The following is a 57,508-nucleotide window of genomic DNA, read 5'->3' as shown; positions in this document are numbered from 1 at the left end:
GGCTTTAATTGCATGGCATTTGACCATTGTTTAAATACACACAAACGGTAGCGGGAGTTGGGTGGAGAAAGTCCGCCCCCGTAGTATCGAGGGCCGAACAAGATCAATCAGACAAGCATTGCCAGGATGAAGTGCCTGGGCTGTTGCTGCTAGGCGCCGTGAAATACTAAGTTGACTGCAAAATAATACGGGGCCAGATCTGCTGTCGACATCTAGCGGCCTAGCAGTTAGTCACTTTGGTTAGGAGAAATTGGTGATGAACAGCTCGGCATAGCGACCACGACCAGCTGCAGACGCTGCAATGACACTAGAACGATCTAGCGACTGCAATGTGAAGTCTTGGTAGAGGTCTACCACCGCAGGATGATGCGCATTCGTAGCAACGATGTAGCAACCGCGAGCCGATGCTCGTGTCAACGCTTCGCTGAGACGCTCTTGATCCTGCCAGCTAAATATCTTTTCATTATATTTCACGAACCCGTTTAAATTATGTTTAACGGTATACGGGGGATCAGCAAAGATCAAGTCGCCAGGTCCCGCCCTTTCGACCGTCTCCTCGAAATCGCAGACCATGATTTCTGTCGAGCCTAGCAATTGAGAGACTGCCGCAAAGTCATCGGTATCAAGGATAACATTTTTTTTTGTTCCTATCGGAACATTGAAATCGCCATTCAAATTGACCCGGTACAAGCCATTCCAGCAAGTCCGGTTTAAATAAATGAATTGTGCCGCCCTTGTGTGTGGGGTGCGTGGCTTTGAAGACCTTACTTTATAATAATGCTCGGCAGAATGTTGGGTGTGATGCCGTTTCAGCGCAGTGTAAACTTGTTCCCAGTCATCGCGAATTGCACAATAAGTGTCCACGAGATCTTCATTTAGATCGGACAGAATAGCGATTTCAGGCCTTAGTGAGAAAAATACGGCACCGCTCCCAAGAAAAGGCTCAAAGTAAGAGTTAAAACCGCACGGAAAGGAATTTATGTGTTTTTCTACTAGCCATCGCTTCCCTCCTGCCCACTTCAAAAATGGCTGCACAATACCACCGATCACGAGATACCCCACAAAGCGACTTTTTCCATCCGAGATAGAATCTCTAAATCATTCGGGATGTTAGTGTTAAAAAAGAACCAACTATCTGCATCGGTTGGATTCCCTGCTATGCAGTCACTAAGCTCATCTAGTGACAATAACGTGTCCGCCCAAAGATCCTTGACCTCTTCTGCCGTTGTCAGTCCGAGCCCACTGTCCCAGAGCCCTGAAGCTTCGCTCGTCTTAACCCACCAGAATGCAAGGTCGTTTGAACTGAGGCTCGCCTCTCGCAATAATGAGCCAACGGAAGCGGTCGCTAACCTCAACAATAGGTAAGTCCTAGACATTACCTCTTGATATTGAAGCGGATCCTGAACAGCGGAGCGCGCTCGAGCCAAGTTCATTACCAACAGGTCTTCTTTACATACGTCTCGTATAAAGAAGTCTACGATATCATCTGAGTCTTGGCCTATCGCTATGCAAGCATCCAGCATTTTTTCACGCAGGTCAGCTGTGGACTGTTCTGGAGTGTGGAGTTGGTCCTTGAATTTTGTATTATAAATACCCTCGAGGGTCGAACGGACTAGGTATCTGTCTAAAAGCTCGAATGAGGCTGCTCCAGGTTCAGACGTGAGCCAGAGCTCCCGCAACCAGGGTTCGATTGTTCTGGGGGTGTGACACGCTTTTGAATGATCGAAATCGACACCATAGGACACTTCATTCCGCGTTGCCCGATCTGATGAGAACGCACTCAAATCTATTCCCCAATTTTCTACCCAATCAGCCCCTATCAAGCTAGGGGTTGATGTCCCTTGGAACACCATGATCCAGTCAGCCATGCTGTGGCCAAATGCCTGAATTTCCGCGCCTATCAATGCTCCCGAATAAGGTGTTTTACCCCAGGCCTCAAGGGCTGACCAAGCGACTTGGTGTGTACCCTCTTTGGAAAATTTATGTACGTCTTCCGCAGCATCGATTACGACATGCGTGGTGCTAAAAATTCCAACGCCGTACGACGCTAAAATTGAGAGTGACGCCCTTAATTCGCCGTAGTAAGCCAAGTGCCGGGCGATGGCATCATCGTTTCGGAATGTCGCGCGAAGCGCTTGCGCCAAGTAAGACCAGCCGTCAAACAAATGTAGAATGGAAGAAACCGCAATCGACTCAACCAGCTCCGGCGCCCTCAAAGGCCCAATCGCTGTTTTTATAAGTTTTTTTACCGATTCGCCCACGCCAACCTGATAGCCATTGCTGCTAGCTAAAAAAGATTCCGCGGGGAAGTTGGCCGACGCACGACTCAAAGCGTTGGCGATACTGCTCGGGGAAGCCAAATTGAACTTCAACTGTTCTGCTGCGCCCAACATTCCCTTGCCCCTTTCAGAACTTCAAAACCGCTGCGGCGGCCTCAGAAATATCCCCTGCAATCGCATCCTCTGCGATATGCTCCAATATCAAACGTTTTAGATCCACATACCCCCCGCTGCCCTTGAAGCCCTTGCGCAGACTGATTTGATCTCTATCCAGGCCTGGGGCGGTTGAGGTTCGCCAGTCGAACGAAGCCAAGCTTTGCGCCAGTCTATGAATTACGCCAGCAATAGGCAGACCGGCGATATTTTGCAACTCCCTACGGACTACTTCCTCGGAACTATTGCCGTATTCATCGACCGGGTGCCACTCATAGAGTCTCCACTCTCCCAGATGGCTAATGAAAATATCGTTGACCACCAAGCAGAGCGCGCGAATGCCTTGGTCAGTATTTAAGAAAGTTTTCTTTCCAAACATTGCCGGCTCGAAGTCGTGGTCGAGCATGTCGGGTGCGTGATCTTCTCGCAGTGCCTTAGCCCAATCGGCATCTGCTTTGCGAATCTCCGAGTATAGCTCTTTGCCCACATAGATCAGGAACGCAGCCTGTTGGGCCCTGTTCCAAGGGAGTACTTCACTATTTGTATTTTTGATCGCTCCAAACAACCCGCCCGAGCTTTTTTTGGTGTCGACGGGTTTTATGAAGGAGCTAATAATGGTCCGAATCCATGCCGCCTGTCGAACATAAGGGTTATTAGGGGTCGCGAGCATGTCGATGCGGTTTCTCCATGGGCTATCAGGATGTATCCACAGTGTTTCAACCAATTCCTGCGCACGAGCCTCCTTGTATACCTTATGCCCTTCTTTCTCTAGCCAATCCTCTGCTCGGAGAAGTGGGTACATATCAAACGCTAAGCTTGTATTGATTTTCACCGGCTTGATATTTATCGACCAGAATAAATAGGCCTGCCAGCTGATATCAAGACCATAAAAAGCGATTACAGGCATTTCGAAATCAGGTGCGAAATCCGAATCATCAAACGCCCATAACCGGTGTTGACCGTCTATAACCTCTACCGGTGCAATACCGCTTGGCTCCCAATCATCCGCTGTCATGCTTTGAGAGTACGATAGCTCTGCAAGCTTGTCGGTCATATCTTGAATATCTATCAGATCGTCTGAAGCAACTGCCTTCCCCATTCGGGTATCCCCAGCTTTGAGGATATTGATCACAATGCCTGTTGGAAGCCAGCCGGGCTTCCTCAAAGTTTCGTGCTCACCAGACTCTTGGTTGTGCTTCGTCAGATCACAATAGGGATAACCGTATTTGACGAATTGCTTGATATTTTCAGATCGTTTTTTATCATGACGACGCTGAATGCCGAGATCCTCCGTTCTAGGTATTCCTTCTGCTTCTCGACGGTAAATGGCAGAAAGGCGCCGTAGATCTCCCGCTTTCATCGACAAAACCATAAAGTTTTTTGGTGGAGTCGATCGATGATGACCATCATCCCAAGAGACTTTGTCCCACTCAGGAAGCCACTGGTGAACTTTCAGTGCTGGGATACGGATCTTCATAAAATTCCTACGTAGATTGGCAATGTCCCTATTGGACGACATTATCCTTAAAAAGCGATCCTTGTACCATCGGTGTTAAGACAATGTGCGTGCGCGCCCGCTGAGCAGCCTCGGGCATGAGGATTGTGCTGCAAGCACGTTAGCCGCCCGTTGGATAACGCCAGCTGGAGCTTTGGGCAAATCTCCACCACCCGCGGCTGCACGCTGGTTTGCTAATATCCAACACGCTGCTGACCACCTCCAAGGCAACGGATGGGCGGGCCCAGATAGTTGCTAAGTCAGGGGTTTCTTGCCTCTAGCTTATCCAATTTTCCGACAAGGTCTTCTGCGCGCAGGTGTGTGTAGCGCTTGAGCATCTGCATCGACTTATGCCCGCTTATGGCAGACACCTCCTGATCAGAGAGCCCGCCCTCTACCAATCGGCTGACTGCTTCATGGGGCAAGTCATGAAAGCGCAGATCCGGCATTCCCAGCTTGGTTTTAAGCGTGCCCCAAGTTTTCGTAAAAGCATAGGCGCTGCGCTTACCCTCTTTACCTGGCTCACCAAAGAACACTAGATCGCAATCAATCGGGCGGATTGGATTGTTCATGGCTAGCTGGAACATGTCAGTCGCTAGACGGGACAGCGGCACGGTACGAGCGCTGTCATTTTTCGTATCTGAGAGTCGCGCAACACGCTTTTTCAGATCGACCTGATGTCGACGTAGCGACGTTATCTCTGATGACCGCATGCCGGTCTCCAGAGCGATACGAACGATCCAGCCGAGCATAGGGTTGCTGTGCGCGTTGACTGCAGCTAGCAAGCGACGCTTCTCCTCAGCAGATAAGCGACGGTCGCGGCCTTCACCTGGGCTTGGCTTGCGGATATTTAGCACTGGGTTGAAGCTTAGCGCCAGCCCCCATTCCTGAATGGCCACGGTATACAGGTGGCTCAGGAGGGCGAGTTCTAGGCGCACGGTGTGGTTGCTCGCTGGCTTACCGCGATTGGTGGTTGAGGCCAAGCGCGTATCCCGGTAATTAGCGATGATTTCTGCTGACAGCGCCGCCATTGAGTATTTCCCCAGATGGCTAATCAGTTGCTGAGCCTTGGTGGACTCAGCACGCTGGGTGGTCGGCTTTTTGGTCGGGCTAATCTCGGCCAAATAGCGTTTCAACGCCATGGCCAATTTCATGCGCTCTGAGCCACTTCGCTGAATGTATACGCCTCTAACCATTTCATCTTCTGTGCGACGAGCCCAGTCTTCGGCATCACGCTTTGTACGAAAAGTCTTCGCATTAACAGGCCAGCCGGTTTTCCGCACCAAGGCTTTCCAAGTGCCAGCGTCTGTTTTGACGATGGTGGCCATCTTATTTCTGCTCCAAAAACGTACCGTTGCATTAGCACTGTACTGAATTTGTGCCTGTGGACCATAGGACCAGTCCAGCTGTTTTTTCGTAGATGGCAAAAAGCCGCGCAGTGCGCGGCTTTGAGTATGGTGGGCCCAGCAGGACTCGAACCTGCGACCAAGGGATTATGAGTCCCCTGCTCTAACCAACTGAGCTATAGGCCCCAGAAGGCCGCCGATTATAGCGATGGATTGAAGGGAGTGCTATCCGAAAAATCCGAAAGGCGCATACGAAGAAAGGTCGCGGCGAAGCGCTCGGGGGGCAGGGGCAGGCTGACGAGGTAGCCTTGGATCTGCTCGCAGCCTTCGCGGGCGAGGAATGCCTGCTGTGCGGGGGTTTCCACGCCTTCGGCGATGACGGTCAGTTGCATGCTGCGGCCCAGCGCGATGATGGCCCGCACGATGGCGGCATCGTGGGGGTCGTCGGGCAGGCCGCGGACGAACGACTGGTCGATCTTGAGGATGTCCAGCGGCAGGCGCTTGAGGTAGCTCAGCGAGGAGTAGCCAGTGCCGAAGTCGTCGATGGCCAGCTGTACGCCCAGGTGCTTGAGCTGGTGCAGCACCACCAGGGCTTCTTCGGCCTGGCTCATGATGAAGTTTTCGGTAATCTCCAGCTGCAGCGACTGCGGGCGCAGGCCGCTGTCGGCCAGCAGGCCTTCGATGCGCTTGAGCAGGTTGGGTTGGCGCAGCTGGGCGCCGGCGAGGTTGACCGACAGCGGACCAAACTCGTGGTACAGCCGTTTCCACTCGCACATCTGTCGACAGGCCTGTTCCAGCACCCAATCGCCGAGCTGCAGGATCATCCCGTTCTCTTCGGCCAGCGAAATGAATTGCTCGGGCGGCACGTCGCCGAAGTTGGGGTGCTTCCAGCGGATCAGCGCTTCGGCGCCCACCAGGCTGTGGGTGTCGATGCTGAACTTGGGCTGGTAGCTCAGGCTCAGCTCGTCGCGCTCGATGGCGCGGCGCAGCTCGTGCTCCAGCGCGATGCGGGTGGTGGCCTGGGTGGTGAGGTCGCGGGTGTAGCTCTCCACCCGGTTGCGGCCCTTGGCCTTGGAGCGGTACATGGCGGCATCGGCGTTCTTGACCAGGGTGGCGACGTCGCTGCCGTCCTGCGGATACAGGCTGGTGCCGATGCTGGCGCTGGTGAAGAACTCGTGGTCGCCGGCCTGGAACGGCGCAGTAAAGCAGGCCAGGACCTTGGCGGCGATATGCTCGGCATCGCTGGCGTGGGCCAGGCCCGGCAGCAGGATGATGAACTCGTCGCCGCCCAGGCGCGCCACGGTGTCGATGTCGCGCACTTGCTCCTTGAGACGCTGGGCGATGCCCTTGAGCAGCAGGTCGCCCACCGGGTGGCCAAGGCTGTCGTTGATGTGTTTGAAACGGTCGAGATCGAGGAACAGCACCGCGCCCTGGCCGCCGGTTTCGGTCTGGCTGGCCAGGGCGGCGGCCAACCGGCTTTCGAACAGGGTGCGGTTGGGCAGGCCGGTCAGGGGGTCGTGATGGGCCTGATAGTCCAGCCGCGCCTGGGCGTGTTTGAGGCTGGAAATGTCGGCGAACACGGCTACGAAATGGGTGATCGCTTCGTCGCCGTTGCGCACCGAGCTGATGGTCAGCCAGCTGGGGTACAGCTCGCCGTTCTTGCGCCGGTTGCAGATCTCGCCCTGCCAATGCCCTTCGGCCGCCAGCCGATGCCACATGGCGATGTAGAACGCGCTGTCGTGCTGGCCCGAGGCGAGCAGGCGAGGGGTCTGCCCCAGCACCTCCTGTTCGCTGAAGCCAGTGATCTCGGTGAAGGCGCGGTTGACCATGCTGATGCGCTGCTGGGTGTCGGTGATCAGCACGCCCTCGGCGGTGCTCTCGAACACGGTCGCCGCCAGCGCCAGCTTGTGCTGCATCTGGTGGCGCTCGGTGATGTCGCGGGCAATTGTCAGCATGCAAGCGTCGCCGCCGATCGGCAGCGGGCGCACCGACACCTCACAGAGTCGCACCTGGCCATCGATGCGCCGAATACGGCAGGCGAAGTCGCGAACGAAGCCTTGCCGCTGCAGTTTCTCCAATAGCCGCTTGCGCTCGTTGGGGTCGGCCCAGATGCCCAGCTCCAGGGTCGAGCGATCCAGCGAGGTCTTGCTCTTGTGCCCGGTCATGATGCTGAAGCCTTCGTTGACCTCGATCAGCAGCCCGTCGCTCTGCCGGGTCAGCAGCATACCGTCGGGCGAGGCGTGGAACGCCTTGGCGAATTTCTCTTCGGAAATCTGCAGGCGTTGCTGGGTCTGCTTCAGCTCGCTGATGTCGCGCACCACCACGACCAGAGCAGCGGTGGTTTCCAGTTCGAACGGCTCGGCCGAGAGCAGGCCGGTGAAGCGCTGGCCGTTGTCGCGGCGAAAGGTCATCTCCAGGTTGCGCACGCTGCCGCCCTGCAGGCGCTTGAGCAAGCGCGGTGCCACGCCGTCCACGCCCCAGATATCCAGCTCGGCGGCGCGGCGTCCGACCACCTGAGGCGCCTTGAGGCCGATCTGCTCTTCGAAGGCCTCGTTGACCTCCAGCAGGCAGCCGTCGCTGAGCCGCGCGATGACCAGGATGTCGGGGCACTGGCGGAACACCGAGGCGAATTTCTGCTCGGACAGGCGCTGGGCCTCCTCGATCTTCTTGGTTTCGCTGATGTCGATCATCAGGCCGCGCATCACCGGGCGCAGGTCATGCTTGATCAGGCTGACGATGTCGCGTACCCACAGGCTGCGTCCGTCGGCGGTGATCACCCGGTATTCAAGGGCATGTCCGACGCCTGCGGCGGTCTGTTCCGAGCAGTAGGCGCGCGCTCGGCGGGCGTCCTCGGGGTGCAGGATGCGCTGCCAGAAGCCCGGCTCCAGCCAGCTCTGCAGAGGGTAGCCCAGCAGGGCCTCGGCATGGGGCGAGACGTAACTGTAGGTGTAGTCGGAGGTGTCGGCTTCCCAGGCGATGGCCGAAAGGCTCTCGACCAAGCCGCGGTAATGGTATTCGCTGCTGCGCAGCTCATGCTCCAGGGCAATGCGCTGGCTGATCTCCGAGGTCAGGCGACGGTTGATGCGGATCACCACGCCCAGGGCAATCACCAACATAACCAGCCCTGGCAGACCGTAGATCAGGGTGTTGTACCAGTCGCGCGCGGGCGCGGCATCGGCCACAGTCTCCTCGTCCAGCGACGGCGCGCGGTCGCTTGCAAGCGCTGCGAACGCAGGGCGCGCGTTTGCGCCGTCGGTGTGCAACGACGCACGTTCAAGTTGCCCTGGCGGGTAGCCAGCGGGAGGAGGGGTGTCGGCGATGGCTGGCCCGGCGAGCGAAGTCAGCAGCACAAGTGCCGGCAGTCGATGCATGGCAGCCTCGTTGGACCAGCGCAGAAAAGGCCAGTGTAGTCGGGCGCGGCGGCCAGCGGGAAGAGGGGGTGATAACAAACTTGAAGGCCATCGGTCCATGATGCAAAACCCCCGACAGGGCCGGGGGTTCTGGTGGTGCTCGTCGCAGAAGCTTATTCGTCGAGGAACGAGCGCAGGTGCTCGCTTCTGGTCGGGTGACGCAGCTTGCGCAGCGCCTTGGCTTCGATCTGGCGGATACGCTCGCGGGTAACATCGAACTGCTTGCCGACTTCCTCGAGGGTGTGGTCGGTGTTCATGTCGATGCCGAAACGCATGCGCAGCACCTTGGCTTCCCGTGCAGTAAGGCCGCCCAGCACTTCGCGCGTGGCTTCCTTGAGGCTCTCCACGGTGGCCACGTCGATCGGCGACTGCATGGTGGAGTCTTCGATGAAGTCACCCAGGTGGGAGTCTTCGTCGTCACCAATCGGCGTCTCCATGGAGATAGGCTCCTTGGCGATCTTCAAGACCTTGCGGATCTTGTCCTCGGGCATCTCCATGCGCTCGCCCAGCTCTTCAGGCGTAGGCTCGCGACCCATCTCCTGCAGCATCTGCCGCGAAATGCGGTTGAGCTTGTTGATGGTCTCGATCATGTGCACCGGAATACGGATGGTGCGCGCCTGGTCGGCGATCGAGCGAGTGATGGCCTGACGAATCCACCAGGTGGCGTACGTCGAGAACTTGTAGCCGCGACGGTATTCGAACTTGTCCACCGCCTTCATCAAGCCGATGTTGCCTTCCTGGATCAGGTCGAGGAACTGCAGGCCACGGTTGGTGTACTTCTTGGCAATCGAGATCACCAGGCGCAGGTTGGCCTCGACCATCTCTTTCTTCGCCCGACGCGCCTTGGCTTCGCCGATCGACATGCGACGGTTGATGTCCTTGATCTCGGCGATGGTCAGGCCGGTTTCCGCTTCCAGCACGCTCAGCTTCTGCTGGCAGCGTTGGATGTCGGCCTGCAGGCGACCGATGGCTTCGGCGTACTTCGCCTTGCCGTTGGCCAGGGCATCGCTCCAGGTCTGGTCGACTTCGTTGCCGGGAAACTGGCGCAGGAAGTCGGCACGCGGCATGCGTGCATCACGCACGCACAGCTGCATGATGGCGCGTTCCTGCTGACGCAGACGCTCCAGAGCACCACGAACACGCTCCACCAAGCCTTCGAACTGCTTGGGCACCAGCTTGATCGGCATGAACAGCTCGGCCAGCAGCAGCATCTCGGCAATGCCTTGCTTGCTGTGACGGCCATGCTTCTTCAGAGCCTTCAAAGTGACGGCGAGCTGGTCGGACACGGCGCCGAAGCGCTGCTGGGCGATGACGGGATCCGGACCGCTTTCGACTTCGTCCTCGTCGTCGCTGTCGGCTTCCTCTTCGTCGTCGTCCTTGCCATCGGCCTTGTCGGCCGATTTCTCGACCGGCGGCGGTACCTCGGCCGGCGGCGCAATGCCTTCGTCCGGGTCGATGTAGCCGCTGAGCACGTCGGACAGGCGGCCGCCCTCGGTGGTCACACGATCGTATTCGCTGAGGATGTGCTCGACCGTGCCGGGGAAGTGCGCAATTGCGCCCATCACTTCACGGATGCCCTCTTCGATACGTTTGGCGATTTCGATTTCGCCTTCACGCGTGAGCAGCTCGACCGTACCCATTTCGCGCATGTACATGCGCACCGGGTCGGTCGTGCGACCGATGTCGGTCTCGACCGCGGCCAACGCGGCAGCGGCCTCTTCGGCCGCCGCTTCGTCGGTATCGGCTTCGGCCAACAAAAGGGCATCCGCATCCGGAGCACTCTCGAATACGTTGATCCCCATGTCGTTGATCATGCGGATGATGTCTTCCACCTGCTCCGGATCTGAAATATCCTCGGGCAGGTGATCGTTGACCTCGGCGTAAGTCAGGTAACCCTGCTCACGACCACGGGTGATCAACTCTTTGATACGAGACTGCTGTTGCGCTTTTCCGGACATAACACCCTATCCACTGAAGGTCTTGGCGGGCAAAAAACAAGCCGAGGATTATACCCGAGCTAGGACCTCACGCGCCAGTTGAGGTCGGGGTTTGTGCGTGAACATTGCGGCTGAGTAGCTCGCGCAGTTGATTCTTTTCCTCTGCGCTCAGTTCACTCTGTCTTGATTTTCTGAGCAAATGCTCGAGACAACGCTCGCGTTGGCGAGCGGACAAGCTAGTTATAGTGTCGAAAAACTGTTGTTCAAGGTTATCGGCATCGATCAGCCATTCTTTCTCGGCCAGTGCTCGCAGCAGCTTGCCCTGTTCGGTGCCGTGCCAGCGCGCGATCAACTGCAGAGAGCGTAGCTTAGGATTCTTCTGCAGGGCTTCGAGCAATGCCACCAGCAACTGCGCGTGTACCTGTTCTTCATCGGCAAAATGGCTGACGTCCTCGACCTTTTCCGCCAGTTGCGGGTAGTGCAGCAAGGTTCGCAGCGCGCTCAAGGTAGGCGGCTCGACGGTCACCGGCGTGCGCGGCTGCGGGCGCGGCTCGAAATCACGCTTGCCTTTGCCCTTCCAGGGCTTGCCTTCCCATTTCTTCCCGCCTGGCTTGGCCGATGTCCATTGTTGCTGTGGTTCGAAGGCCGGCGGCGCATGAAAGTCACTGAAGTCGGGCGAATAACCCGGCATTGAATCGTAATCGGCCAGCGGATCATGGCTGGGCATCGGTGCGGCAGGGGCGCTTTGCACCAGCTGGCTGACAGCCTCGCCGCTCAAGCCGGTGATCTGGCTCAGGCGGTTGCGCATCAACGTGCGCAGATTGGCGCCGGGCACCTTGTCGATCAGCGGCGCAGCCAGTGTCGCCATGTGCGCCTTGCCTTCGAGCGAGCGCGGATCGGCTTCTTCGGTCAACTGCTGGAAAAAATAGTCGGCCAGCGGCTGTGCGTGCTGGTTGATGCGGGCGCGGAAGGCGTCTGTTCCCTCAGAGCGCACCAGAGTATCTGGGTCTTCGCCTTCGGGCAGAAACAGGAAGCGCGCCTTGCGCCCATCCTGCAGGCTCGGCAGTGCAGCTTCCAGTGCGCGCCAGGCGGCATTGCGGCCGGCCTGGTCGCCGTCGAAGCAGAACAGCACGCTGGGCACCACGCGGAACAGGCGCTTGAGATGTTCCTCGCTGGTGGCCGTGCCCAGGGTCGCGACGGCATTGCGCAGGCCTTGCTGGGCCAGGGCAATGACGTCCATGTAGCCTTCCACGACGATGATCTCGTCGAGGTTGCGGTTGTGCTTGCGTGCTTCGTAAAGGCCGTACAGCTCCTGGCCCTTGTGGAACACCGGGGTCTCCGGCGAGTTCAGGTACTTGGGCTTGTCGTCACCGAGCACGCGGCCACCGAAGGCGATGACCCGTCCGCGGCTGTCGCGGATGGGGAACATCACGCGGTCGCGAAAACGGTCGTAGCGCTTGCCGGAGTCGGCGTTCTCCACCAGCAGGCCGGCGTCGATCATGGCTTTCTGTTGCAGGCTGTCGCTGCTCAGGTGCTTGAACAGGTTGTCCCAGCCGGGCGGGGCGAAGCCCAGGCCGAAATCGCGGGCGATCTCGCCGGACAGGCCCCGACCCTTGAGGTAGTCGACTGCCGCGCGACGTTGCGCATGCCCCTTGAGCGCCATGCGGTAGAACTGCGCGGCAGCTTCAAGCAAGGGGTACAGCGGTGAGTCGGTGGGCTGGCGAGGCTTGCTGTTGCGCCCGCTGTCTTCGCGCGGCACTTCCATGCCTGCGGCCTTGGCCAGTTCCTCGACGGCCTGGGGGAAGTCCAGGTTGTCGTGGTCCATGATGAAGCCAAGGGCATTGCCGCCTGCGCCGCAGCCAAAACAGTAATAGAACTGCTTGTCGGGGCTGACGCTGAACGAGGGAGTCTTTTCCTTGTGGAACGGGCAGCAGGCGGTGTAGTTCTTGCCGGCTTTCTTCATTTGCAGGCGAGACTGCACGACATCGACGATATCGGTGCGGTTGAGCAGGTCGTCGATGAAGCCTTGGGGAATCAGCCCGGCCATGGCGTTCTCTTTATCAGCAGCCCAGGAGCGGAAGTGTACCCATTGGAAATCGGTCTGGCAGGTGTTGCAGCGCAGATTTCTGTATCGGAAACGTCTGTACGTTCAACGGAGCCCGGGGGCAGCAGTCGAAGCAGGGCGTTACCAAAAGAATAAGTGTGCTCGTCTGCAGCCTTGCAAGGCTCGTCAGAATGACGCGCACGATCTGGCGATGAAACCAGTTCTGACGGTTGAGGCGGGGTACTGCTGCAACTGCCGGCAGCCCGGCTGTGGGCCGGGCAAGGCAGAAGCTTGCAACGAACGTCTGTGTATTAGTACAGACGAACGGCGCGGCGCTGTTCGCGCTGGACTTTCTTGGCGTGGCGTTTGACAGCGGCTGCTGCCTTGCGCTTACGCTCCGAAGTCGGCTTCTCGTAAAATTCGCGGCTACGAACTTCAGCCAGTACACCGGCTTTTTCGCAGGAGCGCTTGAAACGACGCAGAGCTACGTCGAAGGGTTCGTTCTCTTTAACTTTGACGGCTGGCATCCAGAGCTACCTTCATTCATTACCGGGGTCGACATCTCATGGCAAAATCGCGCATAAGTACGTCGGTTTTTAAGGGTTGCGGATGTTAACCCTTACCCGACAGGAATGCAAAGCCTCTGATCGAAAACCGCTGGTCGGTGCCTTGTTCGACGACTATCATGCGCGCCTTCGAATAGAGCTCCACAAGGCCTGGCCATGCTAGTACTGGGATTGGAAACGTCCTGCGACGAAACCGGTGTCGCATTATACGACAGCGAACGCGGCCTGCTGGCCGACGCGCTGTTCAGCCAGATCGACCTGCATCGCGCCTATGGCGGGGTCGTGCCCGAGCTTGCCTCGCGCGATCACGTCAAACGCATGCTGCCGTTGATCCGCCAGGTCTTGGCCGAAGCCGACTGCGCGGCAACCGAGATCGACGCCATCGCCTACACGGCCGGCCCCGGCCTGGTCGGGGCGCTGCTGGTAGGTGCCTCCTGTGCGCAGGCGCTGGCGTTCGCCTGGGACATACCAGCCCTGGGCGTTCATCACATGGAAGGCCACCTATTGGCGCCCATGCTGGAAGAGCAACCGCCACAGTTTCCGTTCGTCGCTCTGCTGGTGTCCGGCGGCCATACGCAATTGGTGCAGGTCGACGGCATCGGCCAGTACGCCTTGCTCGGCGAGACCCTGGACGATGCCGCCGGGGAAGCCTTCGACAAGACCGCCAAGCTGATCGGCCTGAATTACCCGGGTGGCCCGGAGATTGCCCGCCTGGCCAGGCAGGGTGTGGCGGGGCGCTTTACCTTCCCCCGACCGATGTGCGACCGCCCTGGCCTGGATTTCAGCTTCAGCGGCTTGAAGACCTTCGCCCTCAACACCTGGCAGCAGTGCCGCAGCGCCGGAGACGACGGCGAGCAGACCCGCTGCGACATCTCCCTGGCCTTCGAGCAGGCAGTGGTCGATACCCTGACCTACAAATGCCGTCGCGCCTTGAAGCAGACCGGCCTCAAGCGCCTGGTGATTGCCGGCGGGGTGAGTGCCAACCAGTCGCTGCGCCAGGGCCTGGAAAAAATGCTGGGTGAACTGGGTGGCAATGTCTATTACGCCCGTCCGCAGTTCTGTACGGATAACGGCGCAATGATCGCCTATGCTGGTTGTCAGCGGCTGTTGGCCGGCCAGCAGGAAACCCTGGCGATCAGTGTCCAGGCGCGTTGGCCAATGGAGCAGTTGCCACCGCTCTGAATATGCTGGCCAGCCCGCTCAGAAGTGACGCTCGCGGCCGGCGAACAAATCGCGCAGGTTACCGCGGTGACGCCAGATCACCAGCACCGTCAGCACGCTCATAGGCAGCAGCGCCTCAGGGCGCTGCCAGGCCAGCAACGGCAGGGTCAGGGGCGTGGCGATCAGGGCCGCCAGCGAACTGGTGCGGGTGAGCCGAAAGGTCAGCGCCCAGGCAAGCATTGCCAGCAGCGCAGCGGGTGGGTACAGCCCCAGCAGCAGGCCAGCGGAGGTGGCCACGCCCTTGCCGCCCTTGAAGCGGAAATACAGCGGGAACAGGTGGCCGATCACCGCGCAGAGCCCGATCCAGGCTTGCTGCCCAAGTGTCATCCCGGCCCAGGCGGCGGCCAGCACCGGCAGCAAACCCTTGCACAAGTCGCCCAGCAGAGTGAGGATGGCGAGCTTTTTACCGGCCAGGCGCAGCATGTTGGTTGCCCCGGCGTTGCCCGAACCGCTCATTCGCGGGTCGGGAGTGCCCGTCGCGCGACTGAGCACGATAGCGAAGGACAGCGAGCCGAGCAGGTAGGCGCCAAGCGCCAGCAACCAGAACATGCTTACTATTTCCGGGTCTGGAAACCCTTGATTCTAACGGCGCCTGGCGCCCTTGTCGTGCTGCGGAGTGAAGTGCTTGGACAGAGTGTTTATCGAAGGTCTGGAGGTCGACACGGTGATCGGCGCCTACGACTGGGAGCGTGACATTAGTCAGTGCCTGCGTCTGGACCTGGTGTTCGCCTGGGACAACCGCCCGGCTGCGGCTGGCGACGACCTTACCCTGGCCCTCGACTATGCGACGGTGTCGCAGCGCGTCCAGGCATTTGCCGCGCAGGCTCGCTTCGAACTGGTCGAGACGTTCGCCGAACGTCTGGCCCAGCTGTTGATGAGCGAATTCGGCATCCCCTGGCTGCGGCTCAAGGTCACCAAGCCGGGTGCCGTCGCGGCGGCGCAAGGTGTCGGCGTGGAGATCGAGCGCGGATGTCGCTGAATAGAATCTACCTGGGCCTGGGCAGCAACATCGACCGTGAACGCCATCTGTGCGCGGGGCTCGATGCGTTGGCGTCCTTGCTCATGGACATGCGCTGTTCAGCGGTATTCGAAAGCCAGCCGGTGGGCATCAAGAGCGGCCCGTTCTTCAATCTGGTAGTAACCGGGCTGACCGACTTGCCGTTGATCGCACTGGATCGTCGGTTGAAGTTCATCGAAGCCGACAATGGCCGCTACGCCCCGGAGCGCAAAGGTCTGCCGTTGGATATCGATGTATTGCTGTACGGCGACCTGGTCGGCAACTTCGACGGACTGGTCCTGCCCCGTGCCGAAATTCTGAAAAATGCGTTCGTACTGTGGCCATTGGCATTGATCGCGCCAGAGTTGGTGCATCCAGGCGCAGGGGTGAGTCTTGACCAGCTTTGGCGCGAGTCGAACATCGACCAGGTGTTGGCCCCCGTCCCATTCGAATGGCGCGGGCAGCAATTGACTCCCGTCACGCTTTGAATCATCACCGTCTTCTTCACAAGCACAGCTCCCCACCTGTGGGAGCGGGTCTCTGCCCGCGAAGAGGCCCTCAAGGCCACCCTCAAACCCCCGCCTTATACGCCTTGAGTGCCTCCAACCGCGCCCGCTTCAACGCCTCCCCCAATGCCTGGCCCTTGAACCCCTGGGCAACCAGCGGCTGAACCGCCACACCCCGCGCCGCTGCAGCCGCACCCCTTAGATAATCCGCCTGCGGATATTCCCGCGCCTCGAACCCCAAGCGCCCCCGCGCGTCCATCTCGCACGCCATGATGAAATCCTCGAAGCGCCCGGGGCGACGGTACACATCGAAGCTCTGCAGCAGCTCCAGCAGCGTCGACGGCTTGAGCTCCAGGGCTCGATGGCCGTGCGTGTGATATTCACCCACCAACACCGCCAGCTCCTGACAATCCCTGGGCACCTTGAAGCGTTCGTTGACCGCCTTGATCAGTTTCACGCCCCGTTGCTCGTGGGCGATATGCCTCGGCCACTCGCTGGGGCGCGTGGTGCCCTTGCCCAGGTCGTGCAGCAGGCACGCCCAGCGCACGCTCAGCGGCTGGCCATGGTGCGCCGCCTGTTCAAGCACGCCCAGGGTATGCACGCCGGTGTCGATCTCCGGATGATGGGCCGGCGGCTGCGGCACGCCAAACAAGGCGTCGACCTCAGGCAGCAAGTGTTCCAGCGCCCCGCAATCGCGCAGCACCTGAATGAACACCTGGGGATGAGCCTCCATCAATGCTCGGGAAATTTCCTTCCAGCTGCGTTCGGCGGTCAAGGCCTGCAGCTCGCCCGACTCGCTCAACTGACGCATGAGCTGCAGGGTCGGTTCGGCCACGCGAAAGCCGAGTCCGGCATAGCGCGCGGCGAAACGTGCGACCCGCAGCACGCGCAAGGGGTCTTCGATGAACGCTGGGGACACGTGCCTGAGCAGGCGCTCGTTCAGGTCCTGCTGACCGCCGTACGGATCGATGATGCGGCCGTCGTCGTCCTCGGCCATGGCATTGATGGTCAGGTCGCGCCGCGACAGGTCCTGCTCCAGGGTCACGTCCGGGCTGGCGTGGAAGACGAACCCGCCATAGCCACGTCCACTCTTGCGCTCGGTACGTGCCAGGGCATATTCCTCACCGGTCTGCGGATGCAGGAACACCGGGAAATCACTGCCCACGGGGCGATAGCCATCAGCGAGCATACGTTCGGCGTCGGCACCGACCACCACGCGGTCGATGTCCACGACCGGTATACCCAGCAAGCGGTCGCGCACCGCTCCACCCACTTCATAGATCTTCATTGCAACACCTCCGATGGCCCGGAAGGATAACACCAAGCCATCGGCGGTTTTGTGCACGCACCTGTCTCAGAGGTGGACGACGTTGAGGTCCATCCGCCCATGGCTGCCGTCCGCATGCTCGCTGCGCGGTGGCACGTGATGGGTCTTGACCAACTGATCGCCCTGCAGCGTATCCAGGTGGATATCGAACCCCCACAGGCGGTGCAGGTGCTTGAGCACCTCGTCGGTGGATTCGCCCAGTGGCTTGCGGTCATGTTGTTGATGACGCAGGGTCAGCGAGCGGTCACCGCGTCGATCGATGCTCCAGATCTGCACATTGGGCTCGCGGTTACCCAGGTTGTACTGCGCCGCCAGGGTTTCGCGAATGGTGCGATAGCCGTTTTCATCGTGGATGGCTGGCACCAGTAACTCGTCCCGCTGATCGTCGTCCATGATGCTGAACAGCTTCAGGTCGCGAATGACCTTGGGCGACAGGTACTGCAGGATGAAGCTCTCGTCCTTGAAGCTGCTCATGGCGAACTTGATGGTCGACAGCCAGTCACTGCCGGCAATGTCGGGAAACCAGTGACGATCTTCATCGTCCGGGTGCTCGCACATGCGGCGTATGTCGCGGTACATGGCAAAGCCCAGGGCATAGGGGTTGATGCCATTGTAGTAGGGGCTGTCGAAACCGGGCTGGAACACCACGCTGGTGTGCGACTGCAGAAACTCCATCATGAAGCCGTCGGTCACCAGGCCTTCGTCGTAGAGGTCGTTCATCAGGGTGTAGTGCCAGAACGTTGCCCAGCCCTCGTTCATCACCTGGGTCTGGCGTTGCGGGTAGAAGTACTGGGCGATCTTGCGCACGATTCGTACGATCTCGCGCTGCCAGGGCTCGAGCAGCGGCGCATGCTTTTCGATGAAATACAGGATGTTCTCCTGCGGCTCGGCCGGGAACCGGGCGTTGTCCTCCTCGCGGTTCTTGTCGGCGCCCTTGGGAATGGTGCGCCACAGATCGTTGATCTGCCGCTGCAGGTGCTCTTCGCGATCGGCCTGGCGGCGACGTTCTTCTTCCGCGGAAATAGGGTAGGGGCGCTTGTAGCGGTCGACGCCGTAGTTCATCAGGGCGTGGCAGGAATCGAGCAGATCCTCCACGGCATCGATGCCATGACGTTCCTCGCACTTCATGATGTAGGACTTGGCGAACACCAGGTAATCGATGATCGAACTGGCGTCGGTCCAGGTGCGGAACAGGTAGTTGCCCTTGAAGAAGCTGTTGTGCCCATAGCAGGCATGGGCCACCACCAGCGCCTGCATGCAGATGGTGTTCTCTTCCATCAGGTAGGCGATGCACGGATCGGAGTTGATGACGATCTCGTAGGCCAGGCCCATCTGGCCGCGGGTGTAGGACTTCTCGGTGCTGAGAAAATGCTTGCCGTAGGACCAATGGTGATAGCCCAGGGGCATGCCCACCGAGGCGTACGCATCCATCATCTGCTCGGCAGTGATCACCTCGATCTGGTTGGGGTAGGTGTCCAGCGCATAGCGCTCGGCAATGCGGCTGATTTCCCGGTCGTAGGTCTGGATGAGCTCGAACGTCCATTCCGAGCCCGTGGAGATGGGTTGGCGCTTCTGCTCTCTGGCGGTCATGTCGCTAACCTGCGCTGGAAGAGTTCACGGAAGACCGGATAGATATCACCGGCCGACACCAGCTGCTGCTGGGCGAACGTATCGGCGAACGACTCGCTGATGCGCTCGTATTCGTACCACAGGGCCTGATGTTCGCGCGGCGTGATTTCCACATAGGTGTAGTACTGCACGAACGGCATGATCTGCTGGGTGAGGATTTCCCGGCAAATCGGTGAGTCGTCGTTCCAGTTGTCGCCGTCCGAGGCCTGGGCGGCGTAGATGTTCCATTCGTTGGTTGGGTACCGCGCGGCCATGATCTCCTGCATCAGTTTCAGGGCGCTGGAAACGATGGTGCCGCCGGTCTCGCGCGAATAGAAGAACTCTTCCTCGTCGACTTCGCGGGCGCTGGTGTGATGGCGGATGAACACCACTTCGATCTTGTCGTAGTTACGCTTGAGAAACAGATACAGCAAGATGAAGAAGCGCTTGGCTATGTCCTTGGTGGCTTGGGTCATGGAACCGGACACGTCCATCAGGCAGAACATCACCGCCTTGGAACTGGGGTTGGGATGCTTGACCAGCAGGTTGTACTTGAGGTCGAAGGTGTCCAGAAAGGGCACGCGATGGATGCGGGCGCTGAGCTTTTCGATTTCGCCGATCAATGCCTGAATGTCACCGAAATTGTCCGGTTCCTCGATCTTCAAACGCTCGAGCTCAAGCTTGGCCGCCTTGAGCTTGGCGCGGCTGCTGCCTGAAAGCGCTATGCGCCGCGCATGGGCCGAGCGCAGGGTGCGGATGATGTTGATGCGCGAAGGGTTGCCCTCGTTGCTGATACCGGCACGCACCGTCTTGTAGGTGTCGGTACCACTGAGGTTGCGCTTCACCAGGTTGGGCAGTTCCAGGTCCTCGAACATGAATTCGAGAAATTCCTCCTGGGTGATCTGGAACACGAACTCGTCCATGCCCTCGCCGGAGTTGCCCGCCTTGCCAGGCCCCTTGCCGCCGCCTCCGCCCTGGGGGCGGGCGATGTGTTCGCCGGCGGTGAACTCCTTGTTGCCGGGGTGCACCACGGTCTGCTTACCGCCGCGGCCGTGCTGCAACACCGGCTCGTCGATATCGCGGCCGGGAATGCTGATCTGCTCGCCATGTTCCATGTCGGTGATGGAACGACGGCCGACGGCATCTTCCACGGCCTTCTTGATGTGGTCACGGTAACGCCGCAGGAAACGCTGGCGGTTCACCGTACTCTTGTTCTTGCCATTGAGGCGTCGGTCGATCACATAGCTCATTAGGCCTCCGGGCAGCCGGGCTGCAAGCCACAAGTCGAGAGCAGCGAAAGGCCCGGGCATCGATGCCTGCCTGGGCCCGTCGCAGCCTGAAACCTACCGCGTGATCACTGCGACTTCCTGACCCGCAGATACCACTCGGACAGCAGACGGACCTGCTTGTCGGTATAGCCGCGCTCGACCATGCGAGTGACGAAGTCGTTGTGCTTCTGCTGGTCCTCCTTGCTGGCCTTGGCGTTGAAACTGATGACCGGCAACAAGTCCTCTGTGTTGGAGAACATTTTCTTCTCGATCACCACGCGCAGCTTCTCGTAGCTGAGCCAGGTCGGATTCTTGCCGTTGTTGTTGGCGCGGGCGCGCAGCACGAAGTTGACGATCTCGTTGCGGAAATCCTTCGGGTTGCTGATGCCGGCTGGCTTCTCGATCTTTTCCAGCTCTTCGTTGAGGGCCACGCGGTTGAGAATCTCGCCGGTTTCCGGGTCGCGGTACTCCTGATCCTGAATCCAGAAATCGGCGTACAGCACGTAGCGGTCGAAGATGTTCTGCCCGTACTCGCTGTACGACTCCAGGTACGCGGTCTGGATCTCCTTGCCGATGAACTCGATGTAGCGCGGTGCCAGGTATTCCTTGAGGAAGCGCAGGTACCGCTCGCGCACCTCGGCAGGGAATTGCTCCTGCTCGATCTGCTGCTCCAGTACATAAAGCAGGTGCACCGGGTTGGCGGCGATCTCGTGGGGGTCGAAGTTGAACACCTTGGAGAGGATCTTGAAGGCGAAGCGCGTCGACAGGCCATTCATGCCTTCATCCACGCCCGCAGTGTCGCGGTATTCCTGGATCGACTTGGCCTTGGGATCGGTGTCCTTGAGGTTCTCGCCGTCGTACACGCGCATCTTCGAATAGATGTTGGAGTTGTCCGGCTCCTTGAGCCGCGACAGCACGGTGAACTGCGCCAGCATCTTCAGGGTGTCGGGCGCGCAATGAGCCTTGGACAGCGAGCTGTTGAACAGCAGCTTGTCGTAGATCTTGATCTCGTCGCTGACACGCAGGCAGTACGGCACCTTGACGATGTAGATCCGGTCGATGAACGCCTCGTTGTTCTTGTTGTTGCGAAAGCTGTGCCACTCCGATTCGTTGGAGTGCGCCAGCAGGATGCCCGAATAGGGAATCGCGCCCAGCCCTTCGGTACTGTTGTAGTTACCCTCCTGGGTGGCGGTCAGCAGCGGATGGAGCACCTTGATCGGCGCCTTGAACATCTCGACGAATTCCATCAGGCCCTGGTTGGCCCGGCACAGGGCACCCGAGTAGCTGTAGGCATCGGCGTCATTCTGTGGGTATTCCTCCAGCTTGCGGATGTCGACCTTGCCCACCAGCGCGGAAATGTCCTGGTTGTTCTCGTCGCCCGGCTCGGTCTTGGCCACGGCGATCTGGTTGAGAATGGAAGGGTAGAGCTTGACCACGCGGAACTGGCTGATGTCACCGCCGAATTCGGCCAGGCGCTTGGTGGCCCAGGGCGACATGATGGTGCTCAGGTAGCGTTGCGGAATGCCGAAGTCTTCTTCAAGGATCGCGCCGTCCTCGGTGGCATTGAACAGCCCCAGGGGCGACTCGAACACCGGCGAACCCTTGATCGCGTAGAACGGCACCTTCTCGATCAGCTGCTTGAGCTTCTCGGCCAGCGACGACTTGCCGCCGCCTACCGGGCCCAACAGGTACAGGATCTGTTTCTTCTCTTCCAGGCCCTGCGCCGCATGGCGGAAGTACGACACGATCTGGTCGATGCACTCCTCCATGCCGTGGAAATCTTCGAACGCTGGATAGCGGCGAATCACCTTGTTGGAGAAGATGCGCGACAGCCGGGAATTGGCCGACGTGTCGAGCAATTCGGGCTCTCCTATCGCCATTAGGATCCGCTCGGCGGCAGACGCGTAGGTCCTGCGGTCGGTTTTGCACAGCTCGAGGTACTCCTGTAACGAGAGCTCTTCCTGGCGTGTGGATTCGAAGCGTTGTTGGAAGTGGCTAAAGATACTCATGACGTCACCTCGCTCGATACGTGGAGCCGACGTCGGATCACTCAGTTGATGCTGGCGGTCACCCAAACCCCGTGGTGGCCGTATACCCCCCAGAACACCCTTGTAGCCTTGACCGATTGACCCGCGCGCCGGTGTACCGGCTCTCCCCTGTTATGGATGGCCTGAGCTTAAGGATAGTTGGTTATCGAAGACTTCAAGCGCGGATGCGCAATTAACTGCCGCCAGGGCCTGGCGACAATGCTGCGAAGGCCCGTGGGGCGCGGCGTCGGCGACGAAAAAAATTTCGTCGCGCGGGGCTTGCGAAGGATTATTCAGCCTGGCTGGTTTCGCCCGGAAAGGTGCTGCGCCACAGCTCGAAGCCGCCGTCCATGCTGTACACATCGGAAAAGCCCTGGCTGACCAGGTAGGCAGCGGCGCTCTGGCTGGAATTGCCGTGGTAGCAGACCACGACCAGCGGCTTGTCCAGATCGGCCGCCGTGATGAAACCGTGCAGCGAGTGGTTGTCCAGGTGCGTGGAATCGGTGATATGGCCAGCCGCGAAGGTTTGCGGGTCGCGGATATCCACCACCACGGCGCCCTGTTCGCGCAGGCTCTGGACGTCTTGCGGAGGGATGCGTTTGAATTCGGTCATGGACAGGCTCCTGGGCTGGTCGCCCATTCTAGCGTTTGTCGCTCGGGGGAGGGAAATTCGCCGCGGGGGTCGCTGCAGGCAAGTGCACATCACCCTCATCGGTGCATTTGCAGGACAGGCGCTCGCCGCTGTCGACGTCGAGCAGCGTCATCGCACCGCCCCACACGCATCCGGTATCGAGCGCGAACACGCCCGGCTCCTCGCAACGCCCTTCCAGCGCCGCCCAATGGCCGAAGATGATCTTCAGGTCGCGCGTCTTGCGCTCCTTGTGGGCGAACCAGGGCGCGTAGCCGGGCAGCGCGGTGTCGGCGCCTTCCTTGCCCTTGAGGTCGAGCTTGCCGTCGGCGGTGCAGAAACGCATGCGGGTGAAGTAGTTGGTGATCACACGCAAGCGGGCAACGCCCTGCAACGCCTTGTCCCACTTGTTCGGCTCGTTGCCGTACATGCCGTCCAGAAAAGGCTTGAACAGCTGGTCATCACGCAGCGCGGTCTCGACCTCGGCGGCCAGGCGCAAGGCCTTGCGCAGCGACCATTGTGGTGGGATCCCGGCATGCACCAGCACGGCATTGCGCTGTTCGTCGTGGTGCAGCAGCTTCTGCCGGCGCAGCCAGTCGAGCAACTGCGGGCCGTCGGGTGCGTCGAGGATTTCGCGCAAGGTATCGCCACGCTTGAGCCGCTCGGCGTCGTTGGCCACCGCCAGCAGGTGCAGGTCGTGATTGCCCAGCACACACACCAGCGCGTCACGCATGCCATACAGGTAGCGCAGGGTTTCCAGCGAACTCGGCCCGCGGTTGACCAAGTCGCCCACCAGCCACAGCGTGTCCTTGGCAGGGTCGAAGGCGACCTGTTGCAGCAGGCACTTGAGTGGCTGCAGGCAGCCTTGCAAGTCACCGACTGCGTACACTGCCATCAGTGCAGGGCGCCTGGTACGGCGAGGCGAAACGGGGCGATGACGGCTTCGAACTGCTTGCCGTCTTCGGCCTGCATCTGATAGCTGCCCTGCATGTTGCCCACCGTGGTGGCCATCACCGTGCCGCTGGAATAGGTGTGGCTTTCACCGGCGGCGATCAGCGGTTGCTGGCCAATGACACCGGCGCCCCGGACTTCCTCGACCTTGCCATCGCCATCGGTGATCACCCAGTGGCGAGACAGCAGGCGAGCCGGTATCTGTCCGTTGTTGCTCACGGTAACGGTATAGGCAAAGGCAAAACGCTGCTGCTCGGGCTGTGATTGTTCTGCCAGGAAACGGGTCACGACGCTGACGTCGATCTGATAACGGGGATCGGACATGCAAAGGGCCTTGAAAACGAGAGCTAATGTAGCCGGCGTTGGCCGGTTCAGGGTCAGTCCGGGGCAACGCGGTGGCCTGTGGACCAATCGCTTGGTCCAGGTTAGAGGTCAGAGCGGGTCGCTTCGTTCGGCGAGTTGATCAGCCAGGCGCACGAAAGCCGCCAAGTCGAGCTGTTCGGGCCGCAGGCTGCCGTCGACGCCGGCCGCTTCGATCGCCTCGACGGGCAGCAGCGCCTTGAGCGTGTTGCGCAAGGTCTTGCGCCGCTGGTTGAAGGCTTCGCGCACCACTCGCTCGAGCAGGCGGTGATCCTTGGCAGGGTGGGGCAGGGTGGTGTGAGGTACCAGGCGCACGATGGCCGAATCGACCTTGGGCGGCGGATTGAACGCGCCCGGCCCGACGTTGAACAGGTGCTCGACGCGGCAGTGGTACTGGACCATGATCGACAGTCGTCCCCAGTCGCCGCCGCCAGGGCCTGCAGCCATGCGCTCGACCACTTCCTTCTGCAGCATGAAATGCATGTCGCGGATCAGGTGGGCGTTGTGCAGCAGGTGGAAGATCAGTGGGGTGGAGATGTTGTACGGCAGGTTGCCGACCACGCGCAGGGTGCCAGCCTCGGCGCCCAGGCTGGTGAAGTCGAACTTCAATGCATCGCCCTGGTGCAGGCGGAAATTGCCCTGGCCGGCGAATTGCTGATTGAGGATCGGCACCAGGTCCTTGTCCAGTTCCACCACGTCCAGTTGCGCACCGCTGCCCAGCAGGCCTTCGGTAAGGGCGCCCTGGCCCGGCCCGATTTCCAGCAGGTGTTCACCGGGCTTGGCGTGGATGGAGCGCAGGATACGGTCGATCACGCCGGCATCGTGGAGAAAGTTCTGGCCAAAGCGCTTGCGCGCCCGGTGTTGGTAGTGCTCGGTCATTAAAATGTCTCGGCCATTCGATAGGCGGTGTCGAGGGCGACGCGCAGGCTGCCGGTATCGACCTTGCCGGTTCCGGCCAGGTCCAGGGCGGTGCCGTGGTCCACGGAGGTGCGGATGATCGGCAACCCCAGGGTCACGTTGACCGCGGCGCCAAAGCCTTTGTACTTGAGTACGGGCAGGCCTTGGTCGTGATACATCGCCAGCACCGCATCGCAATGCTGCAGGTATTTGGGAGTGAAGAGCGTATCGGCGGGCAGCGGCCCGCGCAGATCCATGCCTTCGGCGCGCAGACGCTCCAGGGTAGGCTCGATGATGTCGATTTCCTCGCGGCCCAGGTGGCCGCTCTCGCCGGCATGGGGGTTCAGACCGCAGACCAGGATGCGCGGTCGGGTCAGGCCGAACTTGCCCTGCAGGTCGGCGTGCAGAATGCGCGTGACCCGCTCCAGGCGCTCGACGGTGATCGCATCGGCCACCTCGCGCAGGGGCAGGTGAGTGGTCACCAGTGCGACGCGCAGATCGCCGGTTGCAAGCATCATCACCACCTGTTCGGTAGCGGTGAGGTCGGCGAGGAATTCAGTGTGTCCGGAGAACGCGATGCCACCGTCGTTGATCACACCCTTGTGCACCGGCGCGGTGATCATGCCCGCGAACAGTCCGTCGAGGCAGCCCTGCGCTGCACGCGTCAGGGTGTGCAGCACGAACGCGGCGTTGGCGGTATTCAGCTGGCCGGTGAGTACCGGCGCGCCCAGAGGCGTGTCCCAGACGTACAGGCTGCCCGCTGGCGCAGGCTGGTCGGGGAGGGCGTCGGCATCGACTTCCAGCAGGCTGACGGCCAGCCCCAGCTGCGCGGCCCGCTTGGCGAGCAGGTCACGGCTGGTGATGGCGATCAGGGGGTGAGGCTGGGGTTGCGCGGCCAGCAGCAGGCACAGGTCTGGACCTATGCCCGCCGGCTCACCGGGCGTCAACGCGAAACGCTTGGGGGTCACTGCGCAGCCTGGTCGGCGCCAGGCAGCTTGATTTCGACGTAGGCTTCGTCGCGGATCTGGCGCATCCAGGTCTGCAGCTCTTCGTCATACTTGCGGTTGCGCAACACGGTCATTGCCTGCTGGTCGCGGGCCTGCTCGGTGTTGTCGGTCGCACGGCGCCCCAGCACCTGCAGCACATGCCAGCCGAACTGGGTCTGGAACGGACGCGAAACCGTTTCCACCGGCGTCGACGCCATGGTTTCGCGGAACTCGGGCACCAGCGACTGAGGGTTGACCCAGTTCAGATCGCCGCCGTTGAGCGCCGAACCCGGATCTTCCGAGAAATTCTTCGCCAAGGTAGCGAAGTCTTCGCCGTTTTCGATGCGTTCGTACAGCTTGCGTGCCAGTTCTTCGGTCTGGGCCGGGCTGCGAATCTCGCTCGGCTTGAGCAGAATGTGACGTACGTGCACTTCGTCAACGGTCTGGGTGGCGCCACCGCGCTTGTCCAGCACCTTGAGGATGATGAAGCCTACGGGCGTGCGCACTGGCTGGGTGACATCGCCGACCGGCATGCTGCTGAGCATGCGATCGAACGGTGCCGGCAGCTGAGCAGGCTTGCGCCAGCCCATGTCGCCGCCTTCCAGGGCGTTCTCGCTCGACGAGCTGGCAATCGCCAACTTGTTGAAGTCGGCACCCTGCTTGAGCTGGCGATAGATGTCCTGGGCCTTGCTCGCCGCTGCCTGGATAGCCGCCGAGCTGGCGCTTTCCGGGACCTGGATCTGGATGTTGGCCAGGTGCAGTTCTTCGGACAGCTGCATCTTGCCCAGGTCCGAGGCGAGGAAGTTCTTCACTTCCTGCTCGGATACCTGGATGCGCTCGGCCACGCGACGCTGGCGTACGCGGCTGATGATCATCTCGCGCTTCACCTGCTCGCGCGCATCGTCATACGACAGGCCGTCATGCGCCAGTGCGGCACGGAACTGCTCGGTCGACATGTTGTTGCGCTGGGCAATGGTGGCGATGGCGCCGTTGAGTTCTTCGTCGGTAATGCGAATGCCGGAACGTTCGCCGATCTGCAGCTGCAGATTCTCGACGATCAGGCGTTCCAGCACCTGCTGTTGCAGGACGCTCGCCGCAGGTACGCCACCGCCACGCTTGGCGATGGTTTGCTGCACTTCCTTGACGCGCTGGTCGAGCTGGCTTTGCATGACCACGTCGTTGTCGACGATGGCCACGACGCGGTCCAGCTGTTGCACCGCGGCGTGCGCCGTGGTGCCCAGCAGCATGGCGCCCAGCACGACTGGGCGCAGCAGATCACATAGCTTGGTCTTCACGTTCACGATAACCTTGAATGCCCTTGTCGAGGAAACCCTCGACCTTATTGCCTACCACGCCACCGAGGCCCTTCAGCACGATTTGCAGGAAGATGCCGTGGTCGCCTTTTTCGTTCTGCGGGGCGGCCTGGCTGTACTCGTCGTAGTCAACCCAGTAGCGGTTGATCAGACGCATCTTCCAGCAGCAGTTGTCGTATTCGAAACCACCAAAGGCTTCCAGCGTGCGATTGCGGTTGTAGTCGAACTGCCAGCGGCTGATGACGCTCCACTGCGGCACGATCGGCCACATGACCGAGAAGTCATGCTGCTGGATCTTGTAGTAGTCCTTCACGTAGTTCGGATCACCCGGCTGACCGTAGTCGCCACCGAAGGTCCAGCGACCGGTCGCCGAATCGTAGTGCACGGTGTCGTCGCGGTAGCGGTAGCCCAGGTTGACCACCTTGTTCGGGTTGTCTTCAGGCTGGTAGTGGAACATCGCGCTGCCCGAACGGGTGCTGCGGCTGTCCGGATCCCAGTTGAAGTCCGAGCTGAAGCGCCAGTCGCGGTTGAAGCGATATTCGTATTCCAGGGCGTACGGCGAAACGTTGGCCTGGGCATCGTCGCGCGTCTTGAAATCGACGCCCGGCAGTTGCACTTCACGATCCTTGAAGTACACGGCCTGGCCGACGGCCACGCGCTGACGCTCGAAACCGTTCTCCTCGATCCAGCGGCTGGTCACGCCCAGCGACAGCTTGTTCTCGTCGCCCACGCGGTCGGAACCGGTGAAGCGGTTTTCGCGGAACAGCGAGCCATAGCTGAAGGTGGTTTCCGACGTGTCGAACACTGGAATGTCGGTCTGGTCTTCCTCGGGAACATAGAGGTAGAACAGGCGCGGTTCCAGGGTCTGGCGGAAGTTGGTGCCGAACATCTGGGTGTCGCGGTCGAAGTACAGGCCGCTGTCGATGCTGGCGATCGGTACGCCGCGGTTCTGCGAACTGCTGAAGCGCTCGTCGGCCAGCAGGCTGTTCTTGCCCTGGCTGTCCAGATCCAGATCGTACTGGGTGTACATGTACTTGAGCGACGGACGCACGAAGCCCCAGTTCCAGTTCAGCGGCAGCGACACGCCCGGCTCCAGGTTCAGGCGGTTGCCGTTGGCACGCGCCAGGCCCTGAACGTTGTTGTCGATGCGGCGCTCGCCGAAACCGTCTTCGTTGATGAAGGTGCCGGTGCGCAGATCACGCTCGAAACGCACGATCTCGCTGTTGTAGGTGAAGTCCAGGCCGCCCGGATGGTAAGGCAGCGCACCGTTGAAGGTGATCTGCGGCATGCGGTTGTACGGGGTGATGTCGGCCACGGTCGCCAGCTTGTACGCCTGGGCGTTCAAGCGTGCGGTGTAGTTGTCACCGCGATAGGTCAGGGCACCCTGCTGGTTGATCCAGTCGGTGCGCTCGACGCCGATCTGGTCCGACTGCAGGTCCTGGAAGTAGTACGGATCGCTGATGTCGGTGTAGTCGACTTCAGTGGTCAGGCGCGAATCCAGGCCGCCCTTGTGCTGCCAGTTGACCATCCAGCGGGTCTTGTCGTAGTCGGACTGCTGGCTGCGATCGTCGTTTTCGTCGTTCAGGTACGCGCCGCCGAACTGGCCTTCGCTGGTCTTGGTCAGGTAGCGGAACTCGCCTTCCATCATCAAGCCACGCTTGGCCATGTAGCGCGGGTACAACGTGGCGTCGTAGTTCGGCGCCAGGTTGAAGTAGTACGGGGCAACCAGGGTGAAGCCGCTGTCGCTGTCGCTGGCGAAGGACGGTGGCAGGAAGCCGGACTGGCGACGGTCGTCGATCGGGAAGTAGATATACGGCGTGTACAGCACCGGAATATCCTTCACGCGAAGGGTGACGTTGGTCGCGGTGCCGAAGCCGGTGGCCGGGTTCAGCGTGATGTTGTTGCCCTTGAGTTGCCAGGCGTTGCTGTCCGGCTCGCAGGTGGTATAGGTACCGTCCTTGAGGCGGATGATCGCGTTCTCGGCGCGCTTGGCGTACAGCGCATTGCCGCGGATGCGCGACTTGTGCAGCACGTATTCGGCGTTGTCGACCTGGGCTTCACCGGTGTCGAGCTGGATCTGGGCGTGGTCGCCCACGACCAGCGCGCCGTTGTCGCGCAGCTTGACGTTGCCGTTGAGCTCGCCGCGGTTCTCGGCCTGGTGCAGGCTGGCCTCGTCGGCCTCGATCTGCATGCTGCCCTGGCGCATCACGACGTCACCGGCCAGCGAGGCGATCTGCTCCTCGGTCTGGTAGCGCGAAGCCTTGGCGCCGATGAAGGTCGGTGCCTCGCTCTTCGGGGTGTTGTCGTTCATGCCCGGACGCACCGGCTCGATGTACGCACCGGAGCAGTACGGCCCGGTCTCGGCCAGTTGGGCGGCGGTCAGCTTGCTGCGCGGCACCCAGTCGAGATGGCTGTAGTCGGGGCTGCGCGAGCTCAGGCCACGGCCCTTGCTCTGCGTGACCGCAACCGGCCCGACGGTTTTCTCTTCGCGTGAAGAGGCACCGCTGCCGCCGCTCGCCACTGCCGCGCCGTCGTGCACGGGGCGCGGCGGCAACTGCGCGGCGTTGGCCTTGGGGTTGCAGTCCCAGGCACCAGCAGCGGAGACTTGGCAGTCGAATTGCTCTGCAGCAAAAACGAACGGGGTGGCCATGGGTTGCATCACCAGCAAACCGCCAGTGACCAGCAACGGAAATTTTTTACGAAACGCGGGGGATTTCAATGCCATCTTATTAGTCCGGGCTTCCTGCGTGCCATCTTGCCCGCGGGGGGGCCGCACGCCTCTCGATGGTCTGAAAAAGATGCTGGATAATAAAGCATGACCCGCTTGACGGCTAGCGCCGTCGGAGACCCTTGCAATGCCTGATCAAGATGTACGCCTGCAACACCTCAAAACATGGCTCGACGAGCAGCTGGAGAAGCTCTTCCAGGCTCGCCAATGGGGCGCCGTACCCCCGGCCACGTTGACCGCGGCCAGTAGCGATGCAAGTTTTCGCCGATACTTTCGCTGGCAGGGCCAGGGTCGCAGTTTTATCGTCATGGATGCGCCGCCGCCCCAGGAAAACTGCGCGCCGTTCGTGAAAATCGACGAACTGCTGGCGAGCGCCGGCCTCAATGTGCCGCAGATTCATGCCCAGGACCTCGAGCGCGGCTTCCTGTTGTTGAGCGATCTGGGCCACCAGACCTACCTGGACGTGATCGATGCGGACAACGCCGACGCGCTGTTTGCCGATGCCATCGACGCGCTGCTGGCACTGCAGAAACTGCCGGCCAGCGGTGACCTGCCCAGCTACGACGTTGCGCTGTTGCAGCGCGAGCTCGAGCTGTTTCCGCAATGGTATGTCGGCAAGGCTTTGGGCAAGCAGCTCGACGCCGAGCAATCGGCAGCCTGGCAACGGGTGTGCACGCGCCTGATCGACAGCGCCCTGGCGCAGCCCAAGGTGCTGGTGCATCGCGACTACATGCCGCGCAACCTCATGCGCAGCGAGCCTAATCCGGGTGTGCTGGACTTTCAGGATGCGGTCTACGGCCCGGTCACCTACGACATCACCTGCCTGTTCAAGGACGCCTTCCTCAGCTGGCCCGAAGCGCGTGTGCAGGCGTGGCTGCAGCGCTACTGGGAACAGGCGGGCGAGCAGGGCGTGCCGGTGCAGCTGGACTTCGCCGAGTTCTGCCGTGCCAGTGATCTGATGGGCGTGCAGCGTCATCTGAAAGTGATCGGCATTTTTGCCCGTATCTGCCATCGTGATGGCAAACCCCGTTATCTGGCCGACGCGCCGCGTTTCTTCTCTTATATAGAGACGGTGCTCGCGCGGCGCCCCGAGCTGGCTGAACTGGGTGAACTGTTCAAGAGCCTTGGAGTGTCCTCATGAAAGCCATGATCCTGGCGGCAGGCAAAGGCGAGCGCATGCGCCCGCTGACCCTGACCACGCCCAAGCCGTTGCTGGCCGCCGGCGGCAAGCGGTTGATCGAGTATCACCTGCTGGCCCTGGCCCGGGCCGGCTTTGCCGAGGTGGTGATCAATCACGCCTGGCTGGGCCAGCAGATCGAAGACTACCTGGGCGAAGGTGCTCGCTACGAGGTGGCCATCGAGTATTCCCGCGAAACCGAGCCGCTGGAAACCGGCGGTGGCATTCGCCACGCGTTGCCATTGCTCGGCGATGCACCGTTCGTGGTGGTCAACGGCGACATCTGGACCGACTACGACTTCAGTCGGTTGCGCGGTCCGTTGGCGGGCCACGCGCATCTGGTGCTGGTCGACAACCCGGCTCATCACCCCGAAGGCGACTTCAGCCTGGTCGAAGGCCAGGTGCGCGACCAGCCTGGCCTGACCTACAGCGGTATTGCCGTGCTCCATCCCGATCTGTTCGACGGCCATGGCGAGCCAGCCTTCAAGCTCGCACCGCTGTTGCGCCGCGCAATGGACGTTGGGCAGGTCACCGGCGAGCACTATCAGGGCCAGTGGATCGACGTCGGCACTGCGCAACGCCTGACCGAACTCGACCGCCTGCTGGCCGAGCGAGGTTGATATGTTGTGGCCCGGAACGGTAGTCGGCGCGGCGGCAGGTTATGCCCTCGCCAGCATTCCAGGGGCGCTGCTGGGCATAGTGCTCGGCCAGGCGCTGGATCGACACCTCAGGTTGCAGACCTGGAGTGAATTGGTAGATAGGCTCAAGGGCAAATCGGTGCTGCGTGACGAGCAACTGCTGTTCGTCCTGCTGGGGCGAGTGGCCAAGGCCGAAGGCCAGGTGCTGGCGGTGCATATCCAGCAGGCGCGGCGGGAAATGCGCTCTTTGAACCTCAACGAACAGGCGCGAAAACGGGCCATCGTTGCGTTCAATCGCGGCAAGGCGGGAGGCGATCAGCTGCGCAGTCACCTGCTGCGCCTCAAGCACCAACCCAACTCCGCCGAAGGCATGCTGCGTGCCTGTTGGCGGATGGTCTGGGCCGATGGCCAGGCCGGTACCGCCGAGCGCGAACTGGTAGTCAGCTGGGGCAAATGGCTGGGCTGGTCCTCGGCACGGGTGCAGGGGCTGGGGCAGGATTACGAGCCGCGTCACAGGCCGGTGACCAAGCGAGGCGGGGCCTTCGAAGAAGCGCTGCGCCTGTTGGGGGTTTCGTCGACCACCGAGCCCGACCAGATCAAGCGTGCCTATCGGCGTCTGCTCAGCCGCCACCATCCCGACAAACTGGTGGGCGGTGGTGCCACACCGGCGCAGATTCGCGAGGCCACCGACCGTACGCGCGAGCTGCACAACGCCTACAGCCTGATCCGCGAGCGCCTGGACCTGCGCTGATGCGCAGGCCCGGCATCAACCGCGCAGTGGCTTACTGCGCATTCAAGGCACCCTTGACCCGCCGGAACAGCTGCTCGGCCTGCGCGGCCTTGTCCGGCAGCGACTTGAGCGAAACCTGCGAGTACACCGCCCCTTTCTGCCGCTTGCTGGCCTGCAAACGCCGTTGCGCGGCGTCAGCCGCTGCTTGACGATCGCTGTAGAAGACATCCGTGGTGGGCACCTTGAGCAGCGCGGCCAGTTCGTCGATCTGCTGTGGCGCATTGTCCGGTGTGCGGGTATCCACCAACACCAGCTTCTGCACGTGCGCCGGCTGCCGTTCGGCCATGTAGCGGGTCGCCCAGTAAGCGCCGCTGCCATGCCCCAAGAGCACGATCCTGCGTGAGTTGTGTTGCTGGGCGAAAGCGATGCCGGCTTCGATGCGGGCAAAGATCCGCTCGGCATCCACCTGCATCGGGTCTTGCAGCTGCACCTCGGTGCTGGCCGTATCGGCGTCCTGAGCCGTGGCTTTTTCCACCCCGGCGCCGGCGTCCGGTGGCGTCGCCTGGGTGTCGGTGGTCACCGGCAATGGCGGTTTCTCGTTTGGCCTGGCCGAAGGCATCTGGCTGACCAGGTCCGGCAGGCTCAGGCTCAGGGTGTTGAACGCCGCATCCGGCAACTTGCGCCGCAACGGCCCCACGCCCTGAGGCCAGTCCGCCGTTTCCCCGGCCCCTGGCACGATGATCACCGTACCCTGCGCATCGGCGGTATTGGCCGGACGCCACAACGACAGGAACTCGTCGCTGCCGGCCTGCAATTGTTGCTGCTCGCTGGCGGGCAACTGACGTTCCAGTGCCTGGGCATCCTCGACGCTGCGCTCCGCCAGAGGCTGGCGGACTTCGGCCGTCTCCTTGGCTGGCGCGGCCTCTTGGGCCACTGCAACACCGTGCAGGGGCACCAGCAATGCCAGGCAAACGGCTCTCAACTGAACAACTTTCATCGGTACTTCCCGCCCAAATGAATGACTCGCTTGTTCGATACCGGGCCGAGTGCATGCTGCCATCGATGCAACCTGACAGGCGATCCTTTTCTCGCGGATAATCCCGACACCGGTCGATATTCAAAGCCTATAGCTTAGTGCCATCCACGCAAAGGTCGTTCATACCGATATGTACCCACTGCTGCGTCGCCTTTCACTGCTGGGCGGATTGTGCCTGCCGTTGCTCGTCCATGGCGCCGCCGCCGTGCCCGCCGTGAAGCTGCCGCTCGACGCTGCGCAGATCCAGTGGCTGGATGAGCATCGCACCTTGCGCGTCGGGCTGGTACTGCAGCAACCCTATGCGCAACTGGACCGTCGCCTGGGCCAGTTGTCCGGCGTCAACGTCGACCTGATGAACTGGCTGGCCAAGGCCATGCAGGTGGAGCTGATCTGGCGCAACTACGCCGACCAGCCGGCGCTGGAACAGGGTTTGCGCGCAGGCGAGGTGGACCTGGCGCCCGGTCTTGCGCAAACCCCTGCCGGATTGAAACTGTGGCAGTTTTCCGATCCCTACCTGCGCGTGCCGCAGTTGTTGGTAGGCGAGCGCAATGGCGAAGTCGCCATCGATCTCGAGACGCTTTCGGCCAATGACCGGGTCGCCGTGCGCATGCCAGGGGCGGTTGCCGACTATTTGCGCAACACCTACAGCCACCTCAATCTGCAAGGTGTGCCGCTGGAACGGCAGGCCCTGCAATTACTGCTTAGCCAGCAGGCACGTTATGCGGTGGTGGACGAGGCGCAGTTGGGCCGGCTGTCCCGCGAGGCCGAGTTCGACGAGCTGGTGGTGGTCGGCGACATAGGTTATCCACAGTTGCTGCGCGTGGCGACGCGGCGCGACTGGCCGCAGTTGGCGCATATCGTCACCGTGGCCTTGGAGTCCCTGCCCGCCAAGGACCTGGAGCGGCTGCACGAGCGGTGGTTGCAGCCACAGTACCCGCGCCTGAGCGAATCCCGAGGGTTCTGGCAGAACCTGTGCCTGCTGCTGGTGCTGATCGCCGTGGCCATCATCGCACTGCTGGTCTGGCAGCGCCGCCAGGTCCACGCGCTGGAACGGCAACTGCTGGCGGCTCGGGAAGACATTGCCCTGCGCGCGGCGAGCGAGGAAGCCCTGCGGGTCAACCAGTTCTCCATCGAGCAAAGCACGGTCGGCATACTCTGGGTGAACTGGGACAGCCATGTGCGCTACGCCAACCGCGCTGCCGAGCGCATGCTCGGCTACGGCACCGGCGCGGTGGTGGACAAGCCCCTGGCCGACTTCGAACCGGGCCTGAGCATGGACCGCTGGCTGAACCTGTGGCGGCTGGCCAGGGCCAGCGAACACACTGCGCAAACCTTCGAAACCCACTGCGTACGCGCCGACGGCAGCGTCCTGCCCACCGATGTCTCGCTGAGCTTCCTGCGCTTTCGCGAAGCCGAATATTTGGTGGTCTACCTCACCGATGTGACCGAGCGGCGGCGGGCGCTGGCTGCCCTGCAGCACAGCGAGGCGCAACTGCGCGAGCTGTCGGCGCACCTGGAAACCGTGCGCGAGGAAGAAAAGGCGCGCATTGCCCGAGAAGTGCACGACGAACTGGGGCAGATCCTCACGGTACTGAAACTGGAAACCTCGATGTGCGAACTGGCCTACGCCGACCTCGATAGCGGGCTTCAGGAACGCCTCAACAGCATGAAGCGCTTGATTGCCCAGCTGTTCCAGCAGGTGCGCGACGTGGCCACCGCCTTGCGCCCGCCGATACTGGATGCCGGTATTGCCTCAGCCATCGAGTGGCAGGCGCATCGCTTCGAGGAGCGCACCCAGATTCCCTGCCTGGTCAGCGTTCCGGAACAGTTGCCGCCCCTGGACGACGCCAAGGCCGTGGGCCTCTTTCGCCTTCTGCAAGAGGCGCTGACCAATGTCATTCGCCACGCCCAGGCGCATACTGTGCAAATCGAGCTCAGCCAGGAAGGCAACGACCTGCGTCTGTCGATCACCGACGATGGCTGCGGCTTCGAACCTGCCCAAGTGAGCTCGCTGTCGTTCGGCCTGGTGGGCATGCGCGAGCGCGTACTGATGCTCGGTGGCCGGCTTGAACTGAGCAGTCTGCTGGGTGAGGGCACTGCCCTGACGGTTACCGTGCCGTTGAACTGAGCGCACCGTTGAATTGATTGCTGGAGGGTGACCCGTTGATCCGAGTGCTGGTGGCCGAAGACCACACCATCGTGCGTGAAGGCATCAAGCAATTGATCGCCCTGGCCAAGGACCTGGTGGTGGCAGGGGAGGCCGGCAATGGCGAGCAGTTGCTCGAGATCTTGCGCGTCACCCCTTGCGACGTGGTCCTGCTGGACATCTCCATGCCGGGCGTCAATGGCCTGGAGGCCATTCCACGGATCCGCGCGCTGCCCCATCCGCCGGCCATTCTGGTGTTGTCCATGCACGACGAGGCGCAGATGGCCGCGCGTGCATTGAAAGTCGGCGCGGCCGGTTATGCCACCAAGGACAGCGACCCGGCGCTGCTGCTGACCGCTATCCGTCGAGTCGCCGCGGGCGGGCGCTACATCGACCCGGCCCTGGCCGACCGCATGGTCTTCGAGGTCGGGCTCACCGATGCCCGGCCGCGGCATGCCCTGCTGTCGGAGCGCGAGTTCTCGGTGTTCGAACGCCTGGCTCGCGGCGCCAACGTCAACGACATTGCCCAGCAGTTGGCCCTGAGCAGCAAAACCATCAGCACCCACAAGGCGCGCCTGATGCACAAGCTCAATGTGGCGTCGCTGGCCGACCTGGTGAAGTACGCGATGGAGCACAAGCTGGTCTGAAAACGACAGTGGCACCCGGGGTTCTGCCACGCAGCCGCTCTGGCACTTCTCGCCCATGCTCAGGGGCGACAGGCCTGTAGGGCAATCCCTACCCCGAATCTTCCAACTACCCCATGGCAATCTCTCCCAGCCCCCGATTTGCAAGGGTTGCGGCCTTCTCTAGGCTTGACCCCACGGCAGTCATTCAACAAAGGTGTGGGTATGAGCGAGGCAAGCGCAAGTACGGACGAGATACTGGTCAGCTTCCGTGGCGTGCAGAAAAGCTATGACGGTGAAAACCTCATCGTCAAGGACCTCAACCTGGACATCCGCAAGGGCGAGTTCCTTACGCTCCTCGGCCCCTCCGGCTCCGGCAAGACCACCAGCCTGATGATGCTGGCAGGCTTCGAAACCCCCACGGCGGGGGAAATCCAGCTGTCCGGACGCTCGATCAACCACGTGCCGCCGCACAAGCGTGACATCGGCATGGTGTTCCAGAACTACGCCCTGTTTCCGCACATGACCGTGGCGGAAAACCTGGCCTTCCCCCTGTCCGTGCGCGGCCTGAGCAAGACCGACATCAGCGAGCGGGTCAAGCGGGTGCTCGGCATGGTCCAGCTCGATGCCTTTGCCCACCGCTATCCGGCGCAGCTGTCCGGCGGGCAGCAACAGCGTGTGGCCCTGGCCCGCGCCTTGGTTTTCGAGCCGCAACTGGTGCTCATGGACGAACCGCTGGGCGCCCTGGACAAACAGCTGCGCGAGCACATGCAGATGGAGATCAAGCACCTGCACCAGCGCCTGGGCGTCACCGTGGTGTACGTGACCCACGATCAGGGCGAGGCGCTGACCATGTCCGACCGCGTGGCCGTGTTCCATCAGGGCGAGATCCAGCAGATCGCCCCACCCCGCGCCCTCTACGAGGAGCCGAAGAACACCTTCGTCGCCAACTTCATCGGCGAAAACAACCGCATCAACGGACGTCTGCTCAGCCGCGAGGGCGAGCGTTGCATCGTCGAACTGCCACGGGGTGAAAAAATCGCGGCGCTGGCGATCAATGTCGGCCAGATAGGCGCACCGGTGACCTTGTCGATTCGGCCCGAACGGGTTCGCCTGAACGGCCACAGCGGCGAGTGCATCAACCGCTTCTCGGGGCGAGTCGCCGAATTCATCTACCTGGGCGATCACGTACGGGTGCGCCTGGAGGTGTGCGGCAAGACCGATTTCTTCGTCAAGCAGCCCATCGCCCAGCTCGACCCCGCATTGGCCGTGGGCGACGTGGTGCCCTTGGGCTGGCCCCTGGAACACGCCCGCGCGCTGGACCCGCTGTTGGATCAATGAGGGCTTCACCGCTGAAGTCGCTGCAACCGTACCAAAACGATCAGAGGCGAACCATCGCCCCGCGCTTGACCCACCTGCACTTGGAGAGACGATTAAATGCTCAAGCACTTGAAATTGACCGGGCTGACGCTCGGCCTGTTCTGGGCCGGCCAGGCGTTGGCCGCTACCGACCTGACCGTGGTGTCTTTCGGCGGGGCCAACAAGGCCGCGCAGGTCAAGGCGTTCTACGAACCGTGGGAAAAGGCCGGCTCCGGCAAGATCGTCGCCGGTGAGTACAACGGCGAGATGGCCAAGGTCAAGGCCATGGTCGATACCAAGAGCGTGTCCTGGGACCTGGTGGAGGTGGAATCGCCCGAGCTGTCCCGCGGCTGCGACGAGGGCATGTTCGAAGAGCTCGATCCGGCGCTGTTCGGCAAGCAGGAAGACTTCGTCAAGGGTGCCATCCAGCCCTGCGGTGTAGGTTTCTTCGTCTGGTCCACAGTGCTGGCCTACAACGCCGACAAACTCAAGACTGCGCCCACCGGTTGGACCGATTTCTGGAACACCAAGGAATTCCCGGGCAAGCGTGGCTTGCGCAAGGGTGCCAAGTACACCCTGGAATTCGCCCTGATGGCCGACGGCGTAGCGCCCAAGGACGTGTATTCGGTGCTCGCCACCAAGGCCGGCCAGGACCGCGCCTTTAAGAAACTCGATGAACTCAAGCCCAGCATCCAGTGGTGGGAGGCCGGTGCCCAGCCGCCGCAGTACCTGGCCTCCGGCGACGTGGTCATGAGCTCGGCCTACAACGGGCGCATCGCGGCCGTGCAGAAAGAGAGCAACCTGAAAGTGGTCTGGAACGGCGGCATCTACGACTTCGATGCCTGGGCCATTCCCAAGGGGGCGAAGAATGTCGAAGCCGCCAAGAAATTCATCGCCTGGTCGGTCGCGCCGCAGCAGCAGAAAACCTACTCGGAAAACATCGCCTACGGCCCGGCCAATACCCAGGCCGTGCCGCTGCTGAACAAGGACATTCTCAAGGACATGCCGACCACGCCGGAAAACATCGTCAATCAGGTGCAGATCGACGTGAGCTTCTGGGCCGACAACGGCGAGCAACTGGAACAGCGCTTCAATGCCTGGGCGGCCAAGTAACACGCGTCGCGGCAACGCTGTCATGGGCGCGCCTGCCGGGCGCGCCTTTTTAGACCTGAATGATTCGCGGAGTTGACCATGGCCGTCGCAGTGCCTCTCAAACAGGACGCCAGCCTCACCTTGAAACAGCGGCTGTCCCGGGCCGAACGGCGCAACCGCTGGAAAGCCCAGGCGTTGATTGCGCCGCTGGTGCTGTTCCTGCTGCTGGTGTTTCTGGTGCCCATCGCCGCGCTCCTGTACAAAAGCGTCGGCAACCCCGAAGTGGTCGAAGGCATGCCGCGCACCGTGGCGGCCGTGACCGCGTGGGACGGGAAGGGCCTGCCCGACGAACCGGTGTACCGGTCACTGGCCGAGGACCTCGCCGAGTCGCGCAAGAATCAAAGCCTGGGCGATCTGTCCAAGCGTCTGAACATGGAGCTGGCCGGCTACCGCAGCCTGCTGGCGAAAACCGCTCGTGCCCTGCCGTTCAAGACCGAACCGGCCTCCTACAAAGAGGCGCTGCAGGCACTCGACGAGCGCTGGGGTGACCCGGCCTACTGGCAGGCGATCCGCCGCAACACCAGTACCCTCACACCGTTCTACCTACTGGCGGCGGTCGATCACCGCATCGACGACCTCGGCGAGGTGGCGCCCGCCACGCCGGACCAGGCCATCTACCTGGACATCTTCGCCCGCACGTTCTGGATGGGGCTGGTGATCACCGCCATCTGCCTGGCGCTGGCCTATCCCTTGGCCTATCTGCTGGCCAACCTGCCGACCCGGCAGAGCAATCTGCTGATGATCCTGGTGCTGCTGCCGTTCTGGACGTCCATCCTGGTGCGCGTCGCCGCCTGGATCGTGCTGCTGCAATCGGGCGGTCTGATCAACAGCGCACTGATGGCCATGGGCATCATCGATAAACCGCTGGAGCTGGTGTTCAACCGCGCCGGGGTCTACATCTCCATGGTGCACATCCTGCTGCCGTTCATGATCCTGCCCATCTACAGCGTGATGAAAGGCATCTCGCCCACTTACATGCGTGCGGCCATTTCCCTGGGTTGCCATCCGTTCGCCAGCTTCTGGCGGGTGTACTTCCCGCAGACCTACGCCGGGGTTGGCGCCGGCTGCCTGCTGGTGTTCATCCTGGCCATCGGCTATTACATCACTCCGGCGCTGCTGGGCAGCCCCAACGACCAGATGGTCAGCTACTTCGTGGCCTTCTACACCAACACCAGCATCAACTGGGGAATGGCGACCGCGCTGGGCGGCCTGCTGCTTCTGGCCACCGTGGTGTTGTACCTGATCTATAGCTGGCTGGTCGGCGCCAGCCGCCTGCGCCTGAGCTGAGGAACACTGACATGACGAGCCCTTACCTGTCGCCCATCGAACGCCTGTGGTTCTACACCCTGCGCATCCTGTGCGGTTTGATTCTGCTGTTCCTGATCCTGCCGGTACTGGTGATCATTCCGCTGTCGTTCAACTCCGGCAGCTTTCTGGTGTATCCCCTGCAGGGCTTTTCGCTGCACTGGTACCAGGATTTCTTCGGTTCGGCAGAGTGGATGCGCGCGCTGCGCAACAGCGTGATCATCGCCCCGGCCGCCACGGTCGTCGCGATGATCTTCGGTACCCTGGCAGCAATCGGTCTGACCCGCGGCGACTTCCCTGGCAAGTCCCTGGTGATGGCCTTGGTCATTTCGCCGATGGTGGTACCGGTGGTGATCATCGGCGTGGCCAGTTATCTGTTCTTCGCGCCGCTGGGGATGGGCAACAGCTTTCTCTCGCTGATCGTGGTGCACGCGGTGCTGGGTGTACCGTTCGTGATCATCACGGTGTCGGCGACGTTGCAGGGTTTCAACCACAACCTGGTACGGGCGGCGGCCAGCCTTGGCGCTTCGCCGCTGACCACGTTCCGTCGGGTGACCCTGCCGCTGATTGCACCGGGGGTGATTTCCGGCGCGCTGTTCGCCTTCGCCACCTCGTTCGATGAAGTGGTGGTGACCCTGTTCCTGGCCGGGCCGGAGCAGGCCACCTTGCCTCGGCAGATGTTCAGCGGCATCCGCGAGAACCTCAGCCCGACCATCGCCGCCGCGGCCACCCTGCTGATCGTCTTCTCGGTGTTGCTGCTGCTGGTACTGGAATGGCTGCGCGGCCGCGGCGAAAAGCTGCGCACCGCCGCCGTCCATTAACGCACCCGATGAGCACTCCTCACATCCCGTAGGAGCGGTCATCGGCCGCGAAAGGCCCACCCCGTTGTCCCAGGCAAACCGCGTCGTCCTTTTCGCGGCCACAGACCGCTCCTACGACAACCGGACAAAGACCATGCGATGTCGTCCAGCCCGGTAAAGGCCTCCGTAGGAGCGGTCATCGGCCGCGAAAGGCTCACCCTGGTGTCCCTGACAAACCACAGCGAATCCTGATCTGCTCCAGCGCAATTCGCCCGCTCATGCCGCCTGAGCTACAATGCGCGCCACTGTGATTCCAGCCTGAATAGGTGCGCCATGCAGCCCTTCGCAATTGCCCCGTCCATCCTCTCCGCGGACTTCGCCCGCCTGGGCGAAGAAGTCGATAACGTACTCGCCGCTGGCGCCGATATCGTCCACTTCGACGTGATGGACAACCACTATGTCCCCAACCTCACCATCGGTCCGATGGTGTGTGCGGCGCTGCGCAAATACGGCGTCAGCGCGCCCATCGATGTGCACCTGATGGTCAGCCCGGTCGACCGCATCATCGGCGACTTCATCGAGGCAGGTGCCAGCTACATCACCTTCCACCCCGAGGCGACCCAGCACATCGACCGCTCGCTGCAATTGATCCGCGAGGGCGGCTGCAAGGCCGGTCTGGTATTCAACCCGGCCACACCGCTAAACCTGCTCGAATACGTCATGGACAAGGTCGACATGATCCTCCTGATGAGCGTCAACCCCGGCTTCGGCGGCCAGAAGTTCATTCCCGGTACGCTGAACAAGCTGCGCGAAGCCCGCGCCCTGATCGACGCCAGCGGCCGCGATATCCGCCTGGAGATCGACGGTGGCGTCAACGTCGCCAACATCCGCGAGATCGCCGCAGCCGGGGCCGACACTTTCGTTGCCGGCTCGGCCATCTTCAACGCGCCGGACTACCGGCATGTGATCGAGCAAATGCGCACGGAATTGACGCTGGCTCGTTCATGAGTGCCATGGAGCGGCTGTTTCCCGGCGGCCTGCCACGGCTGGTGATGTTCGACCTGGACGGCACGCTGGTGGACTCCGTACCCGATCTGGCCGCCGCCGTCGACACCATGCTGGCCCAGCTGGGTCGCGCGCCGGCGGGGCTCGAAGCTGTCCGCGAATGGGTTGGCAACGGTGCCCGCGTGCTGGTTCGCCGGGCGCTCGCGGGTGGCCTCGAGCACCAGCACGTGGGCGAGGCGGAAACCGCGCACGCCCTCGAGCTTTTCTCGGCGGCCTATGCGTCCAGCCATGCCTTGACCCAGGTCTACCCAGGCGTGCACGAAACACTGAAATGGCTGCACAAGAAACGCGTGAAGATGGCGCTGATCACCAACAAGCCGGAGCGCTTCGTCGCCCCCTTGCTGGACCAGATGGGCCTGGGCCGCTATTTCAAGTGGATCATTGGCGGCGACACGCTGCCCCAGCAGAAGCCCGATCCGGCTGCCCTGTTTTTCGTCATGAAAATGGCCAAGGTCAAGGCGCAGCATTCCTTGTTTGTCGGCGATTCACGCAGCGACGTGCAGGCGGCCAAGGCTGCCGGCGTGACCTGTATTGCGCTCAGCTACGGCTACAATCACGGGCGTCCGATCGCCGAGGAATCACCGGCGCTGGTGATCGACGATCTGCGCGCGCTGATGCCTGGTTGCTTCGATCCGGCCACTGGGATAACGTTGGCCAACGGCAACTCCCCCGCTCATAGAGATTCCATCGTGGTGGTCACTCGCAAACTCTGGATGAAAGTCATCAAGGCCCTGGCCCGCTGGCGTTGGCGCGCCTGACTTTTCCGTTCCAATGTTTGCCCACAGACCGTTCGACCCCTCCATCACGAGGCTGAATCATGACCCGCGAAGACTTCCTGCGCCTGGCTGCCGAAGGCTACAACCGCATTCCGATGGCCCACGAAACCCTGGCCGACTTCGACACCCCCCTGTCCATCTACCTGAAGCTGGCCGACCAGCCCAATTCCTATCTGCTGGAATCTGTGCAGGGCGGCGAGAAGTGGGGCCGTTACTCGATCATCGGCCTGCCGTGCCGCACCGTCCTGCGCGTCCATGGCTACCACGCCAGCGTGACCTGCGACGGCGTCGAAATCGAAGCATGCGAAGTCGAAGACCCGTTGGCCTTCGTCGAAGCTTTCAAGGCACGCTACAACGTGCCGAGCATTGCCGGTCTGCCACGCTTCAACGGTGGCCTGGTCGGTTACTTCGGCTACGACTGCGTGCGCTACGTTGAAAAACGCCTGGGCCCGTGCCCCAACCCCGATCCGCTGGGGGTTCCGGACATCCTGCTGATGGTGTCCGACGCCGTGGTGGTGTTCGACAACCTGGCGGGCAAGATGCACGCCATCGTCCTCGCCGATCCGGCCCAGGCCGACGCCTACGAACAGGCCCGCAGCCAGCTCGAAACCTTGATGGAGCGACTGCGCCAGCCCATCGCTCCGCGCCGCGGTCTGGATTTCAACCGTCCGCAGGCCAGCGATCCGGTGTTTCGTTCAAGTTTCACCCAGTCCGACTACGAAGGCGCCGTCGACACCATCAAGGAGTACATCCTGGCGGGCGATGTCATGCAGGTGGTGCCGTCGCAGCGCATGTCCATCGACTTCAAGGCCGCGCCGATCGACCTGTACCGCGCACTGCGCTGCTTCAACCCGACGCCCTACATGTACTTTTTCAATTTCGGCGACTTCCATGTGGTCGGCAGCTCACCCGAAGTACTGGTGCGTGTCGAGGACGACCTGATCACCGTACGCCCGATTGCCGGAACGCGCCCACGTGGTGCTACCGAAGAAGCCGACCATGCGCTTGAAGTCGACCTGCTGTCCGACGACAAGGAGATCGCCGAGCACTTGATGTTGATCGACCTGGGCCGCAACGACGTGGGCCGGGTATCGGAAGTCGGCTCGGTGAAGCTGACCGAAAAGATGGTCATCGAGCGTTACTCCAACGTGATGCACATCGTGTCCAACGTGACCGGCCACCTCAAGCAGGGCCTGACCGCGATGGACGCCCTGCGCGCCATTCTGCCGGCGGGCACCTTGTCCGGCGCGCCGAAGATCCGCGCCATGGAAATCATCGACGAGCTGGAGCCGGTCAAGCGCGGTGTCTACGGCGGCGCGGTCGGCTACTTCGCCTGGAACGGCAACATGGACACCGCGATCGCCATTCGTACCGCGGTCATCAAGAACGGTGAGCTGCACGTGCAGGCCGGCGGCGGCATCGTCGCCGACTCGGTGCCTGCGCTGGAATGGGAAGAGACGCTGAACAAGCGTCGCGCCATGTTCAAGGCCGTGGCCCTGGCCGAGCAGTCGCCAGACTGATTCCGGACCCGGCAAGCCAGTGTCCACCGGTTCCAGCGAGCCGGTGGTCCGTCAGCAGATTCGAGAGGTTAAGCACCATGTTGCTCATGATCGACAATTACGACTCCTTTACCTACAACGTCGTGCAGTACCTGGGCGAACTGGGCGCCGACGTCAAAGTCATCCGCAACGATGAACTCAGCATCGCCCAGATCGAAGCCTTGGCACCTGAGCGCATCGTCGTGTCGCCCGGTCCCTGCACCCCCAACGAAGCCGGTGTTTCCCTCGACGTGATCCGGCATTTTGCCGGCAAGCTGCCGATCCTCGGCGTCTGCCTGGGCCACCAGTCCATCGGCCAGGCTTTCGGTGGCGACGTGGTCCGCGCCCGTCAGGTCATGCACGGCAAGACCAGCCCGATCACCCACACCGACCTGGGCGTGTTCGAAGGTCTCAACCATCCGCTGACGGTCACCCGCTACCACTCTTTGGTCGTGAGGGCGCAGACCTTGCCCGAGTGCCTGGAGCTCACGGCCTGGACCACCCACGAAGACGGCACTGTGGACGAAATCATGGGCCTGCGGCACAAGACCCTGAATGTCGAAGGCGTGCAGTTCCACCCCGAATCGATCCTGACCGAGCAAGGCCACGAGCTGTTCGCCAACTTTCTCAAGCAGACCGGCGGCAGCCGCCAGGGCTAAGGAATACCCATGGATATCAAGAGCGCGCTGACACGTATCGTCAGCCAGCTGGACCTCACCACCGAGGAAATGCGCGCGGTGATGCTCGACATCATGACCGGCCAGTGCAGCGAAGCGCAGATCGGCGCCTTCATGATGGGCATGCGCATGAAAAGCGAAACCATCGACGAGATCGTCGGCGCCGTGACGGCAATGCGCGAACTCGCCAGCAAGGTCGAACTGCGAACCCTGGACAAAGTGGTCGACATCGTCGGCACCGGTGGCGACGGCGCCAACATCTTCAACGTGTCCACCGCCTCGGCATTGGTCGTCGCGGCAGCCGGCTGCACGGTGGCCAAGCATGGCAACCGCGCGGTGTCCGGCAAGAGCGGCAGCGCCGACCTGCTCGAAGCTGCCGGCGTCTACCTCAACCTGGACGCACAGCAGGTCGCCCGCTGCATCGACAGCGTCGGCATCGGCTTCATGTTCGCCCAGGCCCATCACAGTGCCATGAAGCACGCGGCCATCCCGCGCCGCGACCTGGGCCTGCGGACCCTGTTCAACATGCTCGGCCCGCTGACCAACCCGGCCGGCGTCAAGCATCAGGTGGTGGGTGTGTTCACCCAGGCCTTGTGCCGACCGCTGGCCGAAGTGCTCGCGCGCCTGGGCAGCAAGCATGTACTGGTGGTGCATTCGCGCGATGGCCTGGACGAATTCAGCCTTGCCGCGCCGACCTTCGTTGCCGAGCTCAAGAATGGCGAGGTCAGCGAATATTGGGTCGAGCCCGAAGACTTCGGCATCAAGAGCCAGAGCTTGCATGGCCTGGTGGTCGACAGCCCGGCAGCCTCGCTCGAATTGATCCGCGACGCCTTGGGTCGGCGCAAGACCGAGCAGGGCGAGAAAGCGGCCGAAATGATCGTGCTCAACGCCGGCGCCGCACTGTACGCTGCCGATGTAGCGAGCAGCCTGAAAGAGGGCGTGGCCATGGCTCACGATGCATTGCATACCGGGCTGGCCCGCGAAAAGCTCGAAGAACTGGGTGCCTTTACCGCGGTATTCAAGCAGGAGAACGAAGCATGAGCGTGCCCACCGTGCTGGAAAACATACTGGCGCGCAAGACGCAGGAAGTGGCCGAGCGGTGCGCGCGAGTCAGCCTCGCCGAGCTTGAGCGTCTTGCCGCCGCGGCCGACGCGCCGCGCGGGTTTGCCCAGGCCTTGATCACCCAGGCTGCTTCGAAGCGGCCAGCCGTGATCGCCGAGGTCAAGAAAGCTTCGCCAAGCAAGGGCGTCATCCGCGAACACTTCGTTCCGGCCGACATCGCCCGCAGCTACGAGAAGGGCGGGGCTACCTGCCTGTCGGTGCTGACCGACATCGACTTTTTCCAGGGCGCCGACCTGTACTTGCAACAGGCACGCGGCGCCTGCCAGCTGCCGGTGATCCGCAAGGACTTCATGATCGATCCCTATCAGGTGATCGAGGCACGGGCACTGGGCGCCGACTGTATCCTGCTGATCGTCTCGGCACTGCAGGATGCGCAAATGGCTGAACTTGCCGCAGTGGCCAAAGGGCTCGGCCTTGACGTACTGGTCGAAGTGCACGACGGCGATGAGCTGGAGCGCGCGCTGAACACCTTGGACACACCGCTGGTCGGGGTCAACAACCGCAACCTGCACACCTTCGACGTCAGCCTGGAAACCACCCTGGATCTGCTTCCACGCATTCCACGTGATCGCCTGGTGATCACCGAGAGCGGAATTTTCAACCGCGCCGATGTCCAGTTGATGGAAATCAACGGGGTCTATTCCTTCCTGGTCGGCGAAGCATTCATGCGCGCCGAAGATCCAGGCCTGGAGCTGCAGCGGTTGTTCTTCCCCTGATCCAACGGCCGCCTTGGCCTCCACCTCATGAGTCTCAGTCAATGCTTGTGCATTTGCCTACGGAACAGGGTTTGCGCGCCGAGCAGGATCTGCTCGGCGCTGTCTGCAAAGGCGAACAACCCTGGGGTTTGCTGTTCTGGTGCCCGACGGATCGCACACTGGTGATGCCACGACGCATGAGCCGCCTCGATGGTTTCCAGGAGGCCAGCCTCGCCTCGGCCGCCAGCGGCTGGCCAGTGCTGCTGCGCGAAACCGGCGGCGAACCGGTGCCGCAGTCGTCATCCACCATCAACGTCGCGTTGGTGTATGTCGCTCCGCAGCCTGAGGGCGACCAGCACCGTATCGAAACGGCTTACCGCCGCCTGTGCCAGCCGTTGCTCGATGCCCTCGAACGACTGGGTGGCAGTGCGTCGTTGGGTGAAATAGAAGGGGCTTTTTGCGATGGCCGTTTCAACGTCAATCTCGACGGCCGCAAATGGGTCGGCACGGCGCAGCGTTGGCGCCAGGGCTTGAGCAGCACACGTCCGGTGGTGTTGGTGCACGGGGCGATGCTGATGGATGACGAGCGTGAATCCATGGCAGCAGCGGTCAATCTGTTCAATCGGCAATGTGGTCTGGAACAGCGGGTCAAGGCCGACAGCCATATCGCGCTGCATGAGCGTCATCCCGCCCCTGACCTGATCGACGAGCTGCACGCCGTCTATACGCGGATGCTGTCGGCGTTGGCTTGAACGCTGCCCGAGCGTGGAGGCTGCCTTGCGCTCAGCGCGTGCCGAACACCACCATGGTCTTGCCTTTGACATGGACCACGCTGCGCTCTTCAAGATCCTTGAGCACGCGACCGACCATCTCCCGTGAACAACCCACGATACGCCCGATTTCCTGCCGGGTGATCTTGATCTGCATGCCATCGGGGTGGGTCATGGCGTCGGGCTGCTTGCACAGGTCGAGCAGGCAGCGGGCAACCCGTCCGGTGACATCGAAGAACGCCAGGTCGCCGACCTTGCGCGTGGTGTCGCGCAGACGTTGCGCCATCTGTCCACCCACCGCGTAGAGCATCTCCGGCTCCTGCTGGGCCAATTCGCGAAACGCGGCATAGCTGATCTGCACCACTTCGCATTCGGTCTTGGCGCGTACCCATGCGTTGTGTGCCTGTGTGCCGCTTGCAGTCTGAAACAGGCCCAGCTCGCCGAAGAAATCGCCAACGTTGAGGTAGGCAATCACCAGCTCCCGACCTTCCTCCGCCTCGATCACCACCGTCGCCGAACCTTTGAGAATCAACGAAAGCGAGTCGTCACGCGCACCTGCGGCGATCAAGGTGGTCTTGGCGGCGAACCGATAACGCTGACCGTGTGCGAGCAGCTTCTCGAGGTTCTTGATCTTGTGCGCGGCAGCGGTCATGACTTGGTTCCGGAAAGGGCAATCTATCTGCATGAATCACGGCGATACGCCAGTACATTGGCGTCAGCTTATCAGACACACTCTAGAGTCACACGCCATTTAGACGGGGAGGCAGGCGGTTCGGCCGATCCTGCCTCATCAATCGTTACAACTGCGCTGTGTTAAGCTCACCCGCTTTATGAACACGGGAGTCCGGAAAGATGAAGGCGCGTATTCAATGGGCCGGCGAGGCCATGTTTCTGGGCGAGTCAGGCAGCGGCCATGTCGTGGTCATGGACGGGCCTCCCGAAAGCGGCGGTCGCAACCTGGGCGTGCGCCCCATGGAAATGTTGCTGCTGGGCCTGGGCGGCTGCAGCAACTATGACGTGGTCAGCATCCTCAAGAAATCGCGGCAACCCATCGAAAGCTGCGAGGCCTTTCTGGAAGCCGAACGCGCCAGCGAAGACCCCAAGGTCTTCACCAAGATCCACCTGCATTTCGTGGTCAAGGGCCGCGGCTTGAAAGAGGCCCAGGTCAAGCGTGCGGTGGAACTCTCGGCAGAGAAGTACTGCTCGGCATCCATCATGCTGGGACGCGCCGGCGTCGAGATCACCCATGACTACGAGATCGTCGAGCTGGGATGAATGAAAAAGGGCGCTCAACGAGCGCCCTTTCTGCATGCCTCACACGCATTCAGATGCGATAGGTGCTCTTGGTCATGACCTTGGCCAGCAAACTCATGCCAAAGCGTATCGGTGCCGGAAACCTGGCTCCGCCGGCGTCGAGCGCCGATTCGGCGTGGGCCTGCTCATCACTGCGCATCTGCGCCAGGATCGCCCGCGATTTCACGTCCTCGGCAGGCAGTTGCAGCAGATGCTCGTCGAGGTGCTTGACCACCTGGTGCTCGGTGGCTGCCACGAAGCCCAGGCTCACACGGTCACTGATAATCCCTGCGGCTGCACCGATACCGAACGACATCCCATAGAACAGCGGATTGAGCACACTGGTATGGCTGCCCAATTGACGAATGCGCTGCTCGCACCAGGCCAGGTGATCCACTTCCTCTTCTGCTGCATGCTCCATGGCCTTGCGCACCTGGGGCAGCTTCGCGGTCAGTGCCTGGCCTTGGTACAGTGCCTGTGCGCAGACCTCACCGGTGTGATTGATGCGCATCAGTCCGGCCACGTGCCGGCTCTGTTGCTTGTCCATCGTCACCTCGGGCTGGACGACGGCCGGCGACGGTCGCGACGGATGGCCGCTGAACGGCAGCAGGGTGCGCATGGCCGTGTCGGCCTGCAGCAACAATCGGTCAATCGGCGAGTAGTGACGCTGGGTAGCCATGGGCACCTCCGTTGAAATCTTGCCTGCATGTTGGCGCACGAGCGCGCAGCACTGGGCTGCGGCTCGAATGAATGCCGGTCAGCCGGGCGGCCAGTTCATCTGGCGCTGCCCCAGCACATGCATGTGTATGTGGTAGACGGTCTGACCGCCCAGTTCGTTGCAGTTCATCACCACCCGGAAACCTTCTTCGCAACCCAGCTCCTTGGCCAGGCGCTGGGCGGTGAACAGAATGTGTCCTGCCAGGCCCTTGTCGTCTTCGGTCAGGTCGTTGAGCGTACGAATGGCCTTTTTCGGGATGACCAGGAAATGCACCGGAGCCTGGGGCGCAATATCGTGGAAGGCCAACACCTGGTCGTCCTCGTAGATGATCCTGGCCGGAATCTCCCGGTTGATGATCTTGGTAAACAGAGTATCCACAATGCATCTCCATGGCGGTCGAAGGGTCAGTGTACTGAGGCTTGCGTCCAGCGCCCAGTGTTGCCTGCTTCAATGCGGGGCATAGGCCTTGTTGATCCACCCGGCCAATCTCCGCGTCAGCCAGCGCGGGAACAGGCGTGGAGCCCTTGCCAGCCAGCCATTGCGCCGTCCGGGTACGATCACCGCGCGATCGCGGGCGAGCGCGCGCACGGTCTGCAAGGCGACCTGCTCGGCGTCCAGCACCAGCGAGCTGCCCGCCAGGCGCGGAATTCGCCGTTGGCTTGCGCGTACGGGGCCCGGACACAGCACCGAGACCCTCACCCCGGTCTGCTTGAGTTCCTCGCGCAACCCTTCGGAAAAATGCAGGACATAGGCCTTGCTGGCCGCATAGCTGCTCATCCATGGGCCGGGTTGAAACGCGGCCAGCGAGGCTACATTGAGAATCTGCCCACCGCCCTGCACGGCCATGGCGTTGCCCAGGGCATGGCAGAGGCGGGTCAGGGCCAGAATGTTCAGTTCGATCAGGTCCTGTTCCTGGCTCCAGTCCTGGGCAAGAAAGTGCCCATGGGAGCGCACGGCGGCACAGTTCACCAGCAGGTCGATCTGACGTTCGCTTTCCTCGAGCTCCAGCAGGAAGCCGGATAGCCGCAATGGCTCGCCGAGGTCACAGGCACGAAACAGTACTTCCACACCAAAGCGCTGGGTCAGTTCAGCGGCAATGATTTCCAGCGGGTCACGGTGGCGCGCCACCAGCAGCAGGCTGCGTCCGCGCCTGGCCAGGGCTTCGGCCATGGCCAGGCCCAGGCCTGCCGACGCGCCTGTGATCATGGCATAACGGGTCATCGAATTCTCCATACCCGCGCCAGGCAAGCTGGCGCGATTTCATATGGACAGTCTACAGGGCGCACCGGCTTTGAGCGCGTTGCTTGTGCGCAGGATCAGAATGGCTTGACCACCACCAGAATCACCACGGCCAGCAGCACCAGCACCGGAATTTCGTTGAACCAGCGGAAAAACACATGGCTACGCTTGTTTTCGCCCCGCGCGAAACGCTTCATCTGCGCGCCGCATACGTGGTGATAGCCGGTCAACAAGATGACCAGGGTCAGCTTGGCATGCATCCACCCCTGGCTCATCCAGCCCGGCGACAGCGCGATCAGCCAGATGCCGAAGATGAACGTGGCGATCATCGCCGGCGTCATGATCCCGCGGTACAGCTTGCGCTCCATGACGGCGAAGCGTTCGCGGCTGACGGTGTCCTCGCTCTGGGCGTGGTAGACGAACAGGCGCGGCAGGTAGAACAACCCGGCAAACCAGCAGACAACGCTGACGATGTGCAGGGCCTTGATCCATAGATAAAGCATTTCCAGTTATTCCCAGGTTCACGGTAGCGTCGATAGTAGAGTCTGCCAGCGCTCACGTCATCTCAACGGTTGTTACACAGACGCAGGCCCCCTATCATCGAAGGCTTTCCAGTCGCATCGTGAAGAGGGCATTTTATGGTCAAGGTCGGTATCGTCGGCGGCACGGGTTATACCGGGGTCGAACTACTGCGTCTGCTGGCGCAGCATCCGCAGGCGCAGGTAGAGGTCATTACCTCCCGATCCGAGGCTGGCCTGCCCGTTGCCGACCTGTACCCCAACCTGCGAGGCCACTACGACGGCCTGGCGTTCAGCGTCCCTGACATCAAGACGTTGGGTGCTTGCGACGTGGTGTTCTTCGCCACGCCCCATGGCGTCGCCCATGCCCTGGCCGGTGAGCTGCTCGCGGCGGGAACCAAGATCATCGACCTGTCCGCCGACTTCCGTCTGCAGGATGCCGATGAATGGGCCAAATGGTACGGCCAGCCCCATGGTGCACCCGAGCTGCTGGTCGACGCTGTCTACGGCTTGCCCGAGGTCAACCGCGAGCAGATCCGTCAGGCGCGTCTGATCGCCGTGCCGGGTTGCTATCCCACGGCCACCCAGTTGGGTTTCCTGCCGCTGCTCGAGGCCGGCCTGGCCGACAACACGCGTCTGATCGCCGACTGCAAGTCGGGTGTCAGCGGCGCGGGTCGTGGCGCCAGCGTAGGCTCGTTGTTCTGCGAGGCGGGTGAAAGCATGAAGGCCTACGCAGTCAAGGGGCATCGCCATCTGCCTGAAATAACCCAGGGCCTGCGTCGCGCGGCTGGCGGCGAAGTGGGCCTGACCTTCGTTCCCCATCTCACTCCAATGATCCGTGGCATTCACTCCACGCTGTACGCCACCGTCGTCGACAAATCGGTCGATCTGCAGGCGTTGTACGAGGCGCGTTATGCCGACGAGCCGTTCGTCGATGTCATGCCGGCCGGCAGCCACCCCGAGACCCGCAGCGTACGCGGCGCCAATGTCTGCCGGATCGCCGTGCATCGCCCACAGGACGGTGATCTGGTCGTCGTGCTTTCGGTCATCGACAACCTGGTCAAGGGGGCGTCGGGCCAGGCCGTACAGAACATGAACATCCTGTTCGGCCTGGACGAGCGCTTCGGTCTGTCTCACGCCGGCATGCTGCCCTGACGCTTGCCGCAGCGGTTTCCAGAGGCCCGCTTGCGGGCCTCTTTGCGTTTGCCACTGGCTAATTCTTGACCATTTTCGTAGGAGAAGCGGATAATGCCGCCATTGAGCATTATGACGGCGTACGCCGGGAGAACTTCTACATGAGCGTCGAATCCTTTACCCCCATGGCTTTGCAATTCACCCAAGGGGCCGCCATCAAGGTCAAGAACCTGGTCGATGAAGAGGGTAATGATCGCCTCAAGCTGCGCGTCTTCGTCACCGGTGGCGGCTGCTCGGGCTTCCAGTATGGCTTCACCTTCGATGAAGACGTTGCCGAAGACGACACCATCGTCGAGCGCGAAGGCGTCAGCCTGGTGGTCGATCCCATGAGCTTCCAGTACCTGGCCGGCGCGCAGGTGGATTACCAGGAAGGTCTGGAAGGTTCGCGGTTCGTCATCAACAACCCGAACGCCAGCACCACTTGCGGTTGCGGTCAGTCCTTCTCGATCTGATCCAGCGCCAACAAAAACGCCGCGCATCTGCGCGGCGTTTTCGTTTCAGGCGTCAGGCTTCAAGCCGGGTATATAGCGCCCAGTACTCGCAGGCCGCGTGCGCCAGTCACGCTCGGCCGATTGGCGGCTATGCCCTGCAGGCAGCAATCGGCCAGCCAGGCGAACGCCATTGCCTCGACCCAGTCCGGGTCGACACCGGCTTTCGCCGTACTGGCCACCTGAGTGTCTGGCAACAAGGCTTGCAGGCGCGTCATCAGCGTCTGGTTGTGCGCGCCGCCGCCACAGACCAGCAGCGCATGGGTGGTCGGCTGGGCGACACGCAGCGACTGCACGATGCTCTGCGCGGTCAGCTCGAGAAGCGTTGCCTGAACGTCGGCATCGGCGAGCGCGGGCAGCGTCTCCAGGTGTCGCTGCAGCCACCCCAGATTGAACACCTCACGGCCCGTGCTTTTCGGCCCGCTGCCAGCGAAGAACGGGTCGCCCAGCAGCGCGCCGAGCAAATGCGGCTGGAGCGTGCCGGTTGCTGCCCAGGCGCCACCCTGGTCATAGTCCAGGCCGCGCTTGAGCTGAATCCAGGCATCCATCAGCACATTGCCAGGTCCGCAATCGAAACCGCTGACCGGCGTATTCCCGCCAATCAGGCTGAGGTTGCTGAAACCACCCACGTTGAGCACCGCACGCGCCTCGCCTTCGGCGCCGAACAGGGCCTCGTGGAAAGCCGGCACCAGGGGAGCACCTTGACCACCGGCTGCGACATCGCGGCGGCGAAAATCGCCTACCACGGTGATCTGGGTCAGTTCTGCCAGCAGGGCAGGGTTGCCAATCTGCACGGTGAAGCCACGGGCAGGCTCGTGGCGAACGGTCTGGCCGTGGCTGCCGATGGCACGGATGTCTGCAGGGGCAAGTTGCTGTGCGGTGAGCAAGGCCGATATGCCATCAGCCGCCAACGCGACCCACTGGTTTTCCGCCAGAGCGGCCCGGGCAATCTCATCCGGACCGCTGGCGCACAGTTCCAGCAGTTGCTGGCGCAGCGCTTCGGGCATAGGCACGTAGTGTGTCGCGACCAGCCGGGTCGAGCGGTCCTGCTCGATCAGGGCAATGTCCAGCCCGTCCAGGCTGGTGCCGGACATTACCCCCAGGTAGTAAGTCATGACTCAGCGCTTGCTCGCCAACAGCGTCGTCCGCTCGGCGTCCATCTTCGCCATTAATGGCTGGCTCAGCTGGTTGAAACGCTGTTTTTCGGCCTTGGCAATCGGGTCGGCCATCGGCAGCTTCTGACCCAGTGGGTCAACATGGACACCATTGACCTGGAACTCGTAGTGCAGGTGCGGGCCCGTGGACAAACCGGTGGTGCCGATGTAGCCGATCACCTGGCCCTGCTTGACGCTGCCGCCGGTCTTGATGCCCTTGGCAAAGCCCTGCATATGCCCGTACAGCGTGGTGTAGCTGTTGCCGTGCTGGATGATCACAGTATTGCCGTAGCCACCGCGGCGGCCGGCCAGTGTCACCTTGCCGTCGCCGGCAGCCTTGATCGGCGTGCCCCGCGGCGCTGCATAATCGACACCCTTGTGCGCGCGAATCTTGTTCAGGATCGGATGCTTGCGGCCCATCGAGAAGCGCGAGCTGATGCGGGCGAAGTCCACCGGGGTACGAATGAACGCCTTGCGCATGCTGTTGCCATCGGCGGTGTAGTAGTTGCTGTTGCCTTGCTTGTTGGTGTACCGGACTGCGGTATAGGTCTTGCCGCGGTTGGTAAAGCGCGCGGCCAGGATGCCGCCAGTGCCGATCACCTTGCCGTTGAGCACCCGCTGCTCGTAGACGATATCGAACTCATCGCCCTGGCGAATATCCTGAGCGAAGTCCACGTCGTAGCCGAAAATGCTGGCCATGTCCATGGTCTGGCTGTGGGACAGACCCGCGCGCGCCGCAGATTGCGACAGGGAGTTCTTGATGACTCCGTGCGCATAGGCTTCGCGCGTCACTGGCTTGCTGGTTTCACGCTCGAATGCGAAACCATTGCCGGCCTTGGTCAGGCGGATGGTGTCCAGCTCGCTGACTTTGCTGTGCAGGCCGAGCAGATCGCCTTCCGGCGACAGCTCGAACTCCAGCAGTTGCCCACGCTTGAGCTGGGTGAACTGCTTGGCCTTCTTGTCAGTGCCTACCACTTGGGCGGCGGTGGAAGCTGGCAGGCCAACCTTTTCGAACAGCGTGGAGAGCGTGTCGCCCTTGGCCACAACGACTTGACGGTGCGAAGGCTCTTTCTTGACCGCTGCGACGTCCTTGGCGACAGTCGTTTCCTTGGTCGCAGCTACCTGAGGAGTAGCCGGCGCAGCTGGCTGTGCAGCCTGCTCGGTGTCTATCGAATCGCTGGTCTCGATCTGGGCGAATGGCGCGGGAGCAGCCTGCTCGGCGATCGGGGCTACCGGAGTGTCCTGTTCGGCGTCCTTGAGCTGTTCTGCGGGAGCCGGCATTTCCAGGCTCATGGTGGTGCGCTTTGCTTCCACATCACTGGAGGGGAATACCAGCAAGGCAAGGCTGAGGAGGGCGGCTATGCCGCTGGCAGCCACAAGGTGGCTCTTCGGATAAAGCGGCGGCGCTTTAGGCGGTTGCTTGGTCATAGGTGATTTTTTGACTTTTGAAGATGGAAAGATGAGATGAATGACATGATGAAGATGAAATAACTGTATAAAATATAACCAAAACCCCTCTAAAGCAAGCTCGCAGACGTTTGCTTGGCGCCAATGAGTCACATCTGTGCTCGCGCCTTGTATTTGACCCGTGATCTTGTATCGTTGGGCCCTTTGAATCCGAGCGTTGTAGGACCTATATGAAGTCTGTTGAAGAGCAGCTGGCGCTGATCAAGCGCGGCACGGAAGAGGTGCTTGTCGAATCCGAACTGGTCGAGAAGCTCAAGCGCGGTCAGCCGCTGCGTATCAAGGCAGGCTTCGACCCCACCGCTCCGGATCTGCACCTGGGTCACACGGTGCTGATCAACAAGCTTCGGCAGTTCCAGGAGCTGGGTCACCAGGTCATCTTCCTTATAGGTGACTTCACAGGCTCCATCGGTGATCCCAGTGGCAAGAGCGCCACGCGCCCGCCCTTGACCCGTGAGCAGGTGCTCGAGAATGCCGAAACCTACAAGGCCCAGGTGTTCAAGATCCTTGACCCGGCCAAAACCGAGGTGGCGTTCAACTCGACCTGGATGGACGTCCTCAGCCCGGCCGATTTCATTCGCCTGGCTTCGCAGTACACCGTGGCGCGCATGCTCGAGCGTGACGATTTCAGCAAGCGCTACACCAGCAACCAGCCGATCGCCATCCACGAGTTCCTCTATCCACTGGTTCAGGGTTATGACTCCGTCGCCCTGCGCGCAGACGTCGAGCTGGGCGGTACCGACCAGAAATTCAACTTGTTGATGGGGCGCGAGCTGCAGCGCGCCTATGGTCAGGAAGCTCAGTGCATCGTCACCCTGCCGTTGCTGGAAGGCCTGGACGGCGTGAAGAAGATGTCCAAGTCGCTGGGTAACTACGTCGGCATCCAGGAAGCGCCCGGCATCATGTACAGTAAGCTGGTCTCCATTCCGGATGCGTTGATGTGGCGTTACTTCGAACTGCTCAGCTTCCGCAGCATGGACGAAATCGAAGTGTTCAAGGCTGACGTGGAGGCCGGCGCCAATCCTCGTGACATCAAGATCAAGCTCGCCGAAGAAATCGTCGCGCGATTCCATGGCGAGGAAGCCGCCCAAAGCGCGCACAAGGCTGCGGGCAATCGCATGAAGGAGGGCGAGTTGCCGGAGGATCTGCCGGAAATGGATATCGCAGGCGCGGAAGATATGCCCATTGCCGCTATCCTTAATAAAGCAGGGATGGTCAAGAACGCCGCGGGCGCTCGCGATCTACTTAATGCCGGAAGTGTTCGTGTCGATGGCGTCGTGGTAGATCGGGCATTCGTCTTCACACTGGGTGCGACCCATATAGTGCAGGCCGGGAAGAAGGCTTTTGCCCGCATTACGCTAAAAAACGAATAATCCGAAACAAGGGCTTGACGGCGAACTTCAAGTGTCTATAATTCGCCCCACTTCCGGCGCAGCCGAAACGATAAACTCTTTGTTAATCAATGAGTTGGCCGTTTCAGAAGGTTCGGAAGGGTTTCGATCGTCAAGGTCGGAAGCGGTGAAAAAGGCAGTTGACAGCGGTTTGAAACGCTGTAGAATTCGCCTCCCGCTGACGAGTGATCGAAGCGAGTCAAGTGTTTGAAGTTGTTCAGGTTTCTGGCTAAATACTTCAAAATAAACGCTTGACAGGATGTGAGGCTAGCGTAGAATGCGCGCCTCGGTTGAGACGAAAGAATCAACCTACCGCTCTTTAACAATTGAATCAAGCAATTCGTGTGGGTGCTTGTGAGTTAAGACTGTTAGTCAACAAGATTATCAGCATCA

Annotated in this window: 51 protein-coding genes and 1 tRNA gene; 23 read left to right on the top strand and 29 right to left on the bottom strand. The window is 61.5% G+C overall.

Annotated elements, in window-relative coordinates; all coding sequences use genetic code 11:
• Positions 1–240: 240 nt before the first annotated feature.
• The 9 genes from IFT76_RS20375 to rpsU form a co-directional block, all read right to left on the bottom strand.
• Positions 241–1,050, bottom strand: coding sequence for a Dam family site-specific DNA-(adenine-N6)-methyltransferase (locus tag IFT76_RS20375; protein ID WP_192060058.1), 810 nt, complete (start codon positions 1,048–1,050; stop codon positions 241–243).
• Positions 1,047–2,393, bottom strand: coding sequence for a hypothetical protein (locus IFT76_RS20370; protein ID WP_192060056.1), 1,347 nt, complete (start codon positions 2,391–2,393; stop codon positions 1,047–1,049). The genes IFT76_RS20375 and IFT76_RS20370 overlap by 4 nt, the downstream gene beginning before the upstream one ends.
• 13 nt (positions 2,394–2,406) lie before the next feature.
• Entirely contained in the window at positions 2,407–3,909 is a 1,503-nt protein-coding gene (locus IFT76_RS20365) for a DGQHR domain-containing protein (protein ID WP_192060054.1), read from the bottom strand.
• Positions 3,910–4,187: 278 nt separating this feature from the next.
• Positions 4,188–5,255 (bottom strand): site-specific integrase, encoded by a 1,068-nt coding sequence (locus tag IFT76_RS20360; RefSeq protein ID WP_192060052.1) that lies wholly within the window; start codon positions 5,253–5,255, stop codon positions 4,188–4,190.
• Positions 5,256–5,382: 127 nt separating this feature from the next.
• Positions 5,383–5,459, bottom strand: a tRNA-Ile gene (locus tag IFT76_RS20355).
• Positions 5,460–5,473: 14 nt separating this feature from the next.
• The gene (locus tag IFT76_RS20350; RefSeq protein WP_244647991.1) at positions 5,474–8,644 is read right to left on the bottom strand and encodes a bifunctional diguanylate cyclase/phosphodiesterase; all 3,171 of its coding nucleotides are present in this window, start codon (positions 8,642–8,644) and stop codon (positions 5,474–5,476) included.
• A 152-nt stretch (positions 8,645–8,796) separates the two neighbouring features.
• Positions 8,797–10,641, bottom strand: a complete 1,845-nt coding sequence (rpoD, locus tag IFT76_RS20345) for an RNA polymerase sigma factor RpoD (RefSeq protein ID WP_192060050.1) — start codon at positions 10,639–10,641, stop codon at positions 8,797–8,799.
• Positions 10,642–10,708: 67 nt separating this feature from the next.
• On the bottom strand, positions 10,709–12,667 hold the full coding sequence (gene dnaG / locus IFT76_RS20340) for a DNA primase (RefSeq protein ID WP_122477131.1): 1,959 nt from the start codon (positions 12,665–12,667) through the stop codon (positions 10,709–10,711).
• Between the two features lie 308 nt (positions 12,668–12,975).
• Complete coding sequence (gene rpsU, locus IFT76_RS20335) at positions 12,976–13,191, bottom strand: 30S ribosomal protein S21 (protein WP_002551877.1); 216 nt, start codon at positions 13,189–13,191, stop codon at positions 12,976–12,978.
• A gap of 195 nt (positions 13,192–13,386) precedes the next feature.
• On the opposite strand from rpsU, the gene tsaD reads away from it, so the two are divergent.
• Complete coding sequence (tsaD, locus tag IFT76_RS20330; RefSeq protein ID WP_122477133.1) at positions 13,387–14,412, top strand: tRNA (adenosine(37)-N6)-threonylcarbamoyltransferase complex transferase subunit TsaD; 1,026 nt, start codon at positions 13,387–13,389, stop codon at positions 14,410–14,412.
• A gap of 18 nt (positions 14,413–14,430) precedes the next feature.
• On the opposite strand, the gene plsY is transcribed toward tsaD, so the two are convergent.
• Entirely contained in the window at positions 14,431–15,000 is a 570-nt protein-coding gene (plsY, locus tag IFT76_RS20325; protein WP_192060048.1) for a glycerol-3-phosphate 1-O-acyltransferase PlsY, read from the bottom strand.
• Positions 15,001–15,076: 76 nt separating this feature from the next.
• Between plsY and folB the strand changes: the two genes are divergently transcribed.
• A complete protein-coding gene (folB, locus tag IFT76_RS20320; RefSeq protein WP_192060046.1) occupies positions 15,077–15,430 on the top strand; it encodes a dihydroneopterin aldolase in 354 nt (117 codons plus the stop codon).
• Positions 15,421–15,936, top strand: coding sequence for a 2-amino-4-hydroxy-6-hydroxymethyldihydropteridine diphosphokinase (gene folK / locus IFT76_RS20315; protein ID WP_192060044.1), 516 nt, complete (start codon positions 15,421–15,423; stop codon positions 15,934–15,936). The genes folB and folK overlap by 10 nt, the downstream gene beginning before the upstream one ends.
• 82 nt (positions 15,937–16,018) lie before the next feature.
• Here folK and IFT76_RS20310 read toward each other — a convergent pair whose 3' ends face one another.
• From IFT76_RS20310 to IFT76_RS20260, 11 genes are all read right to left on the bottom strand, one after another.
• Positions 16,019–17,242, bottom strand: a complete 1,224-nt coding sequence (locus IFT76_RS20310; RefSeq protein WP_192060042.1) for a multifunctional CCA addition/repair protein — start codon at positions 17,240–17,242, stop codon at positions 16,019–16,021.
• 66 nt (positions 17,243–17,308) lie between these two features.
• Positions 17,309–18,871, bottom strand: coding sequence for a SpoVR family protein (locus tag IFT76_RS20305; RefSeq protein ID WP_122477140.1), 1,563 nt, complete (start codon positions 18,869–18,871; stop codon positions 17,309–17,311).
• The gene (locus IFT76_RS20300) at positions 18,868–20,139 is read right to left on the bottom strand and encodes a YeaH/YhbH family protein (protein WP_122477142.1); all 1,272 of its coding nucleotides are present in this window, start codon (positions 20,137–20,139) and stop codon (positions 18,868–18,870) included. Before IFT76_RS20300 ends, IFT76_RS20305 begins: the two co-directional genes overlap by 4 nt.
• 104 nt (positions 20,140–20,243) lie before the next feature.
• On the bottom strand, positions 20,244–22,166 hold the full coding sequence (locus IFT76_RS20295) for a PrkA family serine protein kinase (RefSeq protein ID WP_122477144.1): 1,923 nt from the start codon (positions 22,164–22,166) through the stop codon (positions 20,244–20,246).
• A gap of 307 nt (positions 22,167–22,473) precedes the next feature.
• Positions 22,474–22,797 (bottom strand): thiosulfate sulfurtransferase GlpE, encoded by a 324-nt coding sequence (gene glpE, locus IFT76_RS20290; RefSeq protein ID WP_122477145.1) that lies wholly within the window; start codon positions 22,795–22,797, stop codon positions 22,474–22,476.
• A 28-nt stretch (positions 22,798–22,825) separates the two neighbouring features.
• Positions 22,826–23,707, bottom strand: coding sequence for a symmetrical bis(5'-nucleosyl)-tetraphosphatase (locus IFT76_RS20285; protein WP_192060040.1), 882 nt, complete (start codon positions 23,705–23,707; stop codon positions 22,826–22,828).
• Positions 23,707–24,087: a Co2+/Mg2+ efflux protein ApaG gene (gene apaG, locus IFT76_RS20280; RefSeq protein ID WP_122477148.1), complete on the bottom strand. Its 381-nt coding sequence runs from the start codon at positions 24,085–24,087 to the stop codon at positions 23,707–23,709. Before apaG ends, IFT76_RS20285 begins: the two co-directional genes overlap by 1 nt.
• Positions 24,088–24,195: 108 nt before the next feature.
• Positions 24,196–25,002, bottom strand: a complete 807-nt coding sequence (rsmA, locus tag IFT76_RS20275; RefSeq protein ID WP_192060038.1) for a 16S rRNA (adenine(1518)-N(6)/adenine(1519)-N(6))-dimethyltransferase RsmA — start codon at positions 25,000–25,002, stop codon at positions 24,196–24,198.
• Positions 25,002–25,988 carry a 4-hydroxythreonine-4-phosphate dehydrogenase PdxA gene (gene pdxA / locus IFT76_RS20270; RefSeq protein ID WP_192060036.1) on the bottom strand — a complete coding sequence of 329 codons (987 nt, stop codon included), beginning with the start codon at positions 25,986–25,988 and terminating at the stop codon, positions 25,002–25,004. The genes rsmA and pdxA overlap by 1 nt, the downstream gene beginning before the upstream one ends.
• Positions 25,985–27,301, bottom strand: a complete 1,317-nt coding sequence (gene surA / locus IFT76_RS20265) for a peptidylprolyl isomerase SurA (protein ID WP_192060034.1) — start codon at positions 27,299–27,301, stop codon at positions 25,985–25,987. Before surA ends, pdxA begins: the two co-directional genes overlap by 4 nt.
• Positions 27,282–30,044, bottom strand: a complete 2,763-nt coding sequence (locus IFT76_RS20260) for an LPS-assembly protein LptD (protein ID WP_192050884.1) — start codon at positions 30,042–30,044, stop codon at positions 27,282–27,284. The genes surA and IFT76_RS20260 overlap by 20 nt, the downstream gene beginning before the upstream one ends.
• A 130-nt stretch (positions 30,045–30,174) precedes the next feature.
• Here IFT76_RS20260 and IFT76_RS20255 point away from each other — a divergent pair, with 130 nt between their 5' ends.
• The 3 genes from IFT76_RS20255 to IFT76_RS20245 are packed head-to-tail and all read left to right on the top strand — an operon-like array spanning position 30,175 to position 32,613.
• Positions 30,175–31,188 carry an aminoglycoside phosphotransferase family protein gene (locus IFT76_RS20255; RefSeq protein WP_192060032.1) on the top strand — a complete coding sequence of 338 codons (1,014 nt, stop codon included), beginning with the start codon at positions 30,175–30,177 and terminating at the stop codon, positions 31,186–31,188.
• Positions 31,185–31,844, top strand: coding sequence for an N-acetylmuramate alpha-1-phosphate uridylyltransferase MurU (murU, locus tag IFT76_RS20250; RefSeq protein ID WP_192060031.1), 660 nt, complete (start codon positions 31,185–31,187; stop codon positions 31,842–31,844). The genes IFT76_RS20255 and murU overlap by 4 nt, the downstream gene beginning before the upstream one ends.
• Position 31,845: 1 nt before the next feature.
• Positions 31,846–32,613, top strand: coding sequence for a DnaJ domain-containing protein (locus IFT76_RS20245; protein WP_192060029.1), 768 nt, complete (start codon positions 31,846–31,848; stop codon positions 32,611–32,613).
• A 31-nt stretch (positions 32,614–32,644) separates the two neighbouring features.
• Here IFT76_RS20245 and IFT76_RS20240 read toward each other — a convergent pair whose 3' ends face one another.
• Positions 32,645–33,589, bottom strand: coding sequence for an alpha/beta hydrolase family protein (locus IFT76_RS20240; protein ID WP_192060027.1), 945 nt, complete (start codon positions 33,587–33,589; stop codon positions 32,645–32,647).
• 169 nt (positions 33,590–33,758) lie between these two features.
• On the opposite strand from IFT76_RS20240, the gene IFT76_RS20235 reads away from it, so the two are divergent.
• From IFT76_RS20235 to IFT76_RS20175, 13 genes are all read left to right on the top strand, one after another.
• A complete protein-coding gene (locus IFT76_RS20235; protein ID WP_192060025.1) occupies positions 33,759–35,756 on the top strand; it encodes a sensor histidine kinase in 1,998 nt (665 codons plus the stop codon).
• Between the two features lie 35 nt (positions 35,757–35,791).
• A complete protein-coding gene (locus IFT76_RS20230; RefSeq protein ID WP_185795322.1) occupies positions 35,792–36,421 on the top strand; it encodes a response regulator in 630 nt (209 codons plus the stop codon).
• Positions 36,422–36,622: 201 nt separating this feature from the next.
• A complete protein-coding gene (locus tag IFT76_RS20225) occupies positions 36,623–37,738 on the top strand; it encodes an ABC transporter ATP-binding protein (RefSeq protein ID WP_192056440.1) in 1,116 nt (371 codons plus the stop codon).
• A gap of 96 nt (positions 37,739–37,834) precedes the next feature.
• Positions 37,835–38,869 (top strand): ABC transporter substrate-binding protein, encoded by a 1,035-nt coding sequence (locus IFT76_RS20220; protein ID WP_122477167.1) that lies wholly within the window; start codon positions 37,835–37,837, stop codon positions 38,867–38,869.
• A 78-nt stretch (positions 38,870–38,947) separates the two neighbouring features.
• The gene (locus IFT76_RS20215) at positions 38,948–40,195 is read left to right on the top strand and encodes an ABC transporter permease (protein WP_122477205.1); all 1,248 of its coding nucleotides are present in this window, start codon (positions 38,948–38,950) and stop codon (positions 40,193–40,195) included.
• Between the two features lie 11 nt (positions 40,196–40,206).
• A complete protein-coding gene (locus IFT76_RS20210; protein WP_122795540.1) occupies positions 40,207–41,034 on the top strand; it encodes an ABC transporter permease in 828 nt (275 codons plus the stop codon).
• A gap of 312 nt (positions 41,035–41,346) precedes the next feature.
• Positions 41,347–42,021, top strand: a complete 675-nt coding sequence (gene rpe, locus IFT76_RS20205) for a ribulose-phosphate 3-epimerase (protein ID WP_122477170.1) — start codon at positions 41,347–41,349, stop codon at positions 42,019–42,021.
• Positions 42,018–42,836 (top strand): phosphoglycolate phosphatase, encoded by an 819-nt coding sequence (locus IFT76_RS20200; RefSeq protein WP_185795321.1) that lies wholly within the window; start codon positions 42,018–42,020, stop codon positions 42,834–42,836. The genes rpe and IFT76_RS20200 overlap by 4 nt, the downstream gene beginning before the upstream one ends.
• Positions 42,837–42,895: 59 nt before the next feature.
• Positions 42,896–44,374 (top strand): anthranilate synthase component I, encoded by a 1,479-nt coding sequence (gene trpE / locus IFT76_RS20195; RefSeq protein WP_192060023.1) that lies wholly within the window; start codon positions 42,896–42,898, stop codon positions 44,372–44,374.
• A gap of 77 nt (positions 44,375–44,451) precedes the next feature.
• Positions 44,452–45,051, top strand: a complete 600-nt coding sequence (locus IFT76_RS20190) for an aminodeoxychorismate/anthranilate synthase component II (protein ID WP_192060022.1) — start codon at positions 44,452–44,454, stop codon at positions 45,049–45,051.
• Positions 45,052–45,060: 9 nt separating this feature from the next.
• Positions 45,061–46,110, top strand: coding sequence for an anthranilate phosphoribosyltransferase (trpD, locus tag IFT76_RS20185; RefSeq protein ID WP_192056434.1), 1,050 nt, complete (start codon positions 45,061–45,063; stop codon positions 46,108–46,110).
• Complete coding sequence (gene trpC, locus IFT76_RS20180) at positions 46,107–46,907, top strand: indole-3-glycerol phosphate synthase TrpC (protein WP_192060020.1); 801 nt, start codon at positions 46,107–46,109, stop codon at positions 46,905–46,907. The genes trpD and trpC overlap by 4 nt, the downstream gene beginning before the upstream one ends.
• Before the next feature lie 41 nt (positions 46,908–46,948).
• Positions 46,949–47,638: a lipoate--protein ligase family protein gene (locus IFT76_RS20175; RefSeq protein WP_192060018.1), complete on the top strand. Its 690-nt coding sequence runs from the start codon at positions 46,949–46,951 to the stop codon at positions 47,636–47,638.
• A 31-nt stretch (positions 47,639–47,669) separates the two neighbouring features.
• On the opposite strand, the gene crp is transcribed toward IFT76_RS20175, so the two are convergent.
• Positions 47,670–48,308 (bottom strand): cAMP-activated global transcriptional regulator CRP, encoded by a 639-nt coding sequence (crp, locus tag IFT76_RS20170; RefSeq protein ID WP_122714955.1) that lies wholly within the window; start codon positions 48,306–48,308, stop codon positions 47,670–47,672.
• Between the two features lie 200 nt (positions 48,309–48,508).
• On the opposite strand from crp, the gene IFT76_RS20165 reads away from it, so the two are divergent.
• Positions 48,509–48,931, top strand: coding sequence for an OsmC family protein (locus tag IFT76_RS20165; protein ID WP_122477181.1), 423 nt, complete (start codon positions 48,509–48,511; stop codon positions 48,929–48,931).
• A 49-nt stretch (positions 48,932–48,980) separates the two neighbouring features.
• Here the strand turns inward: IFT76_RS20165 and coq7 are convergent, their stop codons facing one another.
• The 4 genes from coq7 to hemJ form a co-directional block, all read right to left on the bottom strand.
• Complete coding sequence (coq7, locus tag IFT76_RS20160; protein WP_122714957.1) at positions 48,981–49,628, bottom strand: 2-polyprenyl-3-methyl-6-methoxy-1,4-benzoquinone monooxygenase; 648 nt, start codon at positions 49,626–49,628, stop codon at positions 48,981–48,983.
• A 78-nt stretch (positions 49,629–49,706) separates the two neighbouring features.
• Positions 49,707–50,045 (bottom strand): histidine triad nucleotide-binding protein, encoded by a 339-nt coding sequence (locus IFT76_RS20155; protein WP_043192498.1) that lies wholly within the window; start codon positions 50,043–50,045, stop codon positions 49,707–49,709.
• 69 nt (positions 50,046–50,114) lie between these two features.
• The gene (locus IFT76_RS20150; protein ID WP_192056428.1) at positions 50,115–50,888 is read right to left on the bottom strand and encodes an SDR family NAD(P)-dependent oxidoreductase; all 774 of its coding nucleotides are present in this window, start codon (positions 50,886–50,888) and stop codon (positions 50,115–50,117) included.
• Between the two features lie 95 nt (positions 50,889–50,983).
• Complete coding sequence (hemJ, locus tag IFT76_RS20145) at positions 50,984–51,409, bottom strand: protoporphyrinogen oxidase HemJ (RefSeq protein WP_122477187.1); 426 nt, start codon at positions 51,407–51,409, stop codon at positions 50,984–50,986.
• 135 nt (positions 51,410–51,544) lie between these two features.
• Here hemJ and argC point away from each other — a divergent pair, with 135 nt between their 5' ends.
• Both argC and erpA read left to right on the top strand, forming a co-directional pair.
• Entirely contained in the window at positions 51,545–52,579 is a 1,035-nt protein-coding gene (gene argC / locus IFT76_RS20140; RefSeq protein ID WP_192060016.1) for an N-acetyl-gamma-glutamyl-phosphate reductase, read from the top strand.
• Positions 52,580–52,719: 140 nt separating this feature from the next.
• Entirely contained in the window at positions 52,720–53,070 is a 351-nt protein-coding gene (gene erpA, locus IFT76_RS20135) for an iron-sulfur cluster insertion protein ErpA (protein ID WP_122477191.1), read from the top strand.
• Between the two features lie 59 nt (positions 53,071–53,129).
• On the opposite strand, the gene IFT76_RS20130 is transcribed toward erpA, so the two are convergent.
• Complete coding sequence (locus IFT76_RS20130; protein ID WP_192060014.1) at positions 53,130–54,221, bottom strand: anhydro-N-acetylmuramic acid kinase; 1,092 nt, start codon at positions 54,219–54,221, stop codon at positions 53,130–53,132.
• A gap of 3 nt (positions 54,222–54,224) precedes the next feature.
• The gene (locus tag IFT76_RS20125; RefSeq protein ID WP_192060012.1) at positions 54,225–55,688 is read right to left on the bottom strand and encodes a peptidoglycan DD-metalloendopeptidase family protein; all 1,464 of its coding nucleotides are present in this window, start codon (positions 55,686–55,688) and stop codon (positions 54,225–54,227) included.
• Between the two features lie 209 nt (positions 55,689–55,897).
• Between IFT76_RS20125 and tyrS the strand changes: the two genes are divergently transcribed.
• Entirely contained in the window at positions 55,898–57,097 is a 1,200-nt protein-coding gene (gene tyrS, locus IFT76_RS20120) for a tyrosine--tRNA ligase (protein WP_192060010.1), read from the top strand.
• Positions 57,098–57,508 lie beyond the last annotated feature (411 nt).

Source organism: Pseudomonas sp. CFBP 13727, assembly GCF_014841915.1.
In the GTDB taxonomy this organism is placed as follows: Bacteria; Pseudomonadota; Gammaproteobacteria; order Pseudomonadales; family Pseudomonadaceae; genus Aquipseudomonas; species Aquipseudomonas baltica.
The sequence above is the reverse complement of the archived record's forward strand: the minus strand, read 5'-3'. Positions and strand labels throughout refer to the sequence as shown.

Coding starts and splice junctions, on each gene's coding strand:
- IFT76_RS20370 (WP_192060056.1), bottom strand. CDS start 2,393: ATGTTGGGCGCAGCAGAACAGTTGAAGTTCAATTTGGCTTCCCCGAGC.
- IFT76_RS20365 (WP_192060054.1), bottom strand. CDS start 3,909: ATGAAGATCCGTATCCCAGCACTGAAAGTTCACCAGTGGCTTCCTGAG.
- IFT76_RS20360 (WP_192060052.1), bottom strand. CDS start 5,255: ATGGCCACCATCGTCAAAACAGACGCTGGCACTTGGAAAGCCTTGGTG.
- IFT76_RS20350 (WP_244647991.1), bottom strand. CDS start 8,644: ATGCATCGACTGCCGGCACTTGTGCTGCTGACTTCGCTCGCCGGGCCA.
- rpoD (WP_192060050.1), bottom strand. CDS start 10,641: ATGTCCGGAAAAGCGCAACAGCAGTCTCGTATCAAAGAGTTGATCACC.
- dnaG (WP_122477131.1), bottom strand. CDS start 12,667: ATGGCCGGGCTGATTCCCCAAGGCTTCATCGACGACCTGCTCAACCGC.
- rpsU (WP_002551877.1), bottom strand. CDS start 13,191: ATGCCAGCCGTCAAAGTTAAAGAGAACGAACCCTTCGACGTAGCTCTG.
- tsaD (WP_122477133.1), top strand. CDS start 13,387: ATGCTAGTACTGGGATTGGAAACGTCCTGCGACGAAACCGGTGTCGCA.
- plsY (WP_192060048.1), bottom strand. CDS start 15,000: ATGTTCTGGTTGCTGGCGCTTGGCGCCTACCTGCTCGGCTCGCTGTCC.
- folK (WP_192060044.1), top strand. CDS start 15,421: ATGTCGCTGAATAGAATCTACCTGGGCCTGGGCAGCAACATCGACCGT.
- IFT76_RS20310 (WP_192060042.1), bottom strand. CDS start 17,242: ATGAAGATCTATGAAGTGGGTGGAGCGGTGCGCGACCGCTTGCTGGGT.
- IFT76_RS20305 (WP_122477140.1), bottom strand. CDS start 18,871: ATGACCGCCAGAGAGCAGAAGCGCCAACCCATCTCCACGGGCTCGGAA.
- IFT76_RS20300 (WP_122477142.1), bottom strand. CDS start 20,139: ATGAGCTATGTGATCGACCGACGCCTCAATGGCAAGAACAAGAGTACG.
- IFT76_RS20295 (WP_122477144.1), bottom strand. CDS start 22,166: ATGAGTATCTTTAGCCACTTCCAACAACGCTTCGAATCCACACGCCAG.
- glpE (WP_122477145.1), bottom strand. CDS start 22,797: ATGACCGAATTCAAACGCATCCCTCCGCAAGACGTCCAGAGCCTGCGC.
- IFT76_RS20285 (WP_192060040.1), bottom strand. CDS start 23,707: ATGGCAGTGTACGCAGTCGGTGACTTGCAAGGCTGCCTGCAGCCACTC.
- apaG (WP_122477148.1), bottom strand. CDS start 24,087: ATGTCCGATCCCCGTTATCAGATCGACGTCAGCGTCGTGACCCGTTTC.
- rsmA (WP_192060038.1), bottom strand. CDS start 25,002: ATGACCGAGCACTACCAACACCGGGCGCGCAAGCGCTTTGGCCAGAAC.
- IFT76_RS20260 (WP_192050884.1), bottom strand. CDS start 30,044: ATGGCATTGAAATCCCCCGCGTTTCGTAAAAAATTTCCGTTGCTGGTC.
- IFT76_RS20255 (WP_192060032.1), top strand. CDS start 30,175: ATGCCTGATCAAGATGTACGCCTGCAACACCTCAAAACATGGCTCGAC.
- murU (WP_192060031.1), top strand. CDS start 31,185: ATGAAAGCCATGATCCTGGCGGCAGGCAAAGGCGAGCGCATGCGCCCG.
- IFT76_RS20245 (WP_192060029.1), top strand. CDS start 31,846: ATGTTGTGGCCCGGAACGGTAGTCGGCGCGGCGGCAGGTTATGCCCTC.
- IFT76_RS20240 (WP_192060027.1), bottom strand. CDS start 33,589: ATGAAAGTTGTTCAGTTGAGAGCCGTTTGCCTGGCATTGCTGGTGCCC.
- IFT76_RS20235 (WP_192060025.1), top strand. CDS start 33,759: ATGTACCCACTGCTGCGTCGCCTTTCACTGCTGGGCGGATTGTGCCTG.
- IFT76_RS20225 (WP_192056440.1), top strand. CDS start 36,623: ATGAGCGAGGCAAGCGCAAGTACGGACGAGATACTGGTCAGCTTCCGT.
- IFT76_RS20220 (WP_122477167.1), top strand. CDS start 37,835: ATGCTCAAGCACTTGAAATTGACCGGGCTGACGCTCGGCCTGTTCTGG.
- IFT76_RS20215 (WP_122477205.1), top strand. CDS start 38,948: ATGGCCGTCGCAGTGCCTCTCAAACAGGACGCCAGCCTCACCTTGAAA.
- IFT76_RS20210 (WP_122795540.1), top strand. CDS start 40,207: ATGACGAGCCCTTACCTGTCGCCCATCGAACGCCTGTGGTTCTACACC.
- rpe (WP_122477170.1), top strand. CDS start 41,347: ATGCAGCCCTTCGCAATTGCCCCGTCCATCCTCTCCGCGGACTTCGCC.
- IFT76_RS20200 (WP_185795321.1), top strand. CDS start 42,018: ATGAGTGCCATGGAGCGGCTGTTTCCCGGCGGCCTGCCACGGCTGGTG.
- trpE (WP_192060023.1), top strand. CDS start 42,896: ATGACCCGCGAAGACTTCCTGCGCCTGGCTGCCGAAGGCTACAACCGC.
- IFT76_RS20190 (WP_192060022.1), top strand. CDS start 44,452: ATGTTGCTCATGATCGACAATTACGACTCCTTTACCTACAACGTCGTG.
- trpD (WP_192056434.1), top strand. CDS start 45,061: ATGGATATCAAGAGCGCGCTGACACGTATCGTCAGCCAGCTGGACCTC.
- trpC (WP_192060020.1), top strand. CDS start 46,107: ATGAGCGTGCCCACCGTGCTGGAAAACATACTGGCGCGCAAGACGCAG.
- IFT76_RS20175 (WP_192060018.1), top strand. CDS start 46,949: ATGCTTGTGCATTTGCCTACGGAACAGGGTTTGCGCGCCGAGCAGGAT.
- crp (WP_122714955.1), bottom strand. CDS start 48,308: ATGACCGCTGCCGCGCACAAGATCAAGAACCTCGAGAAGCTGCTCGCA.
- IFT76_RS20165 (WP_122477181.1), top strand. CDS start 48,509: ATGAAGGCGCGTATTCAATGGGCCGGCGAGGCCATGTTTCTGGGCGAG.
- coq7 (WP_122714957.1), bottom strand. CDS start 49,628: ATGGCTACCCAGCGTCACTACTCGCCGATTGACCGATTGTTGCTGCAG.
- IFT76_RS20150 (WP_192056428.1), bottom strand. CDS start 50,888: ATGACCCGTTATGCCATGATCACAGGCGCGTCGGCAGGCCTGGGCCTG.
- hemJ (WP_122477187.1), bottom strand. CDS start 51,409: ATGCTTTATCTATGGATCAAGGCCCTGCACATCGTCAGCGTTGTCTGC.
- argC (WP_192060016.1), top strand. CDS start 51,545: ATGGTCAAGGTCGGTATCGTCGGCGGCACGGGTTATACCGGGGTCGAA.
- erpA (WP_122477191.1), top strand. CDS start 52,720: ATGAGCGTCGAATCCTTTACCCCCATGGCTTTGCAATTCACCCAAGGG.
- IFT76_RS20130 (WP_192060014.1), bottom strand. CDS start 54,221: ATGACTTACTACCTGGGGGTAATGTCCGGCACCAGCCTGGACGGGCTG.
- IFT76_RS20125 (WP_192060012.1), bottom strand. CDS start 55,688: ATGACCAAGCAACCGCCTAAAGCGCCGCCGCTTTATCCGAAGAGCCAC.
- tyrS (WP_192060010.1), top strand. CDS start 55,898: ATGAAGTCTGTTGAAGAGCAGCTGGCGCTGATCAAGCGCGGCACGGAA.